This is a genomic window from Serratia sp. TSA_198.1 (assembly GCF_052686505.1).
In genome coordinates this window covers 114,052-171,552 of record NZ_JBQZFP010000003.1, presented here as the reverse complement: position 1 = coordinate 171,552, position 57,501 = coordinate 114,052, and the positions used below count along the sequence as shown (strand labels likewise).

Genomic DNA, 57,501 nt, shown 5'->3' with positions numbered 1-57,501 from the left:
TCAGCTCCAGTTGCCGCTCTTCACGCAGCAACAGCTCAGCGCGCTGGCGCTGTTCGGCGGGGATAAAGGCTACGGAGTTTTGCGGTGGCAGGCGAAGTTGCTGCGGCCCGTGGTCGGTCGCCAGCCAGAACTCCACCTCGGTACCTGCGGGCGTATCGCGCCAGTGGCGGGTGAGCAGAAAACCCTGTTGGAGTGACATCACGCGGTTCCTGAGAAGCTAAACTGAAAGGGGATAGGCATAAGTTACAGTATGGGTTTTTATACAGTCATTGTCCATTGCCGGGCGGTTCCGCTAAAAACGCATACAATTCATCGGTTGACTCACTTCCGGCCGCACCGGACAATCCCACGCCCACGCGCTTTTGATAACGAGTAGAGGTTTATGGAAGCCTATTTGCAGCATCTGATCACCCAGTCATTGGCTTTCACTCTGATGGTCGTCATGTTTGTCGCGTTTCTGGAATCGCTGGCGCTGGTGGGGTTGTTACTGCCCGGCACGGTAATGATGGCCAGCATCGGCGCGCTGATCGGCAGCGGCCAGGTGGATTTCTATTACGCCTGGGGCGCGGGGATCCTCGGTTGCCTGCTGGGGGACTGGATCTCGTACTTTATCGGCCGCGCTTTCAAGGGGCCGCTGCACCGCTGGTCATTTCTAAAAAAGAACAAGGCGATGCTGGACAAGACCGAGCACGCGCTGCATCAACACAGTATGGCGACCATTCTGATTGGCCGTTTTGTCGGCCCGACGCGTCCACTGGTGCCGATGGTGGCCGGGATGCTCGATCTGCCGCCGTACAAATTCGCCCTGCCTAACATTATCGGCTGCATCACCTGGCCGCCGGTCTATTTCTTCCCGGGTATTTTGGCCGGCGTGGCGATAGACATTCCTGCCAGCGCCAACAGCGCGTTATTCAAATGGTTGCTGTTTGCGGTGGTGGTGCTGATTTGGCTGGCCGCCTGGTTGAGCTGGCGTTGGTGGCGTGAAGGCAAGCGCAGCGCCGATCGGCTGAGCGCCTGGCTGTCGCCGGTGCGGTTGCGGATGGCCTGCGTGCTGAGTTGGGTGCTTGCTTTCGGCGCTTTTTATTCCCTATACCAACAGCCGTTGATGCCGGTGTATCGTCACCTGTTGTGGAAAGTACTGGCCGGTTGATATCCCCGTCGTTTTTCACGCGGCAGCGAACAATGCTGTCGCGTGAAATTCATCGGGGATAAGGCTTTGGCGCTTGTCCACATTACTGGAAGAACGCTTCCAACTGCTCAAACACCCGCACGTCTTCGCTGTGGCGTTTCACCTGCAGCACGTCCTCGAGTTTTTCTACCTGGCTGATCATCTGCACCAGCCGTTGATCGTCCGCCACCAATAGCCAGATCCGGCTTTGCTTGCCGTCTTTCAGCGGCATGCACAGGATGCCTTCCACGTTGAAGGCGCGGCGCGCAAACAGACCGCACACGTGCGACATCACGCCGGGATGGTTGCGGACCGCCAGCTCAAGGATCACCTGTGGATTATTGTGTTGTTCTGACATGGCTTATTCTCCAATCATGTCGATGTTGGCGGCGCCCGGCGGCACCATTGGGAAGACTTTTTCATTGATATCGATCAGCGCGTGGATCAGGCACGGGCCAGGGCGTTGGATCGCCTCGGCCAGCGCGGCCTGTGGATCTTCTGCGGCGTTCAGATCGCAGGTGTCCAGCCCGAACCCGGCGGCAATCTTGATAAAATCGGTGCGTTTCGGGTAGGCGGCGGCAAAGATGCGCTGCTGATAGAACAGGGTTTGTTGCTGATGCACCAGCCCCAGCGCCTGATTGTTCATCAGGATAATCTTCACGTCCAAATCGTGTTCGACGGCGGTAGCCATTTCCTGGATGTTCATCATCAGGCTGCCGTCGCCGGAGAAGCACAGCACTTTGCGCTGCGGTTCGGCCAGCGCCGCGCCGATAGCCGCCGGCAGGCCGAAGCCCATGGTGCCCAGGCCGCCGGAGGTCAGCCACTGGCGCGGCCGGCTGAGTGGATAGGCCTGGGCCACCCACATCTGATGCTGGCCCACGTCGGTGGTAATGATGGCGCTTTCATCCACGCAGCGTGCGGCGGCCAGCACCAGCCCGTAGTGGCTCAGCGGATCTTCGGCGTTTGGCATGCTGAACGGGAACTCGCGTTTCAGGCCGTTGACGGTGTCCAGCCACTCGCTGCGCGGCTGCGCCTCAATCTGCGGCAACAGCTGTTGCAGCACCTGGCCGACGTCGGCATGAATGGCAATATTCGCCTGCTTTACCTTGCCCAGTTCGGCGCGGTCGATATCCACGTGGATGATGCTGGCGTTAGGGCAGAACTGTTCGGTTTTGCCAATCGCCCGATCGTCAAAGCGTGCGCCCAATACGATCAGCAGATCGGCTTCCTGCAGAATAAAGTTGGTGCTGCGGGCCGCATGCATCCCCAGCATGCCCAGTGACAACGGGTGCTGCACCGGCATGGCGCCCAGCGCCATCAGCGTCATGGTGGTCGGCAGGTTGGCGCGTTCGGCCAGCTCAATCGCTTGTTGGTAAGCATTGGCGCAGATAATGCCGCCACCCAGATACAGCACCGGGCGCTTGGCCTGGTTGATCATTGCGGCGGCTTGCGCCACTGCTGCGGCTTCGAAGGCCGGCGCTGCGTCAGGCACCGCGACGGGCGGCAGTTCATCCAGAGTGATCACTGCCGTTTGTACGTCTTTCGGCACGTCAATCCATACCGGGCCGGGGCGGCCGGATTCGGCGATGCGGAATGCGTCGCAGATCACCTGCGGCAGTTCGCGGATGTCGCGCACCAGGTGGTTGTGCTTGGTGATGGGAATCGAGATGCCGTAGGTATCCACTTCCTGAAAGGCGTCGGTGCCAATCATGGAAGAGGGCACCTGGCCGGTGATGCACACCAGCGGGATGGAATCGAGTTTGGCGTCGGCGATGGCGGTGACCAGGTTGGTCGCCCCCGGCCCGCTGGAGGCGATGCAGACCGCCGCCTTGCCGTTGGCGCGTGCCATGCCCTGCGCCATAAAGCCCGCGCCCTGTTCGTGGCGTGCCAGCACGTGGTGAATGCGAGTGCTTTGGCTCAGCGCGTCATACAGCGGCAGTGCCGCACCGCCGGGAATGCCGGCTACGGTGGTGATGCCCTGGCGCTCCAGCAAATGAACGATCAGTTCTGCGCCGGTGAAGCGTTGGCCTTGATGTGGCGTGCCCGAAATTGCCATGTTCCTATCCTTTCTCAGGGCCGGTTCGCTTTTCTGGGCAGGGGGCTAAAACAAGAAACCCCGCCCGGTTTGCGCCGGCGGGGTTTGGGAATCGATGCGTTGATTCGGACCCTACGGCGCATTGCCGACGACCACCACCACACGCACGACGACCATCACCGCGGCTGGTAGCGCGGTAACTAGTAGGGTCGAAGTCAGCGAGGATGCGATCACAGGGAACCTTATCATCAGTAATAAAAGTCAGGTTTTTATAAAACCACAGGCGAAAAATTCGCACAACAGGTTTATTTGCCCAGCATAAAAAACGCGCTGCAGATCACGGTTTGTGCGAAATGCCCAGCACCCGCGCTTCCGGCGCGCTGCCGTCCAGCAGCGCCTGCGTGGAGCCGTCGTAATAAATACGCCCGTCGACCACCAACAGGGTGCGAGGCGCGATGCGTGCGGCGTCATCCAGGTTGTGCGACACCATCAGCAGCGTCAGGTTGCGTTGGTCGCAAACCTCTTGCAACAATTGCAGCATCTCATTGCGCAGCGCGGGATCGAGCGCCGAGAAAGGCTCGTCGAGCAGCAGGATGGGCTGCTGGCGGATCAGGCAGCGAGCCAGGGCTGCGCGCTGGCGTTGGCCGCCGGAAAGCTGCGACGGCAGGCGCTGCAGATGCTCCTCCAACCCCACCTGGCGGGCAATCTGCGCCAACTGTTGTTGCTGGTCCGCGTTAAGCCGCAGCCCGGGGTCAAGGCCCAATCCGATGTTCTGCGCCACCCTCAGGTGGGCGAACAGGTTGTTTTCCTGAAACAGCATCGAGACCGGCCTTTTGGCCGGCGGCGTGCCGGTGTGGTCGCTGCCGTTCAGCAGCAACTTGCCGCTGGCGGCCGGCAGGAAACCGGCGATCAGGCTGAGCAAGGTACTTTTACCCGCGCCGCTGGGGCCGAGCACCGCGACACGTTCGCCCGGCCGGATGCGCAGATCAAAGCGCATCGGCAGGTGTTCATACAGATAGGTCAGTTTTTCAAGCGTCAGCATATGTCCTTCATCTTTCAAGTTGCCGCTGTGTTGGCTTTCTTCACTTATCCCAGTCACTTAGTGGACTAAGCTCCTGGGAATGCGCTCAGTCGCCGCCTTGTTGCAGCTTGAAATCTATTGGGCAGAGCGCCCCGGTAAGCGTTCGATCAGGGTAAACAGCAGGAAGCACAGCAGCAGGAGCAACAGTGCGGTGACCGCGCCGTCATTGCTGCGATAGGCGCCGATCTGCTGATACAGGTAAAAAGGCAGGGTGCGGAACTGCTCGTTGCCAAACAGGGCAACCACGCCGAAATCGCCGATCGACAGCACGCAGGCGAAAGCCAGCGCCTGCGCCAGCGGGCGGCGCAGCGCTTTCAGCTCGATCCAGCGCAGCCGCTGCCAGCCGTGCATACCCAGCGACAGGCACAGCGGGTTGTAACGCTCTGCCAGGTCTCGCATCGGGTTTTCCAGCACTTTCAGGGCGTAGGGTACCGCCATCAGCGCATTGGTGAGGATCACCAACGCATAGGGCGATTGCGGCAACCCGACAGTATCGCTCAACAGCAGGAAAAAACCGGTGGCCAGCACGATCCCCGGCATCGCCAGAATCACCATGCCGCTCAGTTCAAGCGTTTGGCCCCAGCGCAACCGCTGTTGCAGCTTCAGTTCTCGGCTGCTCCACAGCAGCATCATGGTCAACACCACGCACAACGCGCCGGCACCGAGGGCGATACGCAGTGACGTGAACAGCGCTTGCCACAGCACCTGCTGTTGCAGGACGCTGACCATCGTCTGATTGGCGCCATCGGCAATCACCGCCAGCAGCGGGGGCAACAGCAACAGCAGGGCGGCGGCGATCAGCAGAAAATCGCTGGCGCGACGCCACAGGCTGTCTTCGGGATTGCGCCAGATGTGGGCCTGGGTACTACCGACCGGCAGCGCCTGGCTCAGCCGCTGGCTGAGCACGACCAGGCCCAGACAGCACGCCAACTGGATCAGCGCCAGCAGGGCGGCGCGGCTGAGATCGTAGTCATAGCTCAGCGCCTGGTAGATCGCCAGTTCTATGGTGGTGGCCTGCGGCCCGCCGCCCAGTGACAACACGGTGGCGAAGCTGGCGAAACAGAGCATGAAGATCAGCGCGCCGCTCGGCAGGATTTGGCGGCGCAACGCCGGCCACTCGACGAAGCGGAACTGTTGCCAGCCATTCATGCCGAGCTGAGCTGCCAGTTGGCGCTGTTCGACCGGAATGTTTTCCAGCGCCTGCAGCAACAGGCGGGCGGCCAGCGGCAGATTGAAGAACATATGCGCCAGCAGGATGCCCTGCAGACCATAGGGGGAAAAACTGTAGTTGATGCCGAGCCAGCCGCACAGCAATGCCAGCCAGCCCTGTCGGCCATACACGCTGAGCAGGCCGAATACCGCCACCAAGACCGGCAGCACCAGCGTCATGGCGCACAGACGCAGCAGCAACAGCCGGCCGGGAAAGCGGCGGCGGTATAGCGCACGTGCCAACGCGATGGCGGGCAGCACCGAGATCAGCGCAGACAGCAACGCCTGCCAGAAGGTAAAGCGGACTACGTGCCACAGGTAGCTGTCCTGCCACAGGCCGCGCCAATCGCTTTCCGGCGCGTGCCGCCACAGCGAGCCCATCGCCAGCGCGGCGACGGTCAGGATCAGGCCGGCGGCCAGCAGCCCCGGCCAGAGCCAGTGCGGGATCAGCGGCTGACGGCGGTTTGCCATGCCCGGATCCAGCTACCGCGTTGTTTGGCGACCTCTCCGGCGCTGTATTGCAGCGCGGTCTGGGGTACGGTCATTTGCTCAAAGCCGGCCGGCAGTTGAGTTTTGATCACCGGGTACATCCAGTTACCGGTTGGAATGGTGTTCTGGAACGCCGGGGTCACCATAAATTGCATGAAGCGCTCCGCCAGTTCAGGCTGCTTGCTGGCCTTGAGTTTGCCTGCCACTTCCACCTGCAGATAATGGCCTTCGCTGAAGTTGGCCGCGGCGTAGCTGTCTTTCTTCTCTTCGATCAGATGATAAGCCGGGGAGGTGGTGTAGCTGAGCACCAGATCGCCTTCGCCTTTCAGGAACAGGCCGTAGGCTTCACTCCAGCCTTTGGTGACGGTGACGGTTTTCTTCGCCAGTTTCTGCCAGGCTTCTGGCGCGTTATCGCCAAACACTTTCTGCATCCACAGCAGCAGGCCCAGGCCTGGGGTGCTGGTGCGCGGATCCTCGTAGATCACCTTCCAGTTTTGATCGCTGTTGACCAGTTCCTGCAGGCTTTTTGGCGGGTTCTTCAACTTGTCTTTGTTGTAAACGAAGGCAAAGTAGCCGTAGTCATAAGGCACGAAGGTTTTATCCTGCCAGCCGCCCGGCACGCTCAGTTTGGCGCCGTCAACGCGGCTTGGCGCGAATAAACCGGTTTGTTGCGCGGCCTGCAGCAGGTTGTTGTCCAGCCCCAGCACCACGTCGGCGGTGCTGTTTTTCCCTTCCATGCGCAGGCGGTTAAGCAGCGAAACGCCGTCTTCCAGCGCGACGAATTTCAGCTCGCAGTTGCAATCCGCTTCGAACGCTTTTTTCACCGCCGGGCCAGGGCCCCAGTCGGCCGCGAAGGAATCATAGGTGTAGACCGTCAACGTGGGCTTGGCAAACGCTGAAGCGGCACACAACAACAGTAATAAGGGCAGGCTTTTTTTGACCACTTTGCACTCCTGAAAGATAAGGGGGCAAAGGTATCTGAGGGCGAGGTGATTAAACCGGGTCGCTATGCTCAAATCCCTCCGCCGGTATTGACCGGATCAGGTTCGACGGGTTTGTTCTCAGCAAAACCTGCACGCCGCGTTTTCATCACGCCGCCGCCGTTTCGCACCCCGTTGAGACGGCGCTATTGTAGAGATTAACGGGCGCCGGCGAAAGGCGCTTATGCTTCCGGCGGCGCAAACCAGGCGGATTTAAAATCAAACCAGCCAAGGGTGTTCATTCGCACACCGCGCATGCTGCGCTGGCCGTGCAGTTGCAGCCAATGATGAAACAGCGGGTGTAACTGGTGACCGTTGACCAACCGTTGGCAAAAATCCGCCAGCGGCAGGGCATTGGCGCGCCACAGCGCCGCATCTGCGGCGAGATCGTCATTCATGCAATGCTGCATCAATGGCAACTCATACAGGGTGGCGAACAGCGAGAACTCCAGCGGCAGGTAGAAGTTGGCGCTACCCAGCCACAGATCGCTGGTGGCTTCCCCTTTATGCCAGGCGTCGTAGCTCACCGTCTGCACGTTAAGTCGCACCCCGTGCAATGCCAGCAGCGGTTCAATTGCCTGTCGAATGGCGTGGAATTCCGAGTGTTCACTGTAGTAGGTCAGCGTCAACTCGGTCAGCCCGGCCGGCTTGGGTTGTTGCGCCAGCGCGCGATTGTGATGCCAGCGCGGCAGGATGCCATAGGCCGGTGACCAATAGCGTTGATAAATCGGCCCGGCGTTGCTCAGCAGCGAGATGGGGTTAATCAGCTCGCACAGCCAGCTGCGAATGGCCGGATCGGCCGCCAAAGGAGAGCGTTGATCGAACAGCAGGAAATAGCAGCCTTCCTCCAGCCGGCTTTCAAGCTCGTTGTTGCCGGTGTCATCCGCCTGCAGTTGCACGCCGGAATGCACCAACTCTTCGGTGAGCTCCGGCAACACCCAGATATTCACCTCATCAATCAGTGCCCGATAGCCGAAGTAGTCATCGAAGGCGTGGATTTTCATCTGGCTGCGGTGGTTGCGCACCACGCTGTACGGCCCGGTGCCCACCGGATGGCGCGAGAACTCCGGCATGCTTTGCCACTCGCGCGGCAGGATCATGGCAGGCACGCTGCCCAGCAGCCAGGGCAGCCAGTAATCGGGGCTGTGCAGGTGCACGTCAATCACGAAAGGCGTCGGTGAGGTCACGCGCTCGATATGCGAAAACAGCGGTTGAGGGATCAGACGAGTGAGGGAGCTAATCACATCGTCCATTTCCAGCTCGCGGCCGTGATGAAAATGTATCGCCGGGCGCAGATAAAAACGCCAGTGCAAAGGCGTCAGCGGCTGCCAGTGATGCGACAGGTCCGACTCAAGTTCCCCGTTTTCCTCGTTTATCCGCGTCAGGCCGCTGAAAATCTGCCGGGCCAGGTGAATTTCCGAACGGCGCAGCGCCGAGCCGGGCAGCAGGTTGTACAGTTGGCGATAGTAGAGCACGCGCAGGATGTGTTTACCCTGCCGAAAGCTGCGCCCAAGTTGGGACAGCAGCATCTGCCGTACCACGTTTTTATCGCCGACCAGTTGTACCAGTTGATCGATGCGGTCTTGCTCCAGCAGTTCCTCCGCTCTCTGCTGCTGCAGGGCCAGGCCGGTATAGTGGAAGGTGAGCCGCGAACGCTTGCCGCGCCCCGATTCCGCCTGCCAGGTCAGCCACCCTTGTTGCTGCATGGCGCCGAGCAATGAACGCACGTGACGGCGCGAACAAGTGAGCACTTCGGCCAACTCTTGCAGCGTGGTGTCGGTGGTCTCGCCGTGGCAGCGCTGCCACAGGCGAATGAACTGTTGTTGCAAACGTGAGGTAGACATAAAAGAGGAACACTCCGGCATCAACTCATCAATTTATCTTTCCCCATATTACGCCGATAATTTTCATCAATGAAAGGGGGAGGGCGAATGATGAAAGCATTCTTGTCAAAACAGTTCTATCAGCGCTACTTCAGCGCGGTGCGCCGCCAGCATGCCGACTGGCTGGGCCTTGTGCCTGAACAAGCCCGGCTGGAGATGCTGGCTCACCTGACCCAGTGGGATCTTAGGCTACCCCCCACCGTTGACCGTGGTGCCGTCGCAGGCCCAAAAGCCCGTTATCCCGACGAAGGGAGCAGCCCATAGTGGGCTATGGGCAAGCCCGCCAACACAGAAAACGGGTTTTTGGGGCGCGACCCGAAGGGCTGGGGCCATTTGAGCGTACATCTGTGTTGCGCGCCGCTTATTTGGCCCACCAAACCTCACGACACGCGCCTTGCTGCACGCCCAAATGACCGCCAGCGGCGCTCACGTGCAACGGTGGGGGGTAGCCTCGATATGACAGACAAGCAATACCGCGAGCACCTCTGAGGTTGCGGTAGCAAAAATGTTTCTGAGTAATGGTGTTGTTCACCAGCCAGTGGGGTCATACCCACTGGTTTTTTTATTATTGGTCGCGGTGATGTTCTTGCAATTTTTTCACCGTAGCCTAAGGTTTTGTCTTCCGCTTTAGGGGCAGGGACGAAGATATGAAACGACTGTACGGGTTGCCGCGCCGCTTTAATCCCATCTTTGCCGCATTCCTGTTGATTGCTTTTCTTTCCGGGATCGCCGGAGCGCTGATGGCACCGACGCTGAGCCTGTTCCTCACCACCGAAGTCAAGGTGCGGCCGCTTTGGGTGGGGTTGTTCTACACCGTCAACGCCATTGCCGGCATCGTCGTCAGCTTTCTGCTGGCCAAGCGTTCAGATACGCGGGGTGACCGGCGTACGCTGATCCTGGTGTGCTGCCTGATGGCGGTCGGCAACTGCCTGCTGTTTGCCTTCAACCGCGACTACCTGACGCTGATCACCGCCGGGGTGCTGATGTCGGCGATTGCCAATACCGCCATGCCGCAGATTTTCGCGCTGGCGCGGGAGTATGCCGATAGTTCGGCGCGCGAAGTGGTAATGTTCAGCTCGGTCATGCGTGCGCAGCTGTCGCTGGCGTGGGTGATAGGTCCACCTCTGGCGTTCACGCTGGCGTTGAACTACGGCTTTACCTGGATGTTTGGGATCGCCGCCGCCACTTTCGCGATCTGTGCCTTGCTGGTGTGGTTTACCTTGCCTTCGGTACCGCGCACCCAAGCGGCGGAGCAGGGCGATGCGCTGGACGGTGTGCCTTCGGCCCCGATAGCGTCCGCCAGCGCCTGGCGAAACCGCGATGTGCGGTTGTTGTTTATCGCCTCTATGCTGATGTGGACTTGCAACACCCTGTACATCATCGATATGCCGCTGTACATCACCGCCGATCTGGGCCTGCCGGAAAACCTTGCGGGGTTGTTGATGGGCACGGCCGCCGGGCTGGAGATCCCGGCGATGCTGCTGGCCGGTTATTACGTCAAACGTTTCGGCAAGCGCAATATGATGCTGTTTGCCGTGGTGGCCGGCATCCTGTTTTATGCCGGATTGGCGGTGTTTAAATTCAAGCTGGCGCTGATGGTCTTGCAACTGTTCAACGCCATATTTATCGGCATCATCGCCGGTATCGGCATGCTCTATTTCCAGGATCTGATGCCAGGGCGGCCGGGTGCGGCGACGACCTTGTTTACCAACAGCATCTCCACCGGGGTGATCCTGGCCGGCGTGCTGCAAGGCGCACTGGTAGAAAACCTGGGGCACTATGCGGTTTACTGGCTGGCGACGGCCCTGGCGGTGGTGGCGCTGTGGATCAGTATTCGGGTACGAGAAGTGTAAACGCTAACGTCATTAACATTGACGCATGTCATTGAGAACATTACGCCAGAACCTCAAGCTATACGGACCCGGAGCGCGATTGCGGCGCTCTTGCCCATCTTGCTGCTGAGATGCCGATCCGTTTAGACCATTTGGGTATGCCATGGACAAACTAACACCGCTCAAACCCGTCCCCTCTCTGTGTGCCGTTGCCGCCGTTTTGCTTATTTGGTTTGTCATCCCGGTACCTGAAGGGGTTGCGCCCAACGCCTGGCATCTGCTGGCGCTGTTTATCGGCACCATCATCGCCATCATCGGCAAGGCGATGCCGATCGGTGCCGTTTCGGTGGTGGCCATCGCGCTGGTGGCCATCACCGGGGTGACTAATCCCGGCAAGCCGGGTGCAGCGCTGGAGGATGCGCTGAGCGGCTTCTCCAATCAGCTGATTTGGCTGATTGGCTTCTCGATCATGATCTCCTTTAGTCTCAACAAAACCGGGTTGGGCTCGCGGATCGGTTACTATTTTATTTCCCTGTTCGGTAAAAAGACGCTGGGCATTGCCTATGCGCTGACACTGGCGGAACTCACTTTGGCGCCGGTGACCCCGAGCAATACCGCCCGTGGCGGCGGGATTATTCATCCGATAATGAAGTCGATCGCCGACAGCTTCGGATCCCGGCCTGAGCTGAACAGTTCCGGCAAGATTGGCCGTTATCTGGCGCTGGTGAATTACAATATCAACCCGGTGAGTTCGGCGATGTTCATTACCGCCACCGCGTCTAACCCTCTGATTGTCAGCCTGATCGCCAAAGGCACCGGCGGCAGCCTGGAACTGTCATGGTCAATGTGGGCGCTCGCCGCACTGGTGCCGGGGCTCTGTTCGCTGGCGGCGATACCGCTGGTGCTCTATCTGTTGTACCCGCCGGAGATTAAAAGCACCCCGGACGCACCGCGTTTTGCGCGGGAAAAACTCACAGAGTTGGGCCCGGTGACGCTGCCGGAGAAAATCACTTTAGGGGTGTTTGCCCTGCTGCTGGTGCTGTGGGCCGGCATTCCGGCGATGATCTTTGGCCCAGCCTGGCTGGTAAACCCGACCACGGCGGCGTTGATCGGCCTGGCGGTGCTGCTGGCGACCGGCGTGCTGAGCTGGGAGGACGTGCTGAAGCACAAGGGGGCCTGGGATACGGTGGTGTGGTTCTCCGCGCTGGTCATGATGGCCAGTTTCCTCGGCAAGCTGGGGCTGATTGACTGGCTGTCGCACTCCGTCGGCAGAGGTATCGACCACATGGGCATGAGCTGGGTGGGCGGCGCCATCTTGCTAACCGCCATCTATCTCTATTCGCATTATTTCTTCGCCAGCGCCACCGCTCACGTTACCGCTATGTTTGCCGCCTTCCTGGCCGCCGGAATGACATTGGGCGCACCGCCGGCGCTGCTGGGGTTGATTCTGGCGTTCGCCTCTTCACTGATGATGTCGCTGACCCATTACGGTACCGGCACCGCGCCTATTGTCTTTGGCTCCGGTTACGTGACGCTGGGAGAATGGTGGAAAACCGGCTTTGTGGTGAGCGTGGTTAACCTGCTGATCTGGATCCTGATCGGCGGGGCGTGGTGGAAGTGGCTGGGTTACTGGTAACCCCGTCATACTTGGAGCTGCCGCTGTGTTGGCTGAGTAAGCGCCCCCGGTCGCTTGGTTAGCCAAGCTCCAGGGAATTTACTCACTTGCCGCCTTGCCGCAGCTCCAATTATTTAAGGTATTAGAAGGTGATCAGTTCAGAAACGCCGGCTGCTGTGCCTCGTAGCGGGAGATGTCCGCTTCGTGCTGCAGCGTGAGGCCGATGCTGTCCAACCCGTGGATCATGCAGTGGCGGCGGAAGCTGTCGATCTCGAACGGATAGCTTTTTCCACCGGCATTCACCGTCTGATTTTCCAGATCCACCACAAACTCGGTACCTTCGTTTTCAGCCACCAGCTTGAACAGCGTATCCACGTCCTGTTCGCTCAGTGTCACCGGCAGCAGCTGGTTGTTGAATGAGTTGCCGTAGAAGATATCGGCGAAGCTTGGCGCTATCACCACTTTGAAGCCGTAGTCGGTCAGCGCCCAGGGCGCATGCTCGCGTGAGGAGCCGCAGCCGAAGTTCTCACGCGCCAACAGGATGCTGGCTCCTTTGTAGCGCGGCTTGTTCAGCACGAACTCCGGGTTCGGTTGCTGGCCGGCGTCGTCCAAAAAGCGCCAGTCGTTGAACAGATGCTGGCCGAAACCCGTGCGGGTCACTTTCTGCAAAAACTGCTTTGGAATAATGGCGTCGGTGTCGACGTTGGCCGCATCCAAAGGCACCACTAAACCGGTATGTTGAGTAAATTTAGCCACGGTAGTGCCCCTTAGTGAATATCACGGATATCGGCGAAATGGCCGGCAACGGCAGCGGCAGCGGCCATTGCCGGGCTGACCAGGTGGGTGCGCCCACCGCGGCCCTGACGCCCTTCGAAGTTACGGTTGCTGGTGGATGCGCAGCGTTCGCCCGGATTCAGGCGGTCGTTGTTCATCGCCAGGCACATGGAGCAACCCGGCAAACGCCATTCAAAACCGGCTTCAATAAAGATCTTGTCCAGACCTTCGGCTTCCGCCTGCGCTTTTACCGGGCCGGAACCAGGCACCACGATGGCCTGAACGCCGTTGGCGACTTTGCGCCCTTTGGCAATCGCCGCCGCCGCGCGCAGATCTTCGATGCGTGAGTTGGTACAGGAGCCGATAAACACTTTGTCGATCGGCACTTCAGTCAGCTTAATGCCCGGTTTCAGATCCATATAGGCCAACGCCTTCTCGGCCGAGGCGCGCTCGACCGGATCGCTAAAGGATTCCGGTGCCGGGATCGCCTGATTGACGGCGATCACTTGCCCAGGGTTGGTGCCCCAGGTCACCTGTGGCGCGATGTCTTCGGCGCGCAGGGTTACTACGGTGTCGAATTTGGCATCGTCGTCGGATTTCAGCGTGCGCCAGTAAGCGACGCCTTGTTCCCAGTTCTCGCCGGTAGGCGCAAACTGGCGGCCTTTCAGATAATCAAAGGTGGTGTCGTCCGGCGCGACCAGGCCCGCTTTGGCGCCCATTTCGATCGCCATGTTGCACAGCGTCATGCGGCCTTCCATGCTCAGCGCTTCAATCGCCTTGCCACAGAACTCCACCACGTGGCCGGTGCCGCCGGCACTGCCGGTTTTACCGATCACCGCCAGTACGATGTCCTTGGCGGTGATGCCTTCCGCTGCGACGCCGGTCACTTCGATTTTCATGGTCTTGGCGCGGCCCTGCTTCAGGGTCTGGGTCGCCAGCACGTGCTCCACTTCCGAGGTGCCGATCCCAAACGCCAACGAACCGAAGGCGCCGTGGGTGGCGGTATGGGAGTCGCCACAGACGATGGTCATGCCCGGCAGCGTCATGCCCTGCTCTGGGCCGATAACGTGCACGATGCCCTGGAACGGGTGGTTCAGGTCATACAGCGAAACGCCGAACTCAGCGCAGTTCTTGATCAGTTCCTGCATCTGAATGCGCGCCATCTCGCCGCTGGCGTTAATGTCTTTGGTCTGGGTGGACACGTTGTGGTCCATGGTGGCAAAGGTCTTGCCCGGCTGGCGTACTTTGCGGCCCATGGCGCGCAGGCCGTCGAACGCCTGCGGAGAAGTGACTTCGTGCACCAGATGGCGATCGATATACAACAGCGGCGTTTCGTTCGGCGCTTCGTACACCACGTGGGCATCGTATAATTTCTGATATAACGTTTTCGACATGTTATGCCCCCTGAGCTACAAAGCGGGCGATGATGTCACCCATTTCATCAGTGCTGATGGCTTTACCCTCACCGGCCAGATCGGCGGTGCGGTAACCTTGTTCCAGCGCTTGGTTGATGGCGCGTTCAATGGCGTCGGCAGCCTCAGAGGCCCCCAGGCTGTAACGCAGCAACAGGGTGGCGGACAGGATCTGGGCGATCGGGTTGGCGATGCCTTTACCCGCGATATCCGGCGCAGAACCGCCCGCAGGCTCATACAGACCAAAGCCCTGTTCGTTCAGGCTGGCGGAAGGCAGCATGCCCATCGAACCGGTGATCATCGCGCATTCGTCGGACAAAATATCGCCAAACAGGTTGGAACACAGCAACACGTCGAACTGCGACGGGTCTTTAATCAACTGCATGGTGGCGTTGTCGATGTACATATGCGACAGCGACACGTCCGGATAGTCTTTGGCAACCTGGTTCACCACTTCACGCCACAGAATGGAGCTTTGCAGCACGTTGGCCTTATCGATAGAGGTCACTTTGTTACGGCGTTTGCGTGCGGACTCAAAGGCGATGCGCGCAATGCGTTCGATCTCGAAGCGGTGATACACCTCGGTATCGAAAGCGCGTTCCTGCATGCCCTGGCCTTCACGGCCTTTTGGTTGACCGAAGTAGATACCGCCGGTCAGCTCACGCACGCACAGGATGTCAAAACCGCGGGCGGCGATGTCGGCACGCAGCGGACAGAATTCTTCCAACCCTTGGTACAGGCGGGCCGGACGCAGGTTGCTGAACAGTTTGAAGTGCTTGCGTAACGGCAGCAATGCACCACGCTCAGGCTGTTCTGCCGGCGGCAGGTGTTCCCATTTCGGGCCGCCCACCGAGCCGAACAGGATCGCATCGGCCTGCTCGCACCCGCTGAGGGTGGCCTGCGGCAACGGGCTGCCGTGGCGATCGATGGCAATGCCGCCGACGTCATATTCGCTGGTGGTGATGCGGATATCAAAGCGCTGACGCACGGCGTCCAACACTTTGTGCGCCTGAGCCATTACTTCCGGGCCGATTCCGTCTCCGGGCAAGACGGCAATATGGTAAGTCTTCGTCATGTTCACACCGTTTCCTGATTATTTTGATGTTTGCTTTGCTGCAGACGCTGTTTTTCTTTTTCTACCTGCTGGGAGCGCCAAATATTATTCAATACGTGAACCATCGCCTTGGCGGAGGATTCCACGATATCGGTCGCCAGACCCACGCCGTGGAAGCGGCGGCCGTTGTAGGACACCACGATATCAACCTGGCCCAGAGCGTCGCGGCCCTGGCCTTTGGCGGTCAGTTGATACTTCACTAATTCGATCGGGTAGTCGGTAATACGGTTGATGGCCTGATAAACCGCGTCGACCGGGCCGTTGCCGGTTGCCGCTTCGGCTTTTTCTTCATCGCCGCAGATCAGTTTCACCGAGGCGGTGGCCATGATGTTGGTGCCGGACTGCACGCTGAAATAGCCCAGGCTGTAATGCTCCGGCTCTTCCTGCTGCTTGTTAATGAAGGCTAAAGCCTCCAGATCGTAATCGAATACCTGGCCTTTCTTGTCGGCCAGTTTCAGGAACGCCGTGTACAGGGTGTCCAGGTTGTAGTCCTGTTCCTTATAGCCCATCTCTTCCATGCGGTGTTTTACCGCAGCGCGGCCGGAACGGGAGGTCAGGTTCAACTGCACGTCTTTCAGACCTATGGTCTGCGGCGACATGATTTCGTAGTTTTCACGGTTCTTCAGCACGCCGTCCTGATGAATGCCGGAGGAGTGGGCGAAGGCATTGGAACCTACGATCGCTTTGTTGGCCGGAATCGGCATGTTGCACAGCTGGCTGACCAACTGGCTGGTGCGGAAGATTTCCTGGTGATTAATGTTGGTGTGCACGTTCATGATGTCCTGGCGCACTTTGATCGCCATGATCACTTCTTCCAGCGAGGTATTGCCGGCGCGTTCACCGATGCCGTTCAGCGTGCCTTCAACCTGACGAGCGCCCGCCTGCACGGCGGCGATGGAGTTGCCGACCGCCATGCCCAGATCGTCGTGGCAGTGGACCGAAATAATGGCTTTATCAATGTTCGGTACGCGGTCATACAGGGTGGTGATGATGCCGCCGAACTGGTTTGGCGTGGTGTAGCCGACGGTGTCCGGGATATTGATGGTGGTGGCGCCGGCGTTGATGGCGGCTTCCACTACGCGGCACAGATTATCGATTGGCGTCCGGCCTGCGTCTTCGCAAGAGAACTCCACGTCGTCGGTGTAATTGCGGGCGCGCTTCACCGAGCGTACCGCCATTTCCAGCACTTCATCGAAAGAGCGCTTCAACTTGGATTCAATGTGCAGAGTGGATGTAGCCAGGAACACGTGAATACGGAAGGCCTCGGCAACGCGCAGCGCTTCGGCGGCGACGTCGATATCGTTATCCACGCAGCGGGCCAGGCCACATACGCGGCTGTTTTTGATCTGACGGGCGATGGTCTGCACCGATTCAAAATCACCCGGAGAGGAGACCGGGAAACCGACTTCCATTACGTCGACGCCCATTCTCTCCAGCGCCATGGCTATCTGAATCTTCTCTTTTACGCTCAGACTGGCTTGCAGCGCTTGTTCACCATCACGCAGCGTGGTATCGAAAATAATGACTTGTTGGCTCATCAGGGCGTTCCTTATCGTGTTTATTTCACGCTAAGCGGGTAAAAAAAAACCCGCGCAGTAGCGCGGGTTTGTTATGAGTGAGGGACTGAATCAGCTCTGAACTCCGTCCACCAGCATACCGCGCAAAGAAGATGCGTTAAGTAGTAGGCTTAGTAGACGGTGAGTACGGATCATGAGGGTTCAGCTTCTCTTAAAATTGTGTCGTTCCTAATTTGATACGTTATTGGCCTGGCGATGTCAACATCTGATTGAATAGAGGGCGATCCCCTTGTCAGGAAATTGGGTAAAAGTGGTTGCAGAGGATAATTCGGAAAAAATTCGCCGGGTTAGTGGAAAAGCGGGGGGTGTTTTGCGCATTGCTTAGCATAAATTAATCGAATATATGCGGCGGCAATTGCTTCTGTATCTCATTGGGTTAAAATTTGCGTTGAAGCGATAAAGATGTCTGACAATCGGAGGACAACGTGCATACCATTTTTTTTGTAAATGGTTTAATTTAAATATATATAATTTATTTATTGGTAGAAAGGACAGATAACAAGATAGTGCATTTTTGCATCGGCTAAACGTATATTCTAGACGGTTGTGATATGTTTTTATCGCTTGGCTTATAATCGAAACTTCGTTGCTAAACAGTATTCATTATTTTATCTACCTATTTATTAGTACTGTGTTGGCGCCGTTCTTCCCCCGTAACGGTGGAAGTCTCTGATACGCACCTCATATGCGGTTCTCGCCACGGCGGTATAGCAAGGGTTTCTGTCGTTTGATTGAAGGAATAACTGATCTTGTCTTGCGGGAATAAAACAATACGGCTTCACATTGTTTGTCTTGCACAGCGATAAGATTATCTACACAGGATTTAGTGGAGTGATATATGGCTGAATATGATTCAGAAATTGCCATGGTTAAAGAGCCTGCGGACATTCATTTGCGCAGCGTCGATCTTAATTTGCTGACTGTTTTTGACGCCGTGATGCAAATGCAGAATATTACGCGAGCCGCTACTTCATTAGGGATGTCGCAGCCGGCGGTGAGCAACGCGGTTGCGCGCCTGAAGGTGATGTTCAATGATGAGCTGTTTGTGCGCAGCGGGCGGGGGATCCAGCCCACGATGCGGGCCAGACAGTTATTCGGGCCGGTACGTCAGGCGCTGCAATTGGTACAAAATGAACTGCCCGGCTCAGAGTTCGAACCCTTTACCAGTATACGGGCTTTCTCGCTATCCCTCTGCAGCCCGCTCGACTTACGGTTGGGAGCCAAGATAATCAACCACGTCAAACAGATAGCCCCACAGCTTAATTTGCAAGTGAAGTCATATATTAACAATAATATTGAGCATCAATTGCGTTATCAGGATGTTGAGTTCGTTATTGGCTACAGTCGATTTGAGTCAGCGGAGTTTCGCAGTTTGGCGCTGTTCGACGATGAACTGGTGCTGGCAGTCGCGCAGGCGCACCCGAGAATGACTGCGGGTCTTACACCGGAGCAAGCTTTATTTGAGCAACATGCAGTGGTCTCGCTGGAAAGCTTTGGATCTTTCAGTAAGCCTTATTATATCGAAGAAGCCATGCAGCGTGCCGTGACTCAGCAGTGCACCGATTTATATAGCGTGTTAAATATGGTCTCCCAGACGGAAATGGTGGCTATCGCACCGGCATGGCTGGTACGGCAACAGGCCACTTCACTGAAGATAAAAGCGGTGCCTTTGTGTGCGGAAGACAACAAAGCGACATGTTATCTTTCCTGGCACGAATCGTCCGAACGCGATAAAGGGCATCAATGGATGAAATCCGTTCTGACTGAGGCGGGCAACCCAGAGTAAATCCATGGAATACTCTCCCTGAAGAAAGATAATATTTATATGAGCAGGTTTTTTGCATGATAAAAAGCTAAGAACTATCTTGGTTTTTATTAAGATGTTTCTGGTTTTTTTGCGATAAAATAACTTTTCTATAGCTGTTATGATTATTTTATGAAAAATAATAGCCATGAATTTATATTCTGATTTTTTAATTTTTATTGGTGTTTTAAACTGATTTGAATGGACGGCCCGCAGGGGCCGCATTTTGTCCCCGACATAAAACCTTTTTAACGCCGCTCTGTCCAACCTGAGGGTGTGGTGAAGCTAGCCTGCGTTTTGGCTCACACTTCTACGCTGAAAACTCTTTTCCCGCTGCCTGAGAGTAGGTAGACTGCGCGAAAAAAAGTAAACACGTGTAAGCTGAGATTCGGGGCCAGAGGCTCTGTTCGAGGTTAACTGTTTGATTCATTTCAGGCTTAGAGCGCTATGATCAATAATCTGCTGCAATACCATCTGACTCATCGTATACAGCACCAAATTTCCCATCGTGCCGATCGCACAGCTTTTCGCCAATGGTCTCCTGATGGCGAGACACAACTGACCTGGGGACAGGCCGACGTCCACATTAACCGCATCGCCAGCGCGCTGCTGGCGTTGGGGTCCGAAGTGCAGGAGCGCATCGCGATTTTTGCCAATAACTGCATGGCTTGGTCGCTGGCGGATTTGGCTATCCTGCAACTTCGGGCGGTGAGCGTACCCTTGTATGCCACCAACACGCCCGCCCAGGCAGCATTTATTATTAATGATGCGGATATTCGCATCCTGTTCGTCGGCGAGCAGGCACAGTTGGATGCAGCCATTGCGCTGCGCGGCGTGTGCCCGCAGTTGAATCATATCATCGTGTTCGATGACGCAGCCGATCTGCGCGGGTGCGATATTGCCCGGCATCTGAGCGCCTTTGAGCGCGGGGCCGATGTTGATGCCTTTGAACCTCAACGGCGGGAGCGTATTGCAGATTGCGATCTGCGGGATCTGTTCACTCTGATCTACACCTCCGGCACTACCGGCGAGCCAAAAGGGGTGATGCTGGATTACCGTAATCTGGCCGCGCAGCTCTATCTGCACGACGAGCGGCTAACGGTGAACGAAGAGGATGTCTCCCTCAGTTTCCTGCCGATATCACACGTATTTGAGCGCATCTGGAGCTTCTTCATCATGCACTCGGGCGCGCAGAACGTGTATCTGCCGAATACTGACTGGGTGCGTGAAGCCATGACGGCGGTACGCCCGACGTTGATGTGCGCGGTCCCCCGTTTCTACGAAAAAATCTTTAGCGCGGTGCATGAAAAGGTAGCGCGTGCGCCTTGGCTGCGTCGTGCATTGTTCCATTGGGCGATCGTCTGTGGTGAACGCAAGTTCCTGCAGGAGCGCGCCGGTAAGCCGCTGGGCAAGTTGTTCAACCTTTCCCACCGCTGGGCTGACAAGCTGGTTCTGAGCAAGCTGCGCGGCATCCTCGGCGGGAAGGTGCGTTTCTTGCCGGCGGCGGGCGCCAAACTTGACGACAATGTCATCCTGTTTTTCCAGGCGATGGGCGTCAATATCAAATATGGTTACGGCATGACCGAGACCTGCGCCACCGTCTCCTGCTGGGAAGAGGGGAATTTCCGCTTTGGCTCTATCGGCAAGCCGTTGCCGGGGGTTGAGGTGCGTATTGGCGAGGAAAACGAGATTCAGGTACGTGGCCCCGTCGTGATGCGTGGCTATTTCAATAAGCCGCTGGAAACCACCGCTTCTTTTACCGGGGACGGCTGGCTGAAAACCGGTGACGCCGGCGCGATTGACGAGGCGGGTAACTTGTTCATTACCGAGCGACTGAAGGATTTGATGAAAACCTCCGGCGGCAAATATATCGCCCCGCAGATGCTCGAAGGCACGTTGGCTCAGGATCGTTTTATCGAGCAGGTGGCGATCATCGCCGATGCGCGTAAATTCGTTTCGGCCCTGATCGTACCCAGCTTTGAGTCGCTGGAAGAGTATGCGAAATCCATTAACCTGAAATACCAGGATCGGCTTGAGCTGCTGCGTAATAGCCACATTATAGAAATGTTCGAGAGCCGTCTGCGCGACATGCAAAAAGAGCTGGCGCGCTTTGAGCAGGTGAAAAAGTTTACCCTGCTGCCGGCGGCCTTTTCGATGGAGCTGGGTGAACTTACCCCCACGCTGAAGCTGCGCCGGAAGGTGATTCTACAGCGCTACCAGCATGAAATTGACTCGATGTACCAGGATCAGGCATAAGGATGCCGCCGGGCAGTATACCCGGCTAAAAAAACAGCATAATTCTTGCCTAATATAGTTCTGTAATTCCCTGTCTGCCCGAAACAATGCCTAGCCTGATCCGCCAGCGGCTAGTGCATTGTTTTTGTAAACCCCCGATCCTCAGTTGCATGACAATAACCACTCTGTTTTTAAGTCTTTTTGTCGTTTGCCTGCTCAATACTCTGACGTTATGTTAGCCAGTTAGAATCAATACACAAAAATTTTGGGGCATTGCCCCACAACAGGCGCTACGTTCCGGCGCCAGACAAGAATAAGTAAGCCTGGAGGCAAACCCATGGAGATGTTGTCAGGAGCCGAGATGGTCGTCCGATCGTTGATCGATCAGGGCGTTAAGCATGTATTCGGATATCCGGGCGGGGCGGTACTCGATATCTACGACGCCCTGCATACGGTCGGAGGAATCGATCACATATTGGTGCGTCATGAGCAGGGTGCGGTGCATATGGCCGATGGCTATGCGCGCGCTACCGGTGAGGTCGGCGTGGTGCTGGTGACTTCCGGCCCCGGCGCGACCAATGCGATTACCGGCATTGCGACCGCCTATATGGACTCGATCCCGATGGTGGTGCTTTCCGGCCAGGTTCCAAGCTCGCTGATTGGTTATGACGCCTTCCAGGAGTGCGACATGGTCGGGATTTCTCGTCCGGTGGTGAAGCACAGTTTCCTGGTGAAGCGCACCGAGGATATCCCCGGTATCTTGAAAAAAGCCTTTTATCTGGCCTCAACCGGCCGTCCTGGCCCGGTCGTGATCGACCTGCCGAAAGATATCGTTGGCCCGGCGGTCAGAATGCCTTACGCCTATCCGCAGGAAGTGAGCATGCGCTCCTATAACCCAACGGTGCAGGGCCACCGCGGGCAGATAAAGCGCGCGCTGCAAACCATTTTGGCGGCTAAAAAACCGGTTATGTACGTTGGCGGCGGGGCGATCAACTCGGCCTGCGATGCAGAACTGCTGGAACTGGCGGAAAAGCTGAATCTGCCGGTGACCTGCACCCTGATGGGGCTGGGCGCCTTCCCCGGTACGCACCGCCAGAGCGTCGGCATGCTCGGCATGCACGGCACTTACGAAGCCAATAAAACCATGCACCATTCCGACGTGATCTTCGCCGTCGGCGTGCGTTTTGACGATCGCACGACCAACAACCTGGCAAAATACTGCCCGGATGCCACCGTACTGCATATCGATATTGATCCCACCTCGATCTCCAAGACGGTCGATGCCGATATTCCGATCGTGGGCGATGCCAAACAGGTGCTGACCCAGATGCTGGAACTGTTGGCGCAGGACGATAAGGCGCAGGACTTCGATGCGTTGCGCGACTGGTGGCAGTCCATTGAACAGTGGCGCGCGCGCGACTGTCTGGGCTATGACAAAAACAGCGGTACCATCAAACCACAGGCAGTGATCGAAACCCTGCATCGTTTGACAAAGGGGGATGCTTACGTCACCTCCGATGTGGGCCAGCACCAGATGTTTGCCGCGCTCTACTACCCGTTCGACAAGCCGCGCCGCTGGATCAACTCCGGTGGGCTGGGCACCATGGGCTTCGGCCTGCCGGCTGCGCTGGGCGTGAAGCTGGCGTTGCCTGATGAGACCGTGGTGTGCGTAACCGGCGATGGCAGTATCCAGATGAACATTCAGGAGCTTTCCACCGCGTTGCAATACAACCTGCCGGTGATAGTGGTGAACCTCAACAACCGCTATCTGGGCATGGTGAAGCAGTGGCAGGACATGATCTACTCCGGTCGCCATTCGCAGTCTTATATGGATTCCCTGCCTGATTTCGTCAAACTGGCGGAGGCCTACGGTCACGTAGGCATCGCCATTCGCACGCCGGATGAACTGGAAAGCAAACTGGCGCAGGCGTTGGCCGAGAAAGAACGACTGGTGTTTGTCGATGTCACCGTCGATGAGACCGAACATGTTTACCCAATGCAGATCCGCGGCGGAAGCATGGACGAAATGTGGTTAAGCAAAACGGAGAGGACCTGATCATGCGGCGTATTTTATCTGTATTGCTGGAAAACGAATCCGGCGCGTTGTCGCGTGTGGTGGGGCTGTTCTCCCAGCGTGGTTACAACATTGAAAGCCTGACGGTAGCGCCGACCGACGATCCCACCTTGTCGCGTATGACCATCCAAACCGTCGGCGATGAGAAAGTGCTGGAGCAGATCGAAAAGCAGCTGCATAAGCTGGTGGATGTGCTGCGCGTTAGCGAGCTGGTGCAGGGCGCGCATGTTGAGCGCGAGATCATGCTGGTGAAGCTGCAGGCCAGCGGTTATGGCCGTGAAGAGGTGAAACGCTGCGCCGATATTTTCCGTGGGCAGATTGTCGATGTCACGGCTACGCTTTACACCGTTCAGCTGGCCGGCACCAGCGACAAGCTGGATGCGTTTCTAAATGCAGTGCGCGAAGTGGCTGAAATTGTCGAGGTAGCGCGTTCCGGCGTCGTCGGCGTGTCGCGCGGCGATAAAATCATGCGCTGAAACGTGATATTGGCATAATCTGAGGGCGCGGCATGGCTGCGCCTTTTGTTTTTCGGTGTTTTTTGCCTGTTTGCTGGCACCTTTCGGCAAAAGCGGTTGCTCGGCAGTGTTTTCTGCTGTTAGATCGCAGAGGCTGGATTGAATAACCGCACGGGATGCGATGGTTAATCCGAGCATAGCTTTCACTTCTATTTTCAGCGTCATTAAGGGGTTAACGTGAAACTGGATGAAATCGCGCGTCTCGCTGGCGTTTCGCGCACCACGGCCAGTTATGTCATCAACGGCAAAGCGAAGCAGTATCGTGTCAGCGATAAAACCGTCGAAAAAGTGATGGCTGTGGTCAGGGAGCATAACTATCACCCGAATGCCGTCGCTGCAGGATTGCGCGCCGGACGAACTCGCTCTATCGGCCTGGTGATACCGGATCTGGAAAACACCAGCTATACCCGTATCGCCAACTACCTGGAGCGCCAGGCGCGTCAGCGCGGTTATCAGCTATTGATTGCCTGTTCGGAAGATCAGCCGGATAACGAAATGCGCTGTATCGAACACCTGCTGCAACGCCAGGTCGACGCCATTATCGTTTCCACCGCTTTGCCGCCGGAGCACCCGTTCTATCAGCGCTGGGCCAAAGATCCATTTCCGATCATCGCTCTGGACCGGGCACTGGATCGCGAGCATTTCATCAGCGTGGTGGGGGCCGACCAAGAGGATTCCTTCGCGCTGGCGCAGGAGCTTCGCACTTTTCCGGCGGAGTCGGTGCTGTATCTGGGCGCACTGCCTGAGCTGTCCGTCAGTTTCCTGCGTGAGCAAGGATTCCGCCAGGCGTGGGAGGGCGACGAACGGCCTGTCGATTATCTGTATGCCAACAGCTATGAACGCGAGGCTGCCGGCGTACTGTTTGCAGAATGGTTGAAAACACATCCGATGCCGCAGGCGTTGTTCACCACTTCGTTCTCTCTGTTGCAGGGGGTGATGGATGTGACGTTGAAACAGCGGGGTCGCTTGCCGACCGATCTGGCGATCGCCACTTTCGGCGATCACGAGCTGCTGGACTTTCTTGAGTGCCCGGTGCTGGCGGTAGCGCAGCGCCACCGTGATGTGGCTGAACGGGTACTGGAACTGGTGTTGGCCAGCCTGGATGAGCCGCGTAAACCTAAACCGGGCCTGACGCGTATTCGCCGCAATCTGTTCCGTCGCGGTAGTCTGAGCCGGAAATAAATAATACGGGCGGGGCGGCGACGCTGTTTCCTGCCTGTCTCCCCGCTTTACACATAGCCGGTTACCCGGAACAGCTTTCTGCAGTATTCAAGAAAGTAGCCATATATCACGCCCATCGCCATCGAGACCACGGCATTTCCGGCCACCGCGGTCATAATTTGCTGCCCATCTGCACCTACGCTCCACAATATGGCGGCGTACACCGGCGATTGAAAACTGACATACGCCAGCAAGTCGGCGAGGTTACGCAGCAACCATTGCCCGTGATGAGAGCGTTTCGCAAGGCGAATAAACAGGTCGCGGTAGCGTCCATAGGGCCAGGCGATCAGGATATTCACCGGGATCGACACCAGGCGGGAGGAGAGCGATTGCTGAAAATTCATGCCGGAAACCAGAATTTCTATCGCCATTCCGGCGATGAAACAGTACACCACCAGTGCAAAAGTATCGGCGGCGGCGCTGCGCCAATAAGCGACAGGCGAAAGCATGGTGCAATCTCCTTAAGTGTTGGTTAATATTCTGTTAAATTTGATGATTGTGGTTGTTGATTCTTGGTTTTTGCGTTTTTTATAGTTTACTCCTCTATCTTGTTTTTATTGGATAGCTGAATATTTTTATTTATTGCCCTTGGCTGATTTTTATCCTGAGGAAGAGCGGTAGAATCTGGCGCGAAGGGATTAAAACGGGAGGGTTTTTACTTTTTTGATTTAAAACATATGGTTACGAATTTTTTCATTATAAAGTGCATTTTCACAGCAAAAATTGTGGGAATAAATGATGTAAGGAAATGAAACCATAATTGTAAACAGGTATTTTGAGAATAATCTTACCAAGCTGATTTAAATCGAAAATAATTCGACTCGTAATATCCGAGTAATTTATTTTTTCATCTGGCTTATCACTGACGCTTTAATTGAAGTAAAATAGCGCCCGACCTGAAGTGCAATAACCGTTGAGCGTTATTAACTCAATGGCTTATACCGTATTTCACCAATGACCGGAGTTAACGGCGAGCCTTGACCGGTGCGGGTTACGGCGGGTTACAGGGTTGTGATTGCCGAGCTAAAAAATGAGACATCGATTGCAGAAGGAAGTAATGAGTTAATTAATCGCCAATTTGTCAGGTTTTTAATCACCCTCTTTCCGCTCAGAAAATTATCCCCGTTTATCATGATGTTAATTTTAACTCATCGAATAAATAGCGTTCCTTTCGCGAGTCAGCTCCCAAAATGACGGGAGAAATATTGCCAAAGCGCCGCCGCTCTGGCTTGACAAGGTTTTCATACCCTCCGTAAACTCCCTTATGTGGGAATTTGTGGTGTAAAGTGGTGAAAACGGTCATGAAGGGGTAGCTCAGGAATGTTCCGTGGGGCAACGATGGTTAATCTCGACAGCAAAGGGCGGCTTGCCGTACCCACCCGTTATCGGGATTTGCTGAACGAGCAATCGCAAGGCCAAATGGTCTGTACCATTGACCTCCATCAGTCCTGCCTGCTGCTTTACCCATTGCCCGAATGGGAAATTATTGAACAAAAATTATCCCGTCTGTCGAGTATGAATCCCGCAGAGCGCCGCGTTCAGCGCTTATTGTTGGGGCATGCCAGTGAGTGTCAGATGGACAGCGCCGGTCGGTTGTTGCTAGCTACTACGCTGCGTCAACACGCCGGGCTTACAAAAGAAGTGATGCTGGTCGGGCAGTTCAACAAGTTTGAACTGTGGGATGAACAGACCTGGTATCAACAAGTCAAGGATGATATTGACGCAGAACAGTCGACTCAGGAACCGTTGTCTGAGCGGCTACAGGACTTGTCGCTATAAGCATGTTGGAAAACTATAAACACACCACCGTACTGTTGGATGAGGCGGTCAATGGCCTCAATATTCGCAGTAACGGCATATATATCGACGGTACTTTTGGTCGCGGTGGCCATTCTCGTCTGATTCTGTCCCAACTGGGGCCGGAAGGACGTTTGCTGGCAATTGACCGCGATCCACAGGCGATTGCAGCCGCCAAATCTATTGAAGATCCTCGTTTTACCATCGTACACGGCCCATTTTCTGATTTGTCACACTACGTGCGGGAACGCGAATTGGTGGGGCAGATTGATGGCGTCTTACTCGATTTGGGCGTTTCTTCGCCGCAGTTGGATGATGCAGAACGCGGTTTCTCTTTCATGCGTGACGGCCCACTGGATATGCGTATGGACCCATCAAGCGGCCAGTCCGCCTCTGAATGGTTGTTGAAAGCGGAAGCGGACGACATTGCCTGGGTGCTGAAAACCTTCGGTGAGGAGCGTTTCGCCAAGCGCATTGCACGCGCCATCGTGGAAAGAAACCGTGTCGAACCGATGACGCGCACCAAAGAGCTGGCTGACCTGATCGCTAATGCCAGCCCGTTCCGGGAAAAACACAAGCACCCGGCAACGCGCAGTTTCCAGGCCATTCGTATCTACATCAACAGTGAACTGGAAGAGATTGAGCGTGCGCTGGACGGCGCGCTGGAAGTGCTGGCCCCGCAGGGCCGCCTGTCGATCATCAGTTTCCACTCGTTGGAAGATCGTATCGTCAAACGCTTTATGCGCCACCATAGCCGCGGTGCTCAGGTGCCGGCAGGTCTGCCGCTGACTGAAGAGCAGTTGCGTGGCATGGGCGGGCGTACGCTGAAAGCGCTGGGCAAGATGATGCCTTCGCAAGATGAAGTAGCGGAAAATCCACGCGCGCGCAGTTCAGTGCTGCGCATTGCCGAGAGGATGCCCGCGTGATTGGTAATGAACGCCACGGTTTGGTTGGGGTGATTGGCGGCGATCTGCTGCGTAACGCCAAGATCCCATTGATTTTACTGGTCGCTTCACTGATTTCTGCGATTTTTGTGGTGACTACCGCACACCGTACCCGCCTGCTGACCGCTGAGCGCGAGCAGTTGGTGCTTGAGCGGGATGCTCTGGATATTGAATGGCGCAACCTGATTTTGGAGGAGAACGCCCTCGGCGACCACAGCCGGGTCGAGCGTATCGCCACCGAAAAACTGCAGATGCAACATGTTGATCCATCGCAGGAAAATATCATCGTTAAACAATGAACAGTTTAACTGAAATCATGACACGGAGAAGAAAGGGAACGCATGAAAGCAGCACGCCCCGGTAAGTTGAAACGCCCGGAAAATCAGGCCAGCTTTGTAAGCTGGCGTTTTGCGTTGCTGTGCGGCTGTATTTTGCTGGCGCTGGTGGGATTGATGCTGCGCGTGGCCTATCTGCAGGTCATCAATCCGGACCGCCTGGTGAAAGAAGGCGACATGCGTTCACTGCGTGTGCAGGAGGTACCGACCTCACGCGGCATGATCAGCGATCGCGCCGGCCGACCATTGGCGGTGAGCGTACCGGTCAACGCCATTTGGGCGGATCCTAAAGAGCTGAACGAGCGTGGCGGCATTACGCTGGATAGCCGTTGGAAGGCGCTGTCCGACGCGCTGAATATCCCTCTGGATCAGCTTTCTACCCGTGTTAACGCCAACCCGAAAGGGCGCTTTGTTTACCTGGCTCGCCAGGTGAACCCGGCGGTAGGCGATTACATTCGCAAGCTGAAGCTACCGGGGATTTACCTGCGTCAGGAATCGCGCCGTTACTACCCTGCCGGCCAGGTCACCTCGCACATTATCGGCGTGACCAATATTGACGGCCAGGGCATCGAAGGCGTCGAGAAGAGCTTTGACCGCTGGTTGACCGGGCAACCGGGTGAACGAACCGTGCGTAAAGACCGCTATGGCCGGGTGATCGAGGATATCTCCTCGGTCGACAGCCAAGCGGCGCATAACCTGGTATTGAGCGTCGATGAGCGCCTGCAGGCGCTGGTGTATCGCGAACTGAACAACGCGGTGGCGTTCAACAAGGCTGAATCAGGCACGGCGGTGCTGATCGACGTGAACACCGGCGAAGTGCTGGCGATGGCCAACAGCCCATCTTACAACCCGAATAATATGGCCGGTACGCCGAAAGACACCATGCGTAACCGCGCTATTACCGATATTTTTGAGCCTGGCTCCACCGTGAAACCTATGGTGGTGATGACAGCGTTACATAACGGTGTGGTGAAAGAAAACAGCGTGCTGAACACCATTCCTTTCCGCATTCAGGGCCACGAGATTAAAGACGTGGCGCGTTATGCGGAGCTGTCGGTAACCGGGATCTTGCAGAAGTCGAGTAACGTTGGCGTTACCAAGCTGGCGTTAGCGATGCCGTCCTCGGCGTTAGTAGATACTTACTCTCGTTTTGGACTGGGAAAAGCGACCAATTTGGGGCTGGTCGGAGAAAGCAGTGGCATATACCCAAAAAAACAACGGTGGTCTGACATAGAGAGGGCCACCTTCTCTTTCGGCTACGGGCTAATGGTAACTCCGTTACAGTTGGCGCGAGTCTACGCAACGATCGGCAGCCTGGGCGTGTATCGCCCATTGTCGATCACCAAGGTTGACCCTCCGGTTGCCGGCGAACGCATTTTCCCTGAACCTTTGGTGCGCACCGTGGTGCACATGATGGAAAGCGTGGCCCTGCCGGGCGGCGGCGGTGTGAAAGCCGCCATCAAGGGTTACCGCATCGCTATTAAAACCGGTACCGCCAAAAAGGTCGGCCCGGATGGCAAATACGTCAACCGATATCTCGCTTATACCGCCGGCGTCGCGCCGGCCAGTAATCCCCGTTTTGCTCTGGTGGTGGTGATCAACGATCCTCAGGGTGGGAAGTACTATGGCGGTGCAATTTCCGCACCGGTGTTCGGCGCCATCATGGGCGGCGTATTGCGCACCATGAACGTCGAACCGGACGCGTTGCCCACCGCTGATAAAAGCGAATTAGTGATTAACAAAAAAGAGGGTTCAGGTGGCAGATCGTAATTTGCGCGATTTACTCGCTCCATGGGTGCCGACGGCGCCCGGGCGCGCGCTGCGGGAAATGACATTAGACAGCCGTATTGCGGCTGCCGGGGATCTGTTTGTCGCCGTTGTTGGCCATCAGACAGATGGACGCCGCTATATTCCGCAGGCCATTGCGCAGGGTGTTGCAGCCGTGATTGCCGAAGCTGAAGGTCAGGCCGAAGACGGCGCAATCACGGAAATGCACGGTGTGCCGGTGATTTATCTGAGCCAGCTTAACCAGCGCCTTTCCGCATTGGCCGGGCGTTTTTACCATCAACCGGCAGAGCGCCTGCGTCTGGTTGGCGTGACCGGCACCAACGGTAAAACCACCACCACGCAACTGCTGGCGCAGTGGAGCCAACTGTTGGGTGAAACCGGCGCAGTGATGGGCACCGTCGGTAACGGTCTGTTGGGCCAGGTGTGCCCGACTGAGAATACCACCGGTTCTGCGGTGGATGTTCAACACGTATTAAACGAGTTGGTCGATCGGGGCGCAACTTTCGCCGCGATGGAAGTCTCTTCTCACGGGTTGGTGCAAAACCGCGTGGCGGCGCTGCCATTTGCCGCAGCGGTGTTCACCAACCTGAGCCGCGATCACCTGGATTACCACGGTGATATGGCCAATTACGAAGCGGCCAAATGGTCGTTGTTTGCCGGCCACGAAGTGGGGCAGGCGATCATCAACGCCGATGACGAAGTGGGTCAGCGCTGGTTGAGCAAATTGCCGGATGCGGTGGCGGTCACCATGCAGGATAACCTGCAGCTGGGTTGTCATGGCCGCTGGCTGAAAACCACTGCGGTCAGTTATCACGATAATGGCGCCACTGTCCGCTTCAGCTCAAGCTGGGGCGACGGCGAAATTGAGAGCCGCCTGATGGGCGCTTTCAACGTCAGCAACCTGTTGCTGGCACTGGCGACGCTGCTGTCACTGGGCTATCCGCTGGACAAACTGGTGGAAACCGGCAATCAGCTGCAGCCGGTATGCGGCCGTATGGAAGTATTCAACGCGCCAGGCAAACCGACGGTCGTGGTGGATTACGCCCACACCCCGGACGCGCTGGAGAAGGCGCTGGAAGCTGCGCGCCTACACTGCCAGGGACAGCTGTGGTGCGTGTTCGGTTGCGGCGGCGATCGTGACAAAGGCAAGCGCCCGCTGATGGGTGGCATCGCCGAGCAGTTCGCCGATCGCGTAGTGGTGACCGATGACAACCCGCGAACCGAAGAACCGCAGGCGATCATTGCCGATATCCTTACCGGTCTGCTGGATGCCGGGCGTGCGTTGGTGATCCACGGCCGTGCCGAAGCGGTAACCAGCGCGATTATGCAAGCCAAAGAACAAGATGTGGTGCTGGTGGCGGGTAAAGGCCACGAGGACTACCAACTGGTGGGGAACCGCCGTCTGGATTACTCCGATCGCACCACCGTTGCGCGTCTGCTGGGGGTAATAGCATGATTCCTGTCTCCCTTCAGGCACTGGCCGATGTATTGAGCGCTGAGTTGATCGGCGCCGATTGCCAAATCATTGAGGTGACGACAGATACCCGCCAGGTAACCGCAGGTTGCCTGTTTGTGGCGCTGAAGGGCGAGCGTTTTGATGCGCATGCCTTCGCTGCCGATGCTGTAGCCGCAGGCGCTGGGGCGCTGCTGGTGAGTAAGCGCTTATTGGTGGACGTGCCGCAACTGGTGGTGAAAGACACGCGTTTGGCGCTGGGGCAACTGGCTGCCTGGGTGCGCCAGCAAGTGCCGGCCCGCGTTGTGGCGTTAACCGGTTCATCGGGCAAGACCTCGGTGAAGGAAATGGTTGCCGCTATTTTGCGTGAATGCGGTGAAGTGCTGTATACCGCCGGCAACTTCAACAACGATATCGGCGTGCCGCTGACGCTGCTGCGTTTACAACCGCAACATGATTTTGCCGTGATTGAGCTGGGTGCCAACCATATTGGCGAGATTGCCTATACCACCGCATTAACGCGGCCACAGACCGCCCTGGTGAATAACCTGGCGGCTGCTCACCTGGAAGGTTTTGGCTCTTTGGCCGGCGTCGCCCAGGCGAAAGGTGAAATTTTTACCGGCTTGCCGGCTGACGGCGTGGCGATCATCAACGCCGACAATAACGACTGGCCGCATTGGCAGAGCATGCTGAACGATAAAACCGTCTGGCGCTTCTCGCCGCAGGCGGCGGAAGGCGTGGATTTCTTCGCCAGCGACGTGCTGGTGAACGCCAAAGGCACGCAATTTACGTTGCACAGCCCGTTCGGCACCGCGACGGTAGCGCTGCCGTTGCCGGGCCGCCATAACGTGGCCAATGCGCTGGCCGCAGCGGCGCTGGCCATGTCGGTCGGTGCCTCGCTCGAAGCCGTGCGCCAGGGGTTGAAACAGTTGCAGGGGGTGCCGGGGCGTTTGTTCCCGATTGCGCTTACCGAAAACAAGCTGTTGCTCGATGACAGCTATAACGCCAACGTCGGCTCGATGACCGCCGCAGTGCAGGTATTGGCAGAGATGCCGGGCTACCGCGTAATGGTGGTTGGCGATATGGCCGAGCTGGGGGCGGATGCCGAAGAGTGTCACCGCCAGGTGGGTGAAGCGGCCCGGCTGGCCGGCGTCGATAAAGTGATAGGTATCGGTCCGTTAAGCCAGGCGCTGTGCGCGGCTTCCGGTAGCGGCGAACATTTTCAGGACAAGGCAGCAGTGATCGCGCGCGTGGCGGAGTTACTGTCGGAACATGCGGTAATTACCGTGTTAATCAAGGGTTCACGTAGTGCCGCAATGGAGCAGGTAGTACGCGCGTTACAGGAGAAAGCACCATGTTAGTTTGGCTGGCCGAGCATTTGGTCAAATATTATTCCGGCTTCAACGTCTTCTCCTATCTGACGTTCAGGGCCATTGTCAGCCTGCTCACCGCGCTGTTTCTCTCCTTATGGATGGGCCCGCGGGTGATTAAACGCCTGCAGGAGATGTCCTTCGGTCAGGTCGTGCGTAACGATGGCCCGGAGTCGCATTTCAGCAAACGCGGCACGCCGACCATGGGCGGCATCATGATCCTGACCTCCATCACCATTTCGGTGCTGATGTGGGCTTACCCATCCAACCCTTACGTGTGGGGCGTGTTGTTCGTGCTGGTGGGCTACGGCATCGTCGGCTTCGTCGATGACTACCGCAAAGTGGTGCGTAAAGACACCAAGGGGCTGATAGCCCGTTGGAAATACTTCTGGCAGTCGGTGATTGCGCTGATTTTCGCTTTCGCCATGTATGCCGTAGGAAAAGACACGCCAGCCACCGAGCTGGTTGTGCCGTTCTTTAAGGACATCATGCCGCAGCTCGGCCTGTTGTACGTGCTGTTGGCGTACTTTGTGGTGGTCGGCACCAGCAACGCGGTCAACCTGACCGATGGGCTGGATGGCCTGGCGATCATGCCAACGGTGTTCGTGGCGGCGGGCTTTGCGCTGGTGGCTTGGGCGACCGGTAACATGAATTTCGCCAACTACCTGCACATTCCTTATCTGCGTCATGCGGGTGAGCTGGTGATCGTCTGTACTGCCATCGTTGGCGCCGGCCTGGGCTTTTTATGGTTCAACACCTACCCGGCACAGGTCTTTATGGGTGATGTCGGCTCACTGGCACTGGGCGGCGCGCTGGGCACCATCGCGGTACTGCTGCGCCAAGAGTTCCTGTTATTGATTATGGGCGGCGTATTCGTGGTTGAAACGCTGTCGGTGATCCTGCAGGTGGGATCGTTCAAGCTGCGCGGGCAACGTATTTTCCGCATGGCGCCGATCCACCACCATTATGAATTGAAGGGCTGGCCGGAACCGCGCGTGATCGTGCGCTTCTGGATTATTTCGCTGATGCTGGTGCTGATTGGCCTGGCGACGCTGAAGGTACGGTAATTATGGCGGATTATCAGGGTAAAAAAGTGGTCATCATCGGGTTAGGCCTCACCGGCCTGTCCTGCGTTGATTTCTTTATGGCGCGTGGCGTAACGCCGCGCGTTATGGATACCCGTATTTCGCCGCCGGGGCTGGACAAGCTGCCTGAAAGCGTTGAACGGCATTTGGGTGACCTGAATCTGGACTGGTTGCTGGCGGCGGATTTGATCGTTGCCAGCCCGGGCATGGCGCTGGCTCACCCGGCGTTGAGCGCTGCGGCGGATGCGGGGGTGGAGATTGTCGGTGACGTCGAACTGTTCTGCCGCGAAGCCCAGGCGCCGATCGTAGCGATCACCGGTTCCAACGGTAAAAGCACCGTCACCACTCTGGTGGGCGAGATGGCGAAAGCGGCCGGCTGGGCGGTGGGTGTGGGCGGTAATATTGGCCTGCCTGCGCTGAGCCTGCTGCGTCAGGAATGCCAGCTGTATGTGCTGGAGCTGTCAAGTTTCCAACTGGAAACCACCTTCAGCCTGAAAGCGGCGGCGGCGACCATCCTGAACGTGACAGAAGATCATATGGACCGTTACCCGTTTGGCCTGCAGCAGTATCGCGCCGCCAAACTACGCGTCTATGAAAATGCCGCCCTGTGCGTGGTTAACGCAGATGACGCGCTGACCATGCCGGTACGCGGCGCAGACCAGCGCTGCATCAGTTTCGGGGCCGACGTGGGCGACTACCACCTCAACCGCCAGCAGGGCGAAACCTGGTTGCGCGTGCGCGGTGAGAAAATCCTGAATACCCGCGAGATGAAGCTGACTGGCCGCCACAACTATACCAATGCGCTGGCGGCGTTGGCGCTGGCCGATGCGGTGAATATCCCGCGCGCCTCCAGCCTGAAGGCACTAACTACCTTTACCGGGTTGGCACACCGTTTCCAACTGGCGTGGGAACACAACGGCGTACGTTGGATTAACGATTCGAAAGCCACCAACGTCGGCAGCACCGAAGCGGCGTTGAATGGCCTGCAAGTGGACGGCACTTTGCATCTGCTGCTGGGCGGCGACGGCAAGTCTGCCGATTTTTCACCGCTGGGGCGCTATCTGCAGGGCGATAATGTTCGCCTGTATTGCTTCGGCCGCGATGGCGAACAATTGGCGGAGCTGCGGCCGGAAGTTGCCACGCTGACCGACACGATGGAACAGGCGATGCAAGCGATCGCGGGCCGGGTACAACCTGGCGATATGGTGCTGCTGTCACCGGCGTGCGCCAGCCTGGATCAGTTCCGTAACTTTGAAGTGCGTGGCGACGAGTTTGCCCGTCTGGCACAGGAGCTTGGCGGATGAAATTACGGGTGCCGACGTTCGGGTTGACCGAAAGACTGAAAGACTGGGTGATGGGATCGCGCGAGAGCGATTCGGTCAATATGGTGCTGTACGACCGTACCCTGCTGTGGCTGACCTTCGGGTTGGCCATTATCGGTTTTGTCATGGTGACTTCGGCGTCAATGCCGATCGGCCAGCGTCTGGCGGACGATCCTTTCCTGTTTGCCAAGCGTGACGCGCTGTACCTCGGGCTGGCCTTTGGCTTGTCGATGGTGACGCTGCGTATCCCGATGGAAGTCTGGCAGCGCTACAGCAATGTGATGCTGCTGTTGTCGATTGTGATGCTGCTGATCGTACTGGTGGTCGGCAGCTCGGTAAACGGCGCATCGCGCTGGATCGCGCTGGGCCCGTTACGTATTCAGCCGGCGGAGCTGTCCAAGCTGTCGCTGTTTTGCTATCTGGCGAGCTATCTGGTGCGCAAGGTAGAAGAAGTGCGTACCAACTTTTGGGGCTTCTGCAAGCCGATGGGCGTAATGGTAGTGCTGGCGGTATTGCTGCTGGCGCAACCGGACCTTGGTACCGTGGTGGTGTTGTTTATCACGACGCTGGCAATGCTGTTCCTGGCCGGCGCCAAGATGTGGCAGTTCCTGGCGATCATCGGCTCCGGTGCCTTTGCGGTGGTGCTGTTGATCATTGCCGAACCTTACCGTATGCGCCGCGTGACGTCGTTCTGGAACCCGTGGGCCGATCCGTTCGGCAGTGGCTACCAGTTGACCCAGTCGCTGATGGCGTTTGGCCGCGGTGAATTTTGGGGGCAGGGGCTGGGGAACTCGGTACAGAAACTCGAGTATTTGCCTGAAGCGCACACCGACTTTATCTTCTCGATTTTGGGCGAAGAACTGGGCTATATCGGTGTGGTTTTAGCATTGTTAATGGTATTCTTCGTCGCTTTTCGCGCTATGTCGATTGGCCGCCGCGCGCTGGAGATCGATCAGCGCTTTTCCGGCTTTCTGGCCTGCTCGATCGGCGTCTGGTTCAGCTTCCAGGCACTGGTCAACGTCGGCGCCGCAGCCGGCATGCTGCCAACCAAAGGGCTGACGCTGCCGTTGATAAGTTACGGCGGTTCGAGCCTGTTGATTATGTCGACGGCGATCGTGCTGTTGCTGCGTATTGATTATGAAACGCGTCTGGCCAAAGCCCAGGCGTTTGTGAAGAGGTAAGGGATGAGCGGGAAACCTAAGCGTTTAATGGTGATGGCAGGCGGTACCGGCGGACACGTGTTCCCGGGGCTGGCGGTCGCGCATCATCTGATGGCGCAGGGCTGGCAGGTGCGCTGGCTCGGAACCGCAGACCGAATGGAAGCCGATCTGGTGCCAAAGCACGGGATCGAGATTGATTTCATCCGTATTTCCGGCCTGCGCGGTAAAGGGCTGAAGGCCCAACTGAGCGCACCGCTGCGTATCTGGCATGCGGTACGCCAGGCGAAAGCGATTATGCGCAGCTACCAGCCAGACGTGGTGCTGGGCATGGGCGGTTACGTTTCCGGTCCCGGCGGTTTGGCTGCGTGGTTGTGCGGCATCCCGGTGGTACTGCATGAACAAAACGGCATTGCCGGGTTGACCAACCGTTGGCTGGCCCGTATCGCCAAAAAAGTATTGCAGGCATTCCCCGGTGCGTTCCCGAATGCGGACGTCGTGGGCAACCCGGTACGTACCGACGTACTGGCGCTGCCGCTGCCGGCGGAGCGACTGACCGGGCGTGAAGGCCCCATCCGCGTGCTGGTGATTGGCGGAAGTCAGGGCGCGCGGGTGCTGAATCAGACAGTTCCTGAAGTCGCGGCGAGATTGGGCGATAGAATTACGCTCTGGCATCAGGTAGGTAAAGGTGCGCTGGAAAACGTGTTGCGCGACTACGAGAGGGTAGGGCAGACGCAGCATAAGGTGACCGAGTTTATCGATGACATGGCCGCCGCTTACGCCTGGGCCGACGTTGTCGTGTGCCGCTCCGGCGCGCTGACCGTCAGCGAGATCGCCGCGGCGGGCCTGCCGGCGATATTTGTGCCGTTCCAGCATAAAGACCGGCAGCAGTACTGGAATGCCCGCCCGCTGGAAGAAGCCGGCGCGGCGAAGATTATCGAACAGCCGCAGTTCAACGCCGATACCGTGGCGGATCTGTTGGCAAGTTGGGATCGCCCGCAGTTGCTGGCGATGGCCGAAAAAGCGCGGGCAGTGGCTATTCCCGACGCCACCGAGCGTGTGGCGGCAGAACTGGTGCGGGTTGCCAAATAAATAATGCAGGGGTTCGGTACGCCGAGCCTGAATCAAAGAAATGTCATGTAGGGGCCCGGCATGCCGGACCCGGATTAGAGAGAGTGATGAATACACAACAACTGGCGAAACTACGTACTATCGTGCCCGAGATGCGACGCGTCCGGCACATTCACTTTGTCGGCATCGGTGGCGCCGGCATGGGTGGTATCGCCGAAGTGTTGGCTAACGAAGGTTATCAGATCAGCGGCTCCGACCTGGCGCCTAACCCGGTAACCCAACAGTTGAGCGCGCTCGGGGCGACGATTTATTTCCATCACCGCCCGGAAAACGTGCTGGATGCGAGCGTAGTGGTGGTATCCACCGCGATTTCCGCCGACAACCCGGAGATCGTCGCCGCCCGTGAAGCGCGTATCCCGGTTATCCGCCGCGCGGAGATGCTGGCCGAATTGATGCGTTTCCGTCACGGCATTGCCGTCGCCGGTACGCACGGCAAGACCACGACGACGGCAATGGTGTCGAGCATTTACGCCGAAGCCGGCCTGGACCCGACCTTTGTCAACGGCGGGCTGGTGAAAGCGGCCGGTACCCATGCGCGTCTGGGTTCCAGTCGTTACCTGATCGCGGAAGCGGATGAGAGCGATGCGTCGTTCCTGCATTTGCAACCGATGGTGGCGATTGTCACCAATATCGAAGCCGACCATATGGATACCTACCAGGGCGACTTCGAGAACCTGAAGCAGACGTTTATCAACTTTTTGCACAACCTGCCGTTCTACGGCCGTGCAGTGATGTGTGTTGATGACCCGGTGGTGCGCGAACTGCTGCCACGCGTGGGCCGTCATATCACTACCTACGGTTTCAGCGAAGATGCCGATGTGCGCATTGAGAGCTATCGCCAGGTTGGGCCGCAGGGCCACTTTACCTTGAGCCGCCAGGATAAACCCTTGATGACGGTGACCCTGAACGCTCCGGGCCGTCACAACGCGTTGAACGCGGCGGCGGCAGTGGCGGTGGCGACGGAAGAAGGCATTGACGACGAGGATATCCTGCGCGCGCTGGCGGGCTTCCAGGGCACCGGTCGCCGCTTTGATTTCCTGGGCGAGTTCCCGCTGGAGCCGGTGAACGGCAAAAGCGGTACCGCGATGCTGGTCGATGACTATGGCCACCATCCGACCGAAGTCGACGTCACGCTGAAAGCTGCACGCGCCGGCTGGCCGGATAAGCGCCTGGTGATGATTTTCCAGCCGCACCGTTACACACGTACCCGCGATCTCTACGACGACTTCGCCAACGTGCTGTCACAGGTTGATGTGCTGCTGATGCTCGATGTGTACGCCGCGGGCGAAACGGCGATCCCGGGGGCGGATAGCCGCTCGTTGTGCCGCACCATCCGTAGCCGCGGCAAGCTGGATCCGATCCTGGTTTCCGATGCGGACATCGTGCCGGAAACCTTGGCGCAACTGCTGCAGGCCGACGATCTGGTGCTGGTGCAAGGCGCTGGCAACGTGGGCAAAATCGCCCGCAAACTGGCTGAGCTGAAGCTGCAGCCACAGAAAAAAGAGGAGGAACATCATGGCTGATAAAGTTGCCGTACTGCTGGGTGGCACCTCCGCTGAACGTGAAGTGTCATTGCAATCCGGTGCTGCCGTGTTGGCAGGGCTGCGGGAAGCCGGTATCGACGCCCATGGTATCGATATCCGCGATTTCCCGGTAACCCAGCTTAAAGAGCATGGGTTTACCAAAGTGTTTATCGCGCTGCACGGGCGCGGCGGCGAGGATGGCACCCTGCAGGGGATGCTGGAATTCCTTGAGCTGCCTTATACCGGCAGCGGCGTGATGGCGTCGGCGCTGACCATGGACAAGTGGCGCACCAAGATGGTGTGGCAGTCGATGGGGCTGCCGGTCGCGCCTTATGTGGCGCTTAACCGCCGGCAGTATGCCGGTGTAGAGAAACAGAGCCTGATTGCTCGCGTGGAGGCCTTGGGCCTGCCGCTGATCGTCAAGCCGAGCCGTGAAGGCTCCAGCGTTGGCATGAGCAAGGTAACCGAACGCGATGCCCTTGAGGCCGCGCTGGAAGAAGGTTTCCGCCATGACGACGACGTGCTGGTGGAGAAGTGGCTGAGTGGCCCTGAATATACCGTAGCGATGCTGGGCGACCAGGTGTTGCCTTCGATCCGCATTCAACCGGCCGGCGTGTTTTACGACTATCAGGCCAAGTACATTTCGGACGATACCCAGTATTTCTGTCCAAGTGGCCTGGGTGTGGAACAAGAGGCCGAAATGGCCGCACTGGCGTTACGCGCCTACCGTGGACTGGACTGCAGCGGTTGGGGCCGCGTGGATGTGATGCAGGATAGCGATGGCAGCTTCTATCTGCTTGAGGTGAATACCTCGCCGGGCATGACCAGTCATAGCCTGGTGCCGATGGCAGCGCGCCAGTCTGGTTTAAGCTTCTCGCAGCTGGTAGCGAGAATTTTGGAGTTGGCCGACTGATATGTCGCAAGCTGCCCTGAATGCGCGTGAACGCGAGGTGGATAACAGCCCGCGCCGCAGCAATGGAACTCAATTGGCGGGAATGGTTTTCCTGCTGATGGTGCTGGGAACGGTGCTGTGGAGTGGCTGGATGGTGATTGGCTGGATGAAAGACGCCAGTCGGCTGCCGCTCTCACGGTTGGTGGTCACCGGCGAACGCCATTACACCACCAACGATGATATTCGCCAGGCGATTCTGGCGCTGGGTGCGCCGGGCACGTTCATGACGCAGGATGTTGATGTCATCCAGCAGCAGATTGAACGCCTGCCGTGGATCAAGCAGGCCAGCGTGCGCAAGCAGTGGCCGGATGAGCTGAAGATCCACCTGGTCGAGTATGTCCCGATTGCGCGTTGGAATGATTTACACATGGTGGACGCCGAAGGCAAATCCTTCAGCGTGCCGGCAGAACGAATTGGCAAACAAAAATTGCCGCTGCTCTATGGCCCGGAAGGGAGCGAACAGGATGTTCTGGAAGGTTATCAGGCCATGAGCAACATGTTAGCGGCCAGCAAGTTTACGCTGAAAATGGCGGCCATGAGCGCTCGCCATTCCTGGCAGCTGGCTTTGGATAATGATGTTCGGCTGGAGCTGGGACGTGACGATCGTACCGGACGCCTGCAGCGGTTTATCGAGCTCTATCCGGTATTGCTGCAACAAGGGCAGGCGGAAAGCAAGCGCGTCAACTATGTCGATTTGCGCTATGAATCCGGCGCCTCGGTAGGTTGGACGCCGATATTGATCGACCCGCAGGCGGTAGGCGGTCAGCAGAACAGTAATCAGCAACAGAATCAGGCACAGGCAAAACAACAATGATCAAGTCGACGGACAGAAAACTGGTAGTTGGACTGGAGATCGGTACTGCAAAAGTCTCCGCATTGGTAGGGGAAGTTCTGCCCGATGGCATGGTCAACATTATCGGGGTGGGCAGTTGCCCGTCTCGCGGTATGGATAAGGGTGGCGTTAACGACCTGGAGTCGGTAGTCAAATGCGTACAACGCGCTATCGATCAGGCCGAGCTGATGGCGGATTGCCAGATTTCTTCGGTTTACCTCGCATTGTCGGGTAAACACATCAGCTGTCAGAACGAAATAGGGATGGTTCCTATTTCCGAAGAGGAAGTGACGCAGGAAGATGTGGAGAACGTGGTGCATACCGCCAAGTCGGTACGCGTACGTGACGAACACCGCATCCTGCACGTTATCCCTCAGGAATACGCCATCGACTATCAGGAAGGCATCAAGAACCCGGTTGGGTTGTCCGGCGTGCGTATGCAGGCCAAGGTGCACTTGATTACCTGCCATAACGATATGGCAAAGAACATTGTTAAAGCGGTAGAACGCTGTGGTCTGAAAGTTGACCAACTTATTTTCGCCGGTCTGGCCGCCAGCTATGCGGTTCTGACCGAAGATGAGCGCGAACTTGGCGTTTGTGTGGTGGATATCGGCGGCGGCACCATGGATATGGCGGTGTACACCGGCGGTGCTCTGCGCCACACCAAAGTGATCCCTTACGCCGGGAACGTGGTCACCAGCGATATCGCTTACGCCTTCGGCACGCCGCCGACAGACGCGGAAGCGATCAAAGTTCGACACGGCTGTGCGCTTGGGTCGATTGTTAGCAAGGATGAAAGTGTAGAGGTGCCAAGCGTTGGGGGACGTCCCCCTCGTAGTCTGCAAAGACAGACACTGGCTGAAGTCATTGAGCCACGCTACACCGAACTGTTGAATCTGGTTAACGATGAAATTTTGCAATTGCAGGAGCAACTGCGTCAGCAAGGGGTGAAGCATCATCTGGCGGCGGGTATTGTGCTGACCGGTGGTGCCGCCCAAATTGATGGCCTGGCAGCCTGTGCGCAACGGGTGTTCCACACCCAGGTACGCATCGGCCAACCCTTGAACATCACGGGTCTGACGGATTATGCGCAGGAGCCTTACTACTCAACTGCGGTAGGTCTGCTGCACTATGGAAAAGAGTCTCACCTGAGCGGTGAGGCAGAAGTAGAAAAACGCGCCTCGGTGGGCAATTGGTTTAAACGTATCAATAGCTGGCTGAGAAAAGAGTTTTAATGTTTCAACAAAGAGATCATGCTGAGTAATCTTTTTATGATCTCGCAGCGACAGGCACAAAACGGAGAGAAACTATGTTTGAACCAATGGAACTAACCAATGACGCGGTGATTAAAGTCATCGGCGTCGGCGGTGGCGGTGGCAACGCCGTTGAACACATGGTGCGCGAGCGCATCGAAGGTGTTGAATTCTTCGCCGTTAATACAGACGCTCAGGCGCTTCGTAAAACGGCAGTTGGCCAAACCATCCAGATCGGTAGCGGTATTACCAAAGGTCTGGGTGCAGGCGCGAACCCTGAAGTGGGTCGCAATTCAGCGGAAGAAGACCGTGAAGCCCTGCGTGCCGCACTTGATGGCGCAGACATGGTCTTCATTGCAGCCGGCATGGGCGGCGGTACCGGTACCGGTGCAGCACCTGTTGTGGCTGAAGTTGCTAAAGATCTGGGTATTCTGACAGTGGCCGTGGTTACCAAGCCTTTCAATTTTGAAGGCAAGAAACGCATGGCGTTCGCTGAGCAGGGTATCGCAGAGCTGTCCAAACATGTGGATTCACTGATCACTATCCCGAACGACAAGCTGTTGAAAGTTCTGGGGCGCGGCATTTCTCTGCTGGACGCGTTCGGCGCGGCTAACGACGTGCTGAAAGGCGCGGTGCAGGGTATCGCCGAGCTGATCACCCGTCCGGGCCTGATGAACGTCGACTTCGCCGACGTGCGCACCGTGATGTCCGAAATGGGCTACGCGATGATGGGTTCCGGCGTTGCCTGTGGTGAAGACCGCGCTGAAGAAGCGGCGGAAATGGCGATCTCCAGCCCACTGCTGGAAGACATCGACCTGTCCGGCGCTCGCGGCGTTCTGGTCAACATCACCGCCGGCTTCGACCTGCGTCTGGATGAGTTCGAAACCGTGGGTAACACCATTCGTGCTTTCGCTTCCGACAACGCCACCGTGGTTATCGGTACCTCGCTGGATCCGGAAATGAACGACGAACTGCGCGTGACCGTGGTTGCGACCGGTATCGGCATGGACAAACGTCCTGAAATCACTCTGGTGACCAATAAACAGGCTAGCCAGCCAGTGATGGATCATCGCTACCAGCAGCACGGCATGTCGCCGTTGCCGCAGGAAGTGAAACCGGCCGCCAAGGTGGTCAACGATCCGACTGCGCAGCCTAATAAAGAGCCCGACTATCTTGATATTCCTGCCTTCCTGCGCAAGCAGGCAGACTAAGAATATCCTGAGAATTTGGAATCTCCGCTCTTTGTGCTAAACTGTCCCGCCGGCCATGCTGTATGCTTGGTCGGTAGGATGGATAACATTGCGAGATAAAACGATGATCAAACAAAGGACATTAAAACGTATTGTTCAGGCGACTGGCGTCGGTTTGCATACCGGCAAAAAGGTCACGCTGACAATGCGCCCAGCGTCGGCTAATACCGGGGTCATCTATCGTCGCACTGACTTGAATCCACCGGTTGATTTTCCGGCTGATGCAAAATCCGTGCGTGATACCATGCTCTGTACTTGCCTGGTCAATGAGCATGACGTGCGTATTTCTACCGTTGAGCATCTGAATGCTGCGCTGGCTGGGCTGGGTATCGACAACATCATTATTGAAGTTGACGCCGCCGAGATCCCAATCATGGACGGTAGCGCCAGTCCGTTCGTCTACCTGTTGCTGGATGCCGGCATCGAAGAACTGAACTCAGCGAAGAAATTCCTGCGTCTGAAAGACACCGTACGTGTTGAAGATGGCGATAAATGGGCAGAGCTGTCCCCGCATAACGGGTTCCGTCTGGACTTTACCATCGACTTCAACCACCCGGCGATCGACGCCAGTACGCAACGCTATCGTCTGGATTTCTCCGCCGACTCGTTCGTGCGTCAAATCAGCCGTGCGCGTACTTTCGGTTTTATGCGTGACATCGAGTATTTGCAGTCACGTGGTTTGGCCCTGGGCGGCAGCTTTGACTGCGCCATCGTGGTAGATGACTACCGCGTTCTGAACGAAGACGGCCTGCGCTTTGAAGACGAATTCGTACGCCACAAAATGCTGGACGCCATCGGCGATCTGTTCATGTGCGGCCATAACATCATTGGCGCGTTTACCGCGTACAAGTCAGGCCATGCGCTGAACAACAAACTGTTGCAAGCCGTTCTGGCGAAACAGGAAGCGTGGGAATACGTCACCTTCCAGGACGAAGCCGAAATGCCGTTGGCATTCAAAGCCCCGTCCACCGTATTGGCATAAGTCGATACTGCTGATTACTTCTTACGACTGGTAGCGTTGGCACTCTCTCCGGCCAGCGACGCCAGTCGTTCCAATACCTTGCGCAGTTTTTCCGGGCTGCGGCTCGCCAAACCTCTTAATTCCTCAGCACTTTCCTGACTCAGATGCCGCATCGGCACGTTTGTCTGCGTATTCCCCAAGGTTTTTGCGGCGTCCTGCACAAGGTTGCTCCCTTTTGCCATCAAGGCCGGATTAATCCTGATGTCGATCGACGACAATGATGGTAGAATTTGCGCTCGTAGTGCAGATAATAAAGCCGGTTGTTCGTAGCGCAGGCGCATCAGCCAGCTGGCATTGGCCGTTTCTAGCACTAAAATACCCTGTCGGAAATTCGCGACGCGGCACCAGGGATGCAGTTGAACGGGCAAGACGCCTTTCACTGCACGGTTAAGCTTAAGCAGCGCCACAGCGCGTTGTTGGACGTTATGCAGCGGCCCTTTGTCTTCTGCAGACGCGTCGTCGAACAGGACATCTAATAATTGTGGACGGCTATCGCGCATAATGGGCTCCGGCGGATTATAAACTCGTGATCGGTATTCTAAATCGTTGGCGACAATTTGGCAGACGTTATTTCTGGCCCCATCTCCTGTTAGGGATGGTCGCGGCCACGCTTGGCGTACCTTCAAATCTGTCAGGCAACTCCGATCAAGCCGCTCTGCCGAGCACCTCGTCCAGCCTGAACCGGCAAAATTCCGCCAGCGGCGCCTTTAATAGCCTGGCGTTGCTGCAGGAAGCGCACCGCCGCCCGACCTTCAGCGTCGACTACTGGCACCAGCATGCGCTTCGTACCGTCATTCGTCACCTCTCTTTTGCTCTTGCACCGCAGGCAGTCTACGCGCGGGTGCAGGAAAGCGAGGCGGAAGTCGCAGAACCCCCGTTGCAGGTGGCGCAACTTGCGCTGCTTTCCACACTCAACGCGCTGCTGACGCATGAGCCAAAGCCGCCGACCATCATTCGCAGTACCCATCATGCCGTGCTGCCTGCCTTTGCGCAGCACCAGACCGGCTTGTGGCTCGCGCAGGTGCAGGGCATTCGCGCCGGGCCAGTAGCGTTAAGCTGATTCATTGCCCTTTGGGCGAAAAAAACCTAAAAATAACAGCAAGTTGACTGCCTATGTTGGCTGTCATGACAGAGATATTAAACATCATGTTAGTGAAATTATTGACCAAAGTTTTTGGTAGCCGTAACGATCGTACACTGCGCCGCATGCGTAAGTCGGTTGAACTGATCAACCGCATGGAACCGGACATGGAAAAGCTGTCCGATGACGAACTGAAAGCCAAGACCAACGAGTTCCGCGCACGCCTGGAAAAGGGTGAAGTGCTGGAAAACCTGCTGCCGGAAGCTTTCGCCGTGGTACGTGAGGCGAGCAAGCGCGTATTCGGTATGCGCCATTTCGACGTGCAGCTGCTGGGCGGTATGGTACTGAACGACCGCTGCATCGCAGAAATGCGCACCGGTGAAGGTAAGACTCTGACCGCAACCCTGCCCGCCTACCTGAATGCCTTAAGCGGCCGCGGCGTACACGTGGTGACCGTCAACGACTATCTGGCACAGCGTGACGCCGAAAACAACCGCCCGCTGTTCGAATTCCTTGGCCTGAGCATCGGCATCAACCTGCCGGGCATGCCTGCACCGGCCAAGCGTGAAGCCTATGCCGCCGATATTACTTACGGCACCAACAACGAATACGGCTTCGACTATCTGCGCGACAACATGGCGTTCAGCCCGGAAGAGCGCGTTCAGCGCAAGCTGCACTATGCGCTGGTGGATGAGGTTGACTCCATCCTGATCGATGAAGCCCGTACTCCGCTGATCATCTCCGGCCCGGCCGAAGACAGCTCAGAAATGTACATTAAGGTCAACAAGCTGATTCCAAAGCTTATCCGTCAGGAAAAAGAGGATTCAGACTCCTTCCAGGGCGAAGGCCACTTCTCGGTAGACGAGAAAGCGCGCCAGGTGCACCTGACCGAACGCGGCCTGATCCTGATCGAAGAAATGCTGGTGGAAGCCGGCATTATGGAAGAAGGGGAGTCACTGTACTCACCGACCAACATCATGTTGATGCACCATGTGACCGCCGCTCTGCGCGCGCACGTGTTGTTCACCCGCGACGTTGACTACATCGTGAAAGACGGTGAAGTGATTATCGTTGACGAACATACCGGCCGTACCATGCAGGGCCGTCGTTGGTCCGATGGTCTGCATCAGGCGGTGGAAGCCAAAGAAGGCGTGGAAATCCAGAACGAGAACCAGACGCTGGCATCCATCACTTTCCAGAACTACTTCCGCCTGTACGAGAAGCTGGCCGGTATGACCGGTACTGCCGACACCGAAGCGTTTGAATTCAGCTCCATCTACAAGCTGGATACCATCGTGGTGCCGACCAATCGCCCAATGCTGCGTAAAGACATGCCGGATCTGGTCTATATGACCGAACTGGAGAAGATTGGCGCCATCATTGAAGATATCCGCGAGCGTACCGCCAACGGCCAGCCGGTGCTGGTGGGGACGATCTCGATCGAAAAATCAGAAGTCGTTTCCCGCGAACTGGCGAAAGCGGGTATTGATCACAAAGTGCTGAACGCCAAATTCCACGCCATGGAAGCGGACATTGTGGCGCAGGCCGGCCAGACCGGTGCGGTGACTATCGCCACCAACATGGCGGGCCGTGGTACCGATATCGTGTTGGGCGGCAGCTGGCAGGCAGAGATTGCCCAGTTGGAAGACCCAACCGAAGAGCAAATTGCGGCGATTAAAGAAGACTGGAAAATCCGCCATGAAGCGGTATTGAAGGCGGGTGGCTTGCACATCATTGGTACCGAGCGCCATGAATCACGCCGTATCGATAACCAGCTGCGCGGCCGTTCCGGTCGTCAGGGCGATGCCGGTTCATCCCGCTTCTACCTGTCGATGGAAGATGCCTTGATGCGTATTTTCGCCTCGGATCGCGTTTCCGGCATGATGCGTAAACTGGGTATGAAAGAGGGTGAGGCCATTGAGCACCCATGGGTCACCAAGGCGATTGCCAACGCGCAACGTAAAGTGGAAAGCCGTAACTTCGATATTCGTAAGCAACTGCTGGAATACGATGATGTGGCCAGCGATCAGCGTCGCGCTATCTATAGCCAGCGTAATGAACTGCTGGACGTGTCCGACGTGAGCGAAACCATCGCCAGCATCCGTGAAGACGTCTTCAAAACCACCATTGACAGCTACATCACGCCGCAGTCGCTGGAAGAAGAGTGGGATATTCAGGGCCTGGAAGAGCGCCTGAAAAACGACTTCGATCTGGATATGCCAATCGCCGAATGGCTGGATAAAGAGCCGGATCTGCACGAAGAAACGCTGCGTGAGCGTATTCTGGAAAAGGCCAAGGAAGACTACCTGCGCAAAGAAGAAGTGGTTGGCACGGATATGATGCGCAACTTCGAGAAGGGCGTGATGCTGCAAACGCTGGATTCCCTGTGGAAGGAGCATCTGGCGGCAATGGACTACCTGCGCCAGGGCATCCATCTGCGTGGCTACGCGCAGAAAGATCCTAAGCAAGAGTACAAGCGTGAATCCTTCAATATGTTTGCGACCATGCTGGAATCGCTGAAATACGAAGTGATCAGCGTGCTGAGTAAAGTTCAGGTGCGGATGCCGGAAGAGGTTGAAGCGATGGAGTTGCAGCGTCGCGAAGAAGCGGAGCGCCTTGCAGCACAGCAACAGCTGAGCCACTACGAAGAAAATGCGTTGGTTACCGAAGAGCCAAATGCTCCTGCAAGCGCGGAGCGCAAGGTGGGCCGCAACGATCTTTGCCCATGTGGATCCGGTAAAAAATACAAACAGTGCCACGGCCGTCTGCAGAAATAAGTAAGCCCGGCAGCGTTTAACGAGTCAAACCCAGGGGGTCAGCATGCTGAGCCCCTGTTTTTTAGGGCCAGAGTCCGCGCCCTTATGAATAAATCAGGAGGATGCGATGAAACATCTGAACATCGCCGTCGGTATCATTCGCAATGCCCAGCAGGAAATTTTTATTACCCGTCGTGCCGCAGATTCACATATGGCCGGTTTCTGGGAGTTTCCCGGCGGCAAAATTGAGCAAGGGGAAACCCCGGAGCAGGCGCTCAATCGTGAACTGCTGGAGGAAACCGGGATTGAAACTGAACGGGCTGAGCTGTTGGAGGTGCTGGAGCACCGTTTTAGCGATCGTATCGTGACGCTAAATTTTTATCTGGTGGAAGGTTGGGCAGGGGAACCCTTCGGTCGTGAAGGCCAGCCTATGCGTTGGGTGAAGCAGGCCGAACTGCGGGAGGACGAATTTCCCGAGGCCAATGTCAGTATTATCAAGCTGTTGGTGACGCAGGCGAACGCTGCGCAATAAGGCGGGCGGCCTGGCTGGTGCCAGGCCGAAAGAGAGACAATCAGCGATCGTCTTATGCGACTCGTCCATGAGTCTCACCCTTACAGAGCCGCTGCAAGCAGCGTTCAAATCGGTTCTGGACCGATTTGTCCTTCACTCCATTCTTCGCTTTCTGACAGATCGCTGTTGCTGGGAATGCGTTTTTCTTCATCGGCCCATTCGCCGAGATCGATTAACTGGCAGCGTTTGCTGCAAAATGGGCGGAACGGGCTCACTTCACCCCACACCACGCCTTTGCCACAGGTTGGGCATTTCACTACGGTAGTCATCTCTTTTCCTTACTTCCTTCCAACGCGTGAAAGGTCTTTATGTCATTGGGTTAGCAACAGGCTAACTCAAAGGTTAACCGTTCCGGCACCACGCCAAGCTCGCTGTCCAGGGGCAGGAAACGGATCGCATAACGCGTCTTATGGCCGGAAATCTGCGGATAAAGCTGATGTGTCAGGCTAATGCGCAAACGCAACAGGTCTGCGCCTTCCGCGTTATCCTGGAAGAAGCCGTTCAAACTGATCTGGTTGCGGAATGGGCCGGCCTGACGAATCAGATCCAGCACCATAGTCAGCGCCAGATTCAACGGCTCCAGTGCCTGCAGCCAGTCAGCGACGTCGGCGTCCCGTTCTTGCTGCGGTGCATGCATCCACATGTGCAATGTGGGCAAGTCAAAGCTGCAACAGCCGCCGGGAATGCTCAGACGTTGGCGCACCAGGCTTATCAGCCGATCTTCGCGCAGTGCCTGCCCCAGACGCGGAGCGGACATCAGCGCTGCTGCGCGCACCTTCAGTTGACCGCGTAGCTGGTCCATCAGAGACATATCGACGCCCGGTACATCGGTCCATGCCAACAGTTTTTGTTGCTGACGCTCCAACTCTTTCAGCAGTTCGGTGCGTACTTCGCCGCGTTCCAATACGTCCAGCAGGTCCGCAACAGTGCGGAAGAAGGTCAGTGCAATGGCGGTTTCGCTCAGTGCCCGCTGGCCATGCAATTGTTGCAGTAAAAACTCGATACGCAGCCAGGTGCGCATTTTTTCATTCAACGGATGTTCAAAAAGAACGCTTGGGGAAACATCACTCATTCAGTTTAATCCTGTCGGGTCGCTGATGCCGCCAGTTCAAGGTAGCGGCGATGCAGTGCGGCAACAAATGGCTCTATCCCCTGAGCGGCACCGCTATTATCGATTATGTCGTCTGCAGCGGCCAGGCGCTGCTCACGCGTGGCCTGTGCGGACACTATGTTCTGTGCCTGTTGGCGGCTGATCCCGTCGCGGGTAATGGTTCTCGCCAACTGTGTTTCGCTGTCGACGTCGACCACCAGCACGCGATCTGCGCGCGCTTGCAGGTTGTTTTCCACCAGCAGTGGCACAACCCACAACGCATAGGGGCTGGCGACCTGCGCCAACTGGCGTTGGGTTTCCTGATGAATCAGCGGGTGCAGCAATTGATTCAGCCAGCGCTTTTCATCCGGGGTGCTGAATATACGCTGCCGCAGTGCCGTGCGGTTAAGCGTGCCGTCAGCCAGCAACATTTCATTACCAAAACGTTCGGCGATAGCGGCTAAAGCTGGGGTGCCGGGTTCGACAACCTGCCGTGCAATGACGTCAGCGTCGACAATCTCCACGCCGTGGCGGGCAAAGGCTTCTGCTACGGTGGACTTGCCGCTGCCGATACCCCCTGTCAACGCTACAATGTAGGCCATGGTATAAAATGCACTCGATATTCATAAAAAAATAATAGACGAATCATAAAGCGATCGTGCAGAAGTGCAAGTCAGTAGGGAGCGCTAGCCCGGCAGGTTGCGTTGTACGGCGATAAAAAGCGCGACAGGGAAAGGAAAATGAGCGATGAATCACGCCGCGTGTGCGTAGGTAAATTTGTCGGATTGTAACGCAAATAAAGGTGAATTCGCAGTCTTGTCCGGCGATTATTAGCGCGTATCATAGCGTCACTGGAACTGGCATTAATCTATACCCGTCATTCTTCAAGCTGCAGGTGTGTTGACTGCGAGTGTTCACCCGAATCACTTACGTGAGTAAGCTCATCGGGACTCTCACTCTTGTCGCCTTCCTGCAACTCGAATTATTTAGGGTATACCCCGTCGCTTTTCAAGCCATTGCGTTCTTGCGATCCGTCGCCAAAAACCAGGAAATCATAAGTCATGCGTATTGAAGAAGATTTGAAGTTAGGCTTTAAAGATGTGTTGATTCGCCCAAAGCGCTCCACGTTGAAAAGCCGCTCTGAGGTTGAACTGGAGCGTCAGTTTACCTTCAAACATTCTGGCTGGAACTGGTCCGGTGTGCCGATTATTGCCGCCAATATGGACACGGTCGGCACCTTCAGCATGGCAGAGGCTCTGGCTTCCTTCGACGTTCTCACCGCCGTACACAAACACTACACCGTTGAACAATGGGCCGCATTCGTGCAGCGCGTACCGGAATCGGTACTGCGCCACGTTATGGTTTCAACCGGCACCTCTGAGGCTGACTTTGTGAAGATGAAGCAGATTCTGGCGCTGTCTCCGGGTCTTAAGTTTATCTGCATTGACGTGGCCAACGGTTACTCGGAGCATTTTGTCGCCTTCTTGCAGAAAGCGCGCGAAGCTTGCCCGAACCATGTGATCTGCGCCGGTAACGTGGTTACTGGCGAAATGGTGGAAGAATTGATCCTGTCTGGCGCCGATATCGTAAAAGTCGGCATTGGCCCGGGGTCGGTTTGCACCACCCGGGTAAAAACCGGTGTCGGTTATCCGCAGTTGTCTGCGGTGATTGAGTGCGCCGATGCGGCACACGGTCTCGGCGGACAAATCGTCAGCGATGGCGGCTGTTCTGTGCCGGGCGACGTGGCCAAAGCTTTTGGCGGTGGCGCTGATTTTGTCATGCTGGGCGGTATGTTGGCCGGTCATGACGAGTGTGAAGGCACCGTAGTGGAAGAGAACGGCGAAAAATTCATGCTGTTCTACGGCATGAGCTCAGAGTCGGCGATGAAGCGCCATGTGGGCGGTGTTGCCGAATACCGTGCCGCTGAGGGCAAAACCGTGAAGCTGCCTCTGCGCGGCGAGGTTGAGTTCACCGTCCGTGATATCCTCGGGGGGTTGCGCTCAGCCTGCACCTATGTCGGCGCAGAACGCCTGAAAGAGTTGACCAAACGCACCACCTTTATCCGCGTTGCGGAGCAGGAAAACCGCGTATTCGGTGCTAAGTAACCGATAATAAAGCCACTCCCCGGGGAGCAGTTCACATTTTGCTGTGCCCCGGATCCTTCTGTTTACCCCAAAACATTTCCCAGCTGAAATATCGGTAGATACATGGCGATCACCAGCGCCCCGACTATTCCTCCCACCACCAGCATCAATATCGGCTCCAGCGTTTGCGCCAGCGTATCGGCCAGTTCAAAGGTTTGCTGCTCATGCCACAGCGCCAGCTTGCCCAGCAAGGTGTCCAGCGAGCCGGACTCTTCGCCCACCCGCACCAATTGTTGGCATAATGGGGGGAACAGAGCCTGTTGACCCAGGGCGCTGTAGAAAGTATGTCCCTGTGCAATCTGTTGCCGAACCGTCTCAATCGCCTGGCGGTAAAACAGGCTGTCCACCGACAGCGCCGCGGCGTTCAGGCCTTCAACCAGGGTGAGGCCTGCCTGCTGAGTCATGGCCAGAATACGGAATATTTGGCTCAGGCTGCCGCCTTTGATCAACTGCGCGATCAGCGGCAAGCGCAATAGCGTCGCCTGTTCGCGCCTGCGCCACTGCGGTTTTGGGTGCAGCCAGCGGAAATAGGAAAACACCGCTCCGGCCATTATCAACACCAGCCAGGGACCGCTGTGGACCAAGATAGCGGACAGGTTCAACAGCCCTTGGGTAAACCAGGGCAATGGCGCATCGAACGACTGGTAGACGCCGGCAAACTCCGGAAGCACCATCACCAGCATCAGAATGCTTACCAACAGCGCTACTGCGCAGATAAACAGCGGGTAACGCAGTGCCTTAATCACTTTTTTTTGCAGTTTTTGTTGCGCCTCCTGCTGTTGAGCCAGTTGCAGGCAGCAAGCGTCAAGATTGCCGGTCAGTTCCCCGATAGCGATTAATTGACGGTAGATGAGCGGAAAGATGGCGCGTTGCCCGGCGATAACGTCGGAGAAGGGCTGGCCCTGCCGTACCTGCTCGGTTATCTCGCGCAGCAGGCAGCGCCAGGCGGCAGACGGGTGCTCTTCCGCCAACAGTTGCAATCCGTTGACCAGCGGTAACCCGGCTTGCAGCAGGGTGGCGAGCTGGCGGGTGAATTGGATCATGGGTTCGCCCCGCCACTGAGCGGGGGCAATGCGTTTCCCACTATTAATCTGGCAGGGTTGCAACCCCTGCTCAATGAGCCACTGGCTGACCACGTGTTTTTCGTTGCTCATCCGCTCCCCCTGGCGTAACTGGCCGTGAGGATCGACTGCTTGCCACAGGAAAAGACGCTGTGCTTTCACGGCGTCGCTCCGCTTTCGGCGGTGATACCGACAATGCGATATACCTCTTCCAACGAGGTGAGGCCTTGAGAAACCAGCGTTAATCCGGCTTGCAGCAGCGTTATCTGCCCTTGTTGTCGGGCGATATCGGCCAGTTGACCGGGGGCTGCGCCTTGCAGCAGACCGGCTTGCACCTCTGGAGTGATCATCAGCAGCTCATAAACCCCTGTGCGGCCGTAATAACCGCTAAAGCAGTGTTCGCAGCCGTCAGCCTGCCAGGGCAACAGGGGGGTGGCCCAAATGGCGGTGGGAAAGTGAACGGGCAGGTTCTGTTGGTAGCGACAGTGACTGCACAGCTTGCGCACCAGCCGCTGGGCGATGACCAGCTTCAGACAGGCGGCGATCAGATAACCCGGAATACCCATATGGGTCAGACGCGTCAGGGTTTCGCTGGTGGAGTTGGTGTGCAGCGTCGAGAGGACCAGATGACCGGTTTGAGCCGCTTTCACTGCGATTTCCGCCGTTTCCCGGTCGCGGATCTCACCGATCATGATGACGTCCGGATCCTGGCGCAACAAGGCGCGCAACACGCGAGAGAAATCCAGCTCGGTTTTGGGGTTTATCTGGGTCTGGTTGACGCCGAACAGTGGAATTTCAATCGGGTCCTCGACGCTGCACAAATTGCTTTGCGCGTCATTCAATTGTCGCAGGCCACTGTATAGCGTGACGGTTTTACCGCTGCCGGTCGGGCCTGTAACCAGGATCATGCCCTGGGGGCAGGACAGTGCCTCAGCATACTGCGCCAGCGCCATTTGGCTCATGCCTAACCGATCCAACGGCAGCTCCTGGCGTTCGGTTTGCAGGATCCTCAGCACCACTTTTTCACCGTGCAGTGTCGGCAAGGTAGCGATGCGCATTGAATAACTGGCGTTATCCAATTGTACGCTGAGCTGCCCATCCTGCGGCAGACGGCGCTCGGCGATATCCAACTGCCTCATGATCTTCAGCCGGGCGATAAGGCGTGCGGCCAGGGGGAAAGGCGGTGAAGCTACGGCCTGCAATACGCCGTCGATGCGCAGCCGGATACGCAGTGTCTGCAGATAAGGTTCGAAATGAATGTCCGACGCGCGTCGTTGTATGGCGATGCGCAGCGTTTGGTTGATAAACTGCACCACGGGCGCGTCGCTGTCGTCATTTAATGAGGAGGCGTCCGGCTCGGCTTCCGGCGCGCTTTGTCCAAGCCTGTCACCCTGCATTTGCCGGCGGTTCAGTTCCAGTTCCAGTCGGGCCGCAGGCCACTGCTCCAGATGAATACGTTTGCCGGTGGCGAAACGCAGGGCCGGCAGCAGCCCCTGCGGTACTTCCGCGTTCAGGGCAACGGTCAGGCTGTCGTCGTCTTCGCTGAGTGCCAGCGCCTGGTAGCGCTGGCACAGGGCGTGAATTTCATCGCTGATGCCGATGTTCATTGAGATGCCCCCTTCGCCGTATCGTCAAAGCGGAAGACTTCCTGGCAGGTCTCCTGCAGATTGACGTTGTCGCTGGTGCACTGGCGTGTCCAACGCGTCAGGCCGCTGGCGTTCTGGGTGGGCGTCAGCGCTACGGTCAGACCTTGCAGCGTTTGCGTGCCGGTCAGCGAGATCACGCCTTGGCTGACCTTAACGGCGCTGACGTAACGTGAGGTGCCGCCGGCAGGAATGCCTTTACTGCCGGCATTACAACCTGCCGGTGCGCCGCCATCGAGCACGCATAGCTCAACGGCCAGCTTGTAAGGGGTCATGACTTGCAGCATGTCAGTCATCGCCGCTTTCTGAATATAACGTTGGTAGGCGGGTACGCCTATGGCGCTCAATATTGCGATAATGGCGATCACCACCATCAGTTCGATCAGAGTAAAACCGCGCTGTGTTTCCATTTGTTATTGCCTCCCTGTGAATGTGGAGGTAACGGTAACGGCTCGTACAGCGGGCTTCTAGCGGGGAGTCAGTGTTCTGCGGCGCGCTTCCACGGCAAGTTGTTCTGCTTGCAGCGGTATGAAAATAGTTGCGGCGGGATTCGCAGTTTTGACGAAAAAGCACCGTCCTGGCTGGCCAGGACGGTGTGAAAGGCAGAGATTATTTAAAGCGCATTGAGAGATCGAGTGCGGTCACATGTTTGGTCAGCGCGCCAACGGAGATGTAGTCCACGCCGGTTTCGGCGAAGGTGCGCAGTGTTTCGCTGGTCACGTTGCCGGAGACTTCCAACTGTGCGCGGCCTTGGGTCTGCGCTACCGCGGCACGCATCATCTCGACGCTGAAGTTATCCAGCATGACGATGTCGGCGCCGGCATCCAGCGCCTGTTGCAGTTCATCGAGGGATTCTACTTCCACTTCGACCGGCACGTCGGCATGCAGCCAAAAAGCTTTCTCGACCGCATTCTTGATCGAGCCGGAGGCGATGATATGGTTTTCCTTGATCAGGAAGGCATCGGATAATCCCAACCGGTGATTGCTGCCGCCACCGCACAGCACCGCATATTTCAGTGCGGTGCGCAGTCCCGGCAGGGTTTTGCGCGTATCCAGCAGGCGGGTTTGAGTCCCTTGCAGCAGTGCCACATAACGGCTGACTTCGGTCGCTACGCCGGAAAGCGTCTGCACAAAGTTCAGCGCGGTGCGCTCGCCGGTCAGCAGTATCCGCGCCGGCCCGCTCAGTTTGCACAGCGGTTGGTCAGGCACCAGGCGATCGCCATCCGCCACCAGCCATTCCACCTTCACCTGGTTGCCCAACTGGATGAAGACCTCACTCAACCAGCGCCGGCCGCAAAATACGCCGGGTTCACGGGTGATAATGGTGGCGTCTGCCTGCTTGTCGGCCGGTAACAATTGCGCGGTAATATCGTGCTCGGCATTGACTTCACCCCCCAGGTCTTCGCGCAGCGCCTGGGCAACGGCATAGGGGATATCGCTTTCAATTCGTTCAAGAAGCTCGGTGCGGCGACTGTCGGCATCGTAGCGGCGTGTCGGCATAGAAAACTCCGAAATGGACGGTAAGATCGTAGGGGGAACATGCTACTCTGTTGCCGTGATAAGTACCACCGCAGAGAGGTGTCTGATGCAGTTAGAGCATGGCTGGATTGTCGGGGTGAAACGGGTCGTTTCGCCGCATTGCGATCTTCGCCCGAATGATGAAGCCCCTTCGCTGCTGGTGATCCACAATATCAGCCTGCCGCCCGGCGAGTTTGGCGGCCCCTATATCGATCGGCTGTTTACCGGCACCCTCGATCCCGCAGAACACCCCTATTTTTCCGGCATCCATCAGCTTAGGGTCTCGGCGCATTGTCTGATCCGCCGCGAGGGTGAAATCATTCAGTATGTGCCGTTCGACAAGCGCGCCTGGCACGCCGGCGTTTCCGAGTATCAGGGGCGCGAACGCTGCAACGATTTTTCGATCGGCATTGAACTGGAAGGTACCGATCAACTGCCGTTCACGCCGCAGCAATATCAGAGCCTGAAAGCGGTGACCGCGCTGTTAATCAGGTATTATCCGATGTCGGCGGCAAGCATTACCGGGCACAGTAATATCGCCCCTGGCCGCAAAACCGATCCAGGCCCGGCGTTTGACTGGGACTTTTATCTGGCATCTCTGGAACAACCCTGCGAGCCCGATGGCGCTATGCTTGGGAAAATGGAAAGGGAGAGGAGTCGCTAATGACGCTGTTTACGCTGTTACTGGTTCTGGCGTGGGAACGTTTGTTCAAGCTGGGGGAGCACTGGCAACTGGATCATCGCCTGGAAGTGGTGTTCCATCGGTTGCATAGATTTTCGCTGGCGCAGACGCTGCTGCTGACCGTCGCCTGGATGGTGGTGGTGTGGGGCATTTTGTGGTTGGCTCACGGGCTGTTGTTCGGCGTGGTGACGCTGCTGCTGTGGATTATTATCGATTTGCTGTGTGTGGGCGCCGGTATCAAGCGCAAACACTATCGGGCCTATCTTAAGGCGGCGCGGCAGGGGGATGCCCATGCCAGCGATCAAATGGCGGAGGAACTGGCGCTGATCCACGGCTTGCCGGCGAATTGCAGCGAAGAGCTGCGCCTGCGCGAACTGCAAAATGCGCTGCTGTGGACTAACTTCCGTTATTATCTGGCACCGCTGTTTTGGTTTGTGGTCTGCGGGCCATACGGGCCAATCGCATTGGCGGGTTATGCTTTCCTGCGTGCTTATCAAACCTGGCTGGCGCGTCACAATACTCCGCTGGAGCGTTCTCAATCCGGCATCGATCATCTGTTGCACTGGCTGGACTGGATCCCGGTACGCCTGGCAGGCGTAGCTTATGCGCTGCTGGGGCACGGTGAAAAAGCCTTGCCGGCATGGTTTGCGTCGCTGGGCGATCGTCATACCTCGCAATACCAGGTACTGACTCGCCTGGCGCAGTTCTCTCTGGCGCGCGATCC

Annotated in this window: 52 protein-coding genes and 1 riboswitch (2 of these 53 cut by a window edge); of the genes, 31 read left to right on the top strand and 21 right to left on the bottom strand. The window is 57.1% G+C overall.

What is annotated here, in order from left to right:
• Positions 1-199: the 5' portion of a DNA polymerase II gene (locus ACUTSW_RS15435; RefSeq protein WP_445584803.1), read on the bottom strand. The gene continues 2,165 nt to the left of window position 1, outside the view; only the first 199 of its 2,364 coding nucleotides appear in the window; it begins with the start codon at positions 197-199; its stop codon lies beyond the left edge, outside the window.
• A 183-nt stretch (positions 200-382) separates the two neighbouring features.
• On the opposite strand from ACUTSW_RS15435, the gene ACUTSW_RS15430 reads away from it, so the two are divergent.
• Complete coding sequence (locus tag ACUTSW_RS15430) at positions 383-1,150, top strand: DedA family protein (protein ID WP_063198685.1); 768 nt, start codon at positions 383-385, stop codon at positions 1,148-1,150.
• An 82-nt stretch (positions 1,151-1,232) separates the two neighbouring features.
• Here ACUTSW_RS15430 and ilvN (ACUTSW_RS15425) read toward each other — a convergent pair whose 3' ends face one another.
• The 7 genes from ilvN (ACUTSW_RS15425) to sgrR form a co-directional block, all read right to left on the bottom strand.
• Positions 1,233-1,526: an acetolactate synthase small subunit gene (ilvN, locus tag ACUTSW_RS15425; protein WP_004950087.1), complete on the bottom strand. Its 294-nt coding sequence runs from the start codon at positions 1,524-1,526 to the stop codon at positions 1,233-1,235.
• Positions 1,527-1,529: 3 nt separating this feature from the next.
• Positions 1,530-3,224, bottom strand: a complete 1,695-nt coding sequence (gene ilvB / locus ACUTSW_RS15420) for an acetolactate synthase large subunit (RefSeq protein ID WP_062791259.1) — start codon at positions 3,222-3,224, stop codon at positions 1,530-1,532.
• 111 nt (positions 3,225-3,335) lie between these two features.
• Positions 3,336-3,452, bottom strand: a complete 117-nt coding sequence (gene ivbL / locus ACUTSW_RS15415; protein WP_208295193.1) for an ilvB operon leader peptide IvbL — start codon at positions 3,450-3,452, stop codon at positions 3,336-3,338.
• A gap of 88 nt (positions 3,453-3,540) precedes the next feature.
• The gene (gene thiQ / locus ACUTSW_RS15410) at positions 3,541-4,245 is read right to left on the bottom strand and encodes a thiamine ABC transporter ATP-binding protein ThiQ (RefSeq protein ID WP_004950092.1); all 705 of its coding nucleotides are present in this window, start codon (positions 4,243-4,245) and stop codon (positions 3,541-3,543) included.
• Positions 4,246-4,359: 114 nt separating this feature from the next.
• Entirely contained in the window at positions 4,360-5,964 is a 1,605-nt protein-coding gene (thiP, locus tag ACUTSW_RS15405; RefSeq protein ID WP_445584802.1) for a thiamine/thiamine pyrophosphate ABC transporter permease ThiP, read from the bottom strand.
• Entirely contained in the window at positions 5,940-6,926 is a 987-nt protein-coding gene (gene thiB, locus ACUTSW_RS15400; protein WP_445584801.1) for a thiamine ABC transporter substrate binding subunit, read from the bottom strand. Before thiB ends, thiP begins: the two co-directional genes overlap by 25 nt.
• Positions 6,927-6,981: 55 nt before the next feature.
• Positions 6,982-7,107, bottom strand: a riboswitch (TPP riboswitch).
• Positions 7,108-7,144: 37 nt separating this feature from the next.
• Positions 7,145-8,806, bottom strand: a complete 1,662-nt coding sequence (sgrR, locus tag ACUTSW_RS15395; protein ID WP_445584800.1) for an HTH-type transcriptional regulator SgrR — start codon at positions 8,804-8,806, stop codon at positions 7,145-7,147.
• Positions 8,807-8,893: 87 nt separating this feature from the next.
• Here sgrR and sgrT point away from each other — a divergent pair, with 87 nt between their 5' ends.
• The 3 genes from sgrT (at position 8,894) to ACUTSW_RS15380 (ending at position 12,313) form a co-directional block, all read left to right on the top strand.
• On the top strand, positions 8,894-9,109 hold the full coding sequence (sgrT, locus tag ACUTSW_RS15390) for a glucose uptake inhibitor SgrT (RefSeq protein WP_445584799.1): 216 nt from the start codon (positions 8,894-8,896) through the stop codon (positions 9,107-9,109).
• Positions 9,110-9,492: 383 nt separating this feature from the next.
• Entirely contained in the window at positions 9,493-10,698 is a 1,206-nt protein-coding gene (locus ACUTSW_RS15385; RefSeq protein WP_445584798.1) for a sugar efflux transporter, read from the top strand.
• 142 nt (positions 10,699-10,840) lie between these two features.
• On the top strand, positions 10,841-12,313 hold the full coding sequence (locus ACUTSW_RS15380; RefSeq protein WP_445584797.1) for a DASS family sodium-coupled anion symporter: 1,473 nt from the start codon (positions 10,841-10,843) through the stop codon (positions 12,311-12,313).
• Between the two features lie 132 nt (positions 12,314-12,445).
• On the opposite strand, the gene leuD is transcribed toward ACUTSW_RS15380, so the two are convergent.
• From leuD to leuA, 4 genes are read right to left on the bottom strand one after another with little or no spacing between them, the layout of a single operon-like run.
• Positions 12,446-13,048: a 3-isopropylmalate dehydratase small subunit gene (gene leuD, locus ACUTSW_RS15375; protein ID WP_004950106.1), complete on the bottom strand. Its 603-nt coding sequence runs from the start codon at positions 13,046-13,048 to the stop codon at positions 12,446-12,448.
• Between the two features lie 11 nt (positions 13,049-13,059).
• Positions 13,060-14,460: a 3-isopropylmalate dehydratase large subunit gene (gene leuC, locus ACUTSW_RS15370; protein ID WP_004950109.1), complete on the bottom strand. Its 1,401-nt coding sequence runs from the start codon at positions 14,458-14,460 to the stop codon at positions 13,060-13,062.
• 1 nt (position 14,461) lies between these two features.
• Entirely contained in the window at positions 14,462-15,553 is a 1,092-nt protein-coding gene (leuB, locus tag ACUTSW_RS15365) for a 3-isopropylmalate dehydrogenase (RefSeq protein ID WP_004950110.1), read from the bottom strand.
• A 2-nt stretch (positions 15,554-15,555) separates the two neighbouring features.
• Positions 15,556-17,130: a 2-isopropylmalate synthase gene (gene leuA, locus ACUTSW_RS15360; protein ID WP_004950113.1), complete on the bottom strand. Its 1,575-nt coding sequence runs from the start codon at positions 17,128-17,130 to the stop codon at positions 15,556-15,558.
• Positions 17,131-18,007: 877 nt separating this feature from the next.
• On the opposite strand from leuA, the gene leuO reads away from it, so the two are divergent.
• The 5 genes from leuO (at position 18,008) to cra (ending at position 24,979) form a co-directional block, all read left to right on the top strand.
• Complete coding sequence (gene leuO / locus ACUTSW_RS15355) at positions 18,008-18,955, top strand: transcriptional regulator LeuO (protein WP_062869620.1); 948 nt, start codon at positions 18,008-18,010, stop codon at positions 18,953-18,955.
• 465 nt (positions 18,956-19,420) lie between these two features.
• Complete coding sequence (locus ACUTSW_RS15350) at positions 19,421-21,229, top strand: AMP-dependent synthetase/ligase (protein WP_445584796.1); 1,809 nt, start codon at positions 19,421-19,423, stop codon at positions 21,227-21,229.
• 316 nt (positions 21,230-21,545) lie between these two features.
• Positions 21,546-23,264 (top strand): acetolactate synthase 3 large subunit, encoded by a 1,719-nt coding sequence (gene ilvI, locus ACUTSW_RS15345; protein ID WP_004950120.1) that lies wholly within the window; start codon positions 21,546-21,548, stop codon positions 23,262-23,264.
• A gap of 2 nt (positions 23,265-23,266) precedes the next feature.
• The gene (gene ilvN / locus ACUTSW_RS15340; protein WP_004950121.1) at positions 23,267-23,758 is read left to right on the top strand and encodes an acetolactate synthase small subunit; all 492 of its coding nucleotides are present in this window, start codon (positions 23,267-23,269) and stop codon (positions 23,756-23,758) included.
• Between the two features lie 216 nt (positions 23,759-23,974).
• Positions 23,975-24,979 carry a catabolite repressor/activator gene (gene cra / locus ACUTSW_RS15335; protein ID WP_445584795.1) on the top strand — a complete coding sequence of 335 codons (1,005 nt, stop codon included), beginning with the start codon at positions 23,975-23,977 and terminating at the stop codon, positions 24,977-24,979.
• Positions 24,980-25,026: 47 nt separating this feature from the next.
• On the opposite strand, the gene ACUTSW_RS15330 is transcribed toward cra, so the two are convergent.
• Positions 25,027-25,467 (bottom strand): L-alanine exporter AlaE, encoded by a 441-nt coding sequence (locus ACUTSW_RS15330; protein WP_004950126.1) that lies wholly within the window; start codon positions 25,465-25,467, stop codon positions 25,027-25,029.
• An 871-nt stretch (positions 25,468-26,338) separates the two neighbouring features.
• Between ACUTSW_RS15330 and mraZ the strand changes: the two genes are divergently transcribed.
• From mraZ to lpxC, 16 genes are all read left to right on the top strand, one after another.
• Positions 26,339-26,797 carry a division/cell wall cluster transcriptional repressor MraZ gene (gene mraZ / locus ACUTSW_RS15325; RefSeq protein WP_004950128.1) on the top strand — a complete coding sequence of 153 codons (459 nt, stop codon included), beginning with the start codon at positions 26,339-26,341 and terminating at the stop codon, positions 26,795-26,797.
• Between the two features lie 2 nt (positions 26,798-26,799).
• Positions 26,800-27,741, top strand: coding sequence for a 16S rRNA (cytosine(1402)-N(4))-methyltransferase RsmH (rsmH, locus tag ACUTSW_RS15320; protein WP_004950130.1), 942 nt, complete (start codon positions 26,800-26,802; stop codon positions 27,739-27,741).
• Positions 27,738-28,058 carry a cell division protein FtsL gene (ftsL, locus tag ACUTSW_RS15315; protein ID WP_004950132.1) on the top strand — a complete coding sequence of 107 codons (321 nt, stop codon included), beginning with the start codon at positions 27,738-27,740 and terminating at the stop codon, positions 28,056-28,058. Before rsmH ends, ftsL begins: the two co-directional genes overlap by 4 nt.
• A 42-nt stretch (positions 28,059-28,100) precedes the next feature.
• A complete protein-coding gene (locus ACUTSW_RS15310; protein ID WP_004950134.1) occupies positions 28,101-29,864 on the top strand; it encodes a peptidoglycan glycosyltransferase FtsI in 1,764 nt (587 codons plus the stop codon).
• Positions 29,851-31,338, top strand: a complete 1,488-nt coding sequence (gene murE, locus ACUTSW_RS15305) for a UDP-N-acetylmuramoyl-L-alanyl-D-glutamate--2,6-diaminopimelate ligase (RefSeq protein WP_006323584.1) — start codon at positions 29,851-29,853, stop codon at positions 31,336-31,338. The genes ACUTSW_RS15310 and murE overlap by 14 nt, the downstream gene beginning before the upstream one ends.
• On the top strand, positions 31,335-32,696 hold the full coding sequence (gene murF / locus ACUTSW_RS15300) for a UDP-N-acetylmuramoyl-tripeptide--D-alanyl-D-alanine ligase (protein WP_445584794.1): 1,362 nt from the start codon (positions 31,335-31,337) through the stop codon (positions 32,694-32,696). The genes murE and murF overlap by 4 nt, the downstream gene beginning before the upstream one ends.
• Positions 32,690-33,772, top strand: coding sequence for a phospho-N-acetylmuramoyl-pentapeptide-transferase (mraY, locus tag ACUTSW_RS15295; RefSeq protein ID WP_004950137.1), 1,083 nt, complete (start codon positions 32,690-32,692; stop codon positions 33,770-33,772). The genes murF and mraY overlap by 7 nt, the downstream gene beginning before the upstream one ends.
• 2 nt (positions 33,773-33,774) lie before the next feature.
• On the top strand, positions 33,775-35,094 hold the full coding sequence (gene murD / locus ACUTSW_RS15290; RefSeq protein WP_062869626.1) for a UDP-N-acetylmuramoyl-L-alanine--D-glutamate ligase: 1,320 nt from the start codon (positions 33,775-33,777) through the stop codon (positions 35,092-35,094).
• The gene (ftsW, locus tag ACUTSW_RS15285; protein ID WP_004950139.1) at positions 35,091-36,293 is read left to right on the top strand and encodes a cell division protein FtsW; all 1,203 of its coding nucleotides are present in this window, start codon (positions 35,091-35,093) and stop codon (positions 36,291-36,293) included. The genes murD and ftsW overlap by 4 nt, the downstream gene beginning before the upstream one ends.
• A 3-nt stretch (positions 36,294-36,296) precedes the next feature.
• A complete protein-coding gene (murG, locus tag ACUTSW_RS15280; protein ID WP_004950140.1) occupies positions 36,297-37,361 on the top strand; it encodes an undecaprenyldiphospho-muramoylpentapeptide beta-N-acetylglucosaminyltransferase in 1,065 nt (354 codons plus the stop codon).
• A gap of 86 nt (positions 37,362-37,447) precedes the next feature.
• On the top strand, positions 37,448-38,923 hold the full coding sequence (murC, locus tag ACUTSW_RS15275; RefSeq protein WP_013811495.1) for a UDP-N-acetylmuramate--L-alanine ligase: 1,476 nt from the start codon (positions 37,448-37,450) through the stop codon (positions 38,921-38,923).
• Positions 38,916-39,836 (top strand): D-alanine--D-alanine ligase, encoded by a 921-nt coding sequence (locus tag ACUTSW_RS15270; protein ID WP_445584793.1) that lies wholly within the window; start codon positions 38,916-38,918, stop codon positions 39,834-39,836. Before murC ends, ACUTSW_RS15270 begins: the two co-directional genes overlap by 8 nt.
• Position 39,837: 1 nt before the next feature.
• The gene (gene ftsQ / locus ACUTSW_RS15265) at positions 39,838-40,689 is read left to right on the top strand and encodes a cell division protein FtsQ (protein ID WP_004950146.1); all 852 of its coding nucleotides are present in this window, start codon (positions 39,838-39,840) and stop codon (positions 40,687-40,689) included.
• The gene (ftsA, locus tag ACUTSW_RS15260) at positions 40,686-41,942 is read left to right on the top strand and encodes a cell division protein FtsA (RefSeq protein ID WP_004950148.1); all 1,257 of its coding nucleotides are present in this window, start codon (positions 40,686-40,688) and stop codon (positions 41,940-41,942) included. Before ftsQ ends, ftsA begins: the two co-directional genes overlap by 4 nt.
• A gap of 74 nt (positions 41,943-42,016) precedes the next feature.
• The gene (gene ftsZ, locus ACUTSW_RS15255; protein WP_004950150.1) at positions 42,017-43,171 is read left to right on the top strand and encodes a cell division protein FtsZ; all 1,155 of its coding nucleotides are present in this window, start codon (positions 42,017-42,019) and stop codon (positions 43,169-43,171) included.
• Between the two features lie 103 nt (positions 43,172-43,274).
• Complete coding sequence (gene lpxC, locus ACUTSW_RS15250; RefSeq protein WP_006317618.1) at positions 43,275-44,192, top strand: UDP-3-O-acyl-N-acetylglucosamine deacetylase; 918 nt, start codon at positions 43,275-43,277, stop codon at positions 44,190-44,192.
• A 14-nt stretch (positions 44,193-44,206) separates the two neighbouring features.
• Here lpxC and ACUTSW_RS15245 read toward each other — a convergent pair whose 3' ends face one another.
• On the bottom strand, positions 44,207-44,731 hold the full coding sequence (locus tag ACUTSW_RS15245; RefSeq protein ID WP_013811498.1) for a DUF721 domain-containing protein: 525 nt from the start codon (positions 44,729-44,731) through the stop codon (positions 44,207-44,209).
• A 26-nt stretch (positions 44,732-44,757) separates the two neighbouring features.
• Here ACUTSW_RS15245 and secM point away from each other — a divergent pair, with 26 nt between their 5' ends.
• From secM to mutT, 3 genes are all read left to right on the top strand, one after another.
• Positions 44,758-45,291, top strand: a complete 534-nt coding sequence (gene secM / locus ACUTSW_RS15240) for a secA translation cis-regulator SecM (RefSeq protein WP_445584792.1) — start codon at positions 44,758-44,760, stop codon at positions 45,289-45,291.
• Positions 45,292-45,377: 86 nt separating this feature from the next.
• The gene (gene secA / locus ACUTSW_RS15235; RefSeq protein ID WP_062869631.1) at positions 45,378-48,089 is read left to right on the top strand and encodes a preprotein translocase subunit SecA; all 2,712 of its coding nucleotides are present in this window, start codon (positions 45,378-45,380) and stop codon (positions 48,087-48,089) included.
• Between the two features lie 106 nt (positions 48,090-48,195).
• The gene (gene mutT / locus ACUTSW_RS15230; RefSeq protein WP_013811501.1) at positions 48,196-48,600 is read left to right on the top strand and encodes an 8-oxo-dGTP diphosphatase MutT; all 405 of its coding nucleotides are present in this window, start codon (positions 48,196-48,198) and stop codon (positions 48,598-48,600) included.
• 104 nt (positions 48,601-48,704) lie between these two features.
• Here the strand turns inward: mutT and yacG are convergent, their stop codons facing one another.
• Genes yacG through coaE form a run of 3 tightly spaced genes read right to left on the bottom strand, consistent with a single transcriptional unit; the run spans position 48,705 to position 50,331 of the window.
• The gene (gene yacG, locus ACUTSW_RS15225; RefSeq protein WP_012005220.1) at positions 48,705-48,908 is read right to left on the bottom strand and encodes a DNA gyrase inhibitor YacG; all 204 of its coding nucleotides are present in this window, start codon (positions 48,906-48,908) and stop codon (positions 48,705-48,707) included.
• Positions 48,909-48,958: 50 nt separating this feature from the next.
• A complete protein-coding gene (zapD, locus tag ACUTSW_RS15220) occupies positions 48,959-49,711 on the bottom strand; it encodes a cell division protein ZapD (protein ID WP_062869633.1) in 753 nt (250 codons plus the stop codon).
• A 5-nt stretch (positions 49,712-49,716) separates the two neighbouring features.
• Positions 49,717-50,331: a dephospho-CoA kinase gene (coaE, locus tag ACUTSW_RS15215; protein WP_197912163.1), complete on the bottom strand. Its 615-nt coding sequence runs from the start codon at positions 50,329-50,331 to the stop codon at positions 49,717-49,719.
• A gap of 459 nt (positions 50,332-50,790) precedes the next feature.
• On the opposite strand from coaE, the gene ACUTSW_RS15210 reads away from it, so the two are divergent.
• Positions 50,791-51,834, top strand: a complete 1,044-nt coding sequence (locus ACUTSW_RS15210) for a GMP reductase (protein ID WP_004950166.1) — start codon at positions 50,791-50,793, stop codon at positions 51,832-51,834.
• A gap of 62 nt (positions 51,835-51,896) precedes the next feature.
• On the opposite strand, the gene hofC is transcribed toward ACUTSW_RS15210, so the two are convergent.
• The 4 genes from hofC to nadC all read right to left on the bottom strand — a co-directional run bounded on the left by hofC (position 51,897) and on the right by nadC (position 56,077).
• Positions 51,897-53,096, bottom strand: coding sequence for a protein transport protein HofC (hofC, locus tag ACUTSW_RS15205; protein WP_445584791.1), 1,200 nt, complete (start codon positions 53,094-53,096; stop codon positions 51,897-51,899).
• Entirely contained in the window at positions 53,093-54,541 is a 1,449-nt protein-coding gene (gene gspE, locus ACUTSW_RS15200) for a type II secretion system protein GspE (RefSeq protein WP_445584790.1), read from the bottom strand. The genes hofC and gspE overlap by 4 nt, the downstream gene beginning before the upstream one ends.
• Entirely contained in the window at positions 54,538-54,987 is a 450-nt protein-coding gene (ppdD, locus tag ACUTSW_RS15195) for a prepilin peptidase-dependent pilin (RefSeq protein ID WP_062869637.1), read from the bottom strand. The genes gspE and ppdD overlap by 4 nt, the downstream gene beginning before the upstream one ends.
• Before the next feature lie 199 nt (positions 54,988-55,186).
• Positions 55,187-56,077 (bottom strand): carboxylating nicotinate-nucleotide diphosphorylase, encoded by an 891-nt coding sequence (gene nadC, locus ACUTSW_RS15190; protein ID WP_445584789.1) that lies wholly within the window; start codon positions 56,075-56,077, stop codon positions 55,187-55,189.
• Positions 56,078-56,162: 85 nt separating this feature from the next.
• Here nadC and ampD point away from each other — a divergent pair, with 85 nt between their 5' ends.
• Both ampD and ampE read left to right on the top strand, forming a co-directional pair.
• The gene (gene ampD / locus ACUTSW_RS15185) at positions 56,163-56,759 is read left to right on the top strand and encodes a 1,6-anhydro-N-acetylmuramyl-L-alanine amidase AmpD (RefSeq protein ID WP_006323603.1); all 597 of its coding nucleotides are present in this window, start codon (positions 56,163-56,165) and stop codon (positions 56,757-56,759) included.
• Positions 56,759-57,501 carry the 5' portion of a beta-lactamase regulator AmpE gene (gene ampE, locus ACUTSW_RS15180; protein WP_004950178.1) on the top strand. 112 nt of this gene lie beyond the right edge of the window, so the window shows 743 of its 855 coding nt (coding positions 1-743); the start codon lies at positions 56,759-56,761; the stop codon falls past the right edge of the window. Before ampD ends, ampE begins: the two co-directional genes overlap by 1 nt.

Excerpts from the sequence above, each read along its gene's own strand:
- ACUTSW_RS15430 (WP_063198685.1), top strand. The coding sequence starts at position 383 with ATGGAAGCCTATTTGCAGCATCTGATCACCCAGTCATTGGCTTTCACT.
- ilvN (WP_004950087.1), bottom strand. The coding sequence starts at position 1,526 with ATGTCAGAACAACACAATAATCCACAGGTGATCCTTGAGCTGGCGGTC.
- ilvB (WP_062791259.1), bottom strand. The coding sequence starts at position 3,224 with ATGGCAATTTCGGGCACGCCACATCAAGGCCAACGCTTCACCGGCGCA.
- ivbL (WP_208295193.1), bottom strand. The coding sequence starts at position 3,452 with ATGATAAGGTTCCCTGTGATCGCATCCTCGCTGACTTCGACCCTACTA.
- thiQ (WP_004950092.1), bottom strand. The coding sequence starts at position 4,245 with ATGCTGACGCTTGAAAAACTGACCTATCTGTATGAACACCTGCCGATG.
- thiP (WP_445584802.1), bottom strand. The coding sequence starts at position 5,964 with ATGGCAAACCGCCGTCAGCCGCTGATCCCGCACTGGCTCTGGCCGGGG.
- sgrR (WP_445584800.1), bottom strand. The coding sequence starts at position 8,806 with ATGTCTACCTCACGTTTGCAACAACAGTTCATTCGCCTGTGGCAGCGC.
- sgrT (WP_445584799.1), top strand. The coding sequence starts at position 8,894 with ATGATGAAAGCATTCTTGTCAAAACAGTTCTATCAGCGCTACTTCAGC.
- ACUTSW_RS15385 (WP_445584798.1), top strand. The coding sequence starts at position 9,493 with ATGAAACGACTGTACGGGTTGCCGCGCCGCTTTAATCCCATCTTTGCC.
- ACUTSW_RS15380 (WP_445584797.1), top strand. The coding sequence starts at position 10,841 with ATGGACAAACTAACACCGCTCAAACCCGTCCCCTCTCTGTGTGCCGTT.
- leuC (WP_004950109.1), bottom strand. The coding sequence starts at position 14,460 with ATGTCGAAAACGTTATATCAGAAATTATACGATGCCCACGTGGTGTAC.
- leuB (WP_004950110.1), bottom strand. The coding sequence starts at position 15,553 with ATGACGAAGACTTACCATATTGCCGTCTTGCCCGGAGACGGAATCGGC.
- leuA (WP_004950113.1), bottom strand. The coding sequence starts at position 17,130 with ATGAGCCAACAAGTCATTATTTTCGATACCACGCTGCGTGATGGTGAA.
- leuO (WP_062869620.1), top strand. The coding sequence starts at position 18,008 with ATGGCTGAATATGATTCAGAAATTGCCATGGTTAAAGAGCCTGCGGAC.
- ACUTSW_RS15350 (WP_445584796.1), top strand. The coding sequence starts at position 19,421 with ATGATCAATAATCTGCTGCAATACCATCTGACTCATCGTATACAGCAC.
- ilvI (WP_004950120.1), top strand. The coding sequence starts at position 21,546 with ATGGAGATGTTGTCAGGAGCCGAGATGGTCGTCCGATCGTTGATCGAT.
- ilvN (WP_004950121.1), top strand. The coding sequence starts at position 23,267 with ATGCGGCGTATTTTATCTGTATTGCTGGAAAACGAATCCGGCGCGTTG.
- ACUTSW_RS15330 (WP_004950126.1), bottom strand. The coding sequence starts at position 25,467 with ATGCTTTCGCCTGTCGCTTATTGGCGCAGCGCCGCCGCCGATACTTTT.
- mraZ (WP_004950128.1), top strand. The coding sequence starts at position 26,339 with ATGTTCCGTGGGGCAACGATGGTTAATCTCGACAGCAAAGGGCGGCTT.
- rsmH (WP_004950130.1), top strand. The coding sequence starts at position 26,800 with ATGTTGGAAAACTATAAACACACCACCGTACTGTTGGATGAGGCGGTC.
- ACUTSW_RS15310 (WP_004950134.1), top strand. The coding sequence starts at position 28,101 with ATGAAAGCAGCACGCCCCGGTAAGTTGAAACGCCCGGAAAATCAGGCC.
- murF (WP_445584794.1), top strand. The coding sequence starts at position 31,335 with ATGATTCCTGTCTCCCTTCAGGCACTGGCCGATGTATTGAGCGCTGAG.
- mraY (WP_004950137.1), top strand. The coding sequence starts at position 32,690 with ATGTTAGTTTGGCTGGCCGAGCATTTGGTCAAATATTATTCCGGCTTC.
- murD (WP_062869626.1), top strand. The coding sequence starts at position 33,775 with ATGGCGGATTATCAGGGTAAAAAAGTGGTCATCATCGGGTTAGGCCTC.
- ftsW (WP_004950139.1), top strand. The coding sequence starts at position 35,091 with ATGAAATTACGGGTGCCGACGTTCGGGTTGACCGAAAGACTGAAAGAC.
- murG (WP_004950140.1), top strand. The coding sequence starts at position 36,297 with ATGAGCGGGAAACCTAAGCGTTTAATGGTGATGGCAGGCGGTACCGGC.
- murC (WP_013811495.1), top strand. The coding sequence starts at position 37,448 with ATGAATACACAACAACTGGCGAAACTACGTACTATCGTGCCCGAGATG.
- ACUTSW_RS15270 (WP_445584793.1), top strand. The coding sequence starts at position 38,916 with ATGGCTGATAAAGTTGCCGTACTGCTGGGTGGCACCTCCGCTGAACGT.
- ftsQ (WP_004950146.1), top strand. The coding sequence starts at position 39,838 with ATGTCGCAAGCTGCCCTGAATGCGCGTGAACGCGAGGTGGATAACAGC.
- ftsA (WP_004950148.1), top strand. The coding sequence starts at position 40,686 with ATGATCAAGTCGACGGACAGAAAACTGGTAGTTGGACTGGAGATCGGT.
- ftsZ (WP_004950150.1), top strand. The coding sequence starts at position 42,017 with ATGTTTGAACCAATGGAACTAACCAATGACGCGGTGATTAAAGTCATC.
- lpxC (WP_006317618.1), top strand. The coding sequence starts at position 43,275 with ATGATCAAACAAAGGACATTAAAACGTATTGTTCAGGCGACTGGCGTC.
- ACUTSW_RS15245 (WP_013811498.1), bottom strand. The coding sequence starts at position 44,731 with ATGCGCGATAGCCGTCCACAATTATTAGATGTCCTGTTCGACGACGCG.
- secA (WP_062869631.1), top strand. The coding sequence starts at position 45,378 with ATGTTAGTGAAATTATTGACCAAAGTTTTTGGTAGCCGTAACGATCGT.
- mutT (WP_013811501.1), top strand. The coding sequence starts at position 48,196 with ATGAAACATCTGAACATCGCCGTCGGTATCATTCGCAATGCCCAGCAG.
- yacG (WP_012005220.1), bottom strand. The coding sequence starts at position 48,908 with ATGACTACCGTAGTGAAATGCCCAACCTGTGGCAAAGGCGTGGTGTGG.
- zapD (WP_062869633.1), bottom strand. The coding sequence starts at position 49,711 with ATGAGTGATGTTTCCCCAAGCGTTCTTTTTGAACATCCGTTGAATGAA.
- coaE (WP_197912163.1), bottom strand. The coding sequence starts at position 50,331 with ATGGCCTACATTGTAGCGTTGACAGGGGGTATCGGCAGCGGCAAGTCC.
- ACUTSW_RS15210 (WP_004950166.1), top strand. The coding sequence starts at position 50,791 with ATGCGTATTGAAGAAGATTTGAAGTTAGGCTTTAAAGATGTGTTGATT.
- gspE (WP_445584790.1), bottom strand. The coding sequence starts at position 54,541 with ATGAACATCGGCATCAGCGATGAAATTCACGCCCTGTGCCAGCGCTAC.
- ppdD (WP_062869637.1), bottom strand. The coding sequence starts at position 54,987 with ATGGAAACACAGCGCGGTTTTACTCTGATCGAACTGATGGTGGTGATC.
- nadC (WP_445584789.1), bottom strand. The coding sequence starts at position 56,077 with ATGCCGACACGCCGCTACGATGCCGACAGTCGCCGCACCGAGCTTCTT.
- ampD (WP_006323603.1), top strand. The coding sequence starts at position 56,163 with ATGCAGTTAGAGCATGGCTGGATTGTCGGGGTGAAACGGGTCGTTTCG.